General features: G+C 72.3%; 53 protein-coding genes and 3 pseudogenes (1 of these 56 only partly in view). 37 read left to right on the top strand and 19 right to left on the bottom strand.

Going from position 1 to position 55947, the window contains the following annotated elements; genetic code table 11:
• Window positions 1-7: the 3' portion of a sensor histidine kinase gene (locus BSB02_RS34130; RefSeq protein WP_084965124.1), read on the top strand. 1670 nt of this gene lie to the left of the window's left edge; 7 of the gene's 1677 nt are visible here — the last part of the coding sequence; its start codon lies beyond the left edge, outside the window; its stop codon occupies window positions 5-7.
• Between the two features lie 128 nt (window positions 8-135).
• Here the strand turns inward: BSB02_RS34130 and BSB02_RS34125 are convergent, their stop codons facing one another.
• A complete protein-coding gene (locus BSB02_RS34125) occupies window positions 136-783 on the bottom strand; it encodes a response regulator (protein ID WP_084965123.1) in 648 nt (215 codons plus the stop codon).
• Between the two features lie 412 nt (window positions 784-1195).
• On the opposite strand from BSB02_RS34125, the gene BSB02_RS34120 reads away from it, so the two are divergent.
• On the top strand, window positions 1196-1534 hold the full coding sequence (locus tag BSB02_RS34120; RefSeq protein ID WP_143591529.1) for a hypothetical protein: 339 nt from the start codon (window positions 1196-1198) through the stop codon (window positions 1532-1534).
• A gap of 376 nt (window positions 1535-1910) precedes the next feature.
• The gene (locus BSB02_RS34115; RefSeq protein WP_084965121.1) at window positions 1911-3278 is read left to right on the top strand and encodes a pyridoxal phosphate-dependent decarboxylase family protein; all 1368 of its coding nucleotides are present in this window, start codon (window positions 1911-1913) and stop codon (window positions 3276-3278) included.
• 49 nt (window positions 3279-3327) lie between these two features.
• On the opposite strand, the gene BSB02_RS34110 is transcribed toward BSB02_RS34115, so the two are convergent.
• A complete protein-coding gene (locus BSB02_RS34110; protein ID WP_084965120.1) occupies window positions 3328-4185 on the bottom strand; it encodes a LysR family transcriptional regulator in 858 nt (285 codons plus the stop codon).
• On the opposite strand from BSB02_RS34110, the gene BSB02_RS34105 reads away from it, so the two are divergent.
• Complete coding sequence (locus BSB02_RS34105; protein WP_240506911.1) at window positions 4139-5539, top strand: MFS transporter; 1401 nt, start codon at window positions 4139-4141, stop codon at window positions 5537-5539. The genes BSB02_RS34110 and BSB02_RS34105 overlap by 47 nt on opposite strands.
• Here the strand turns inward: BSB02_RS34105 and BSB02_RS34100 are convergent.
• A complete protein-coding gene (locus tag BSB02_RS34100; protein ID WP_084965118.1) occupies window positions 5475-6011 on the bottom strand; it encodes a GNAT family N-acetyltransferase in 537 nt (178 codons plus the stop codon). The genes BSB02_RS34105 and BSB02_RS34100 overlap by 65 nt on opposite strands.
• Before the next feature lie 126 nt (window positions 6012-6137).
• On the opposite strand from BSB02_RS34100, the gene BSB02_RS34095 reads away from it, so the two are divergent.
• Window positions 6138-6605: an SRPBCC family protein gene (locus BSB02_RS34095; RefSeq protein ID WP_084965117.1), complete on the top strand. Its 468-nt coding sequence runs from the start codon at window positions 6138-6140 to the stop codon at window positions 6603-6605.
• Window positions 6606-6642: 37 nt separating this feature from the next.
• Here the strand turns inward: BSB02_RS34095 and BSB02_RS34090 are convergent, their stop codons facing one another.
• The 4 genes from BSB02_RS34090 to BSB02_RS34075 are packed head-to-tail and all read right to left on the bottom strand — an operon-like array spanning window position 6643 to window position 8313.
• The gene (locus BSB02_RS34090) at window positions 6643-7116 is read right to left on the bottom strand and encodes a MerR family transcriptional regulator (protein WP_143591527.1); all 474 of its coding nucleotides are present in this window, start codon (window positions 7114-7116) and stop codon (window positions 6643-6645) included.
• Window positions 7106-7459 carry a rhodanese-like domain-containing protein gene (locus BSB02_RS34085; protein ID WP_084965116.1) on the bottom strand — a complete coding sequence of 118 codons (354 nt, stop codon included), beginning with the start codon at window positions 7457-7459 and terminating at the stop codon, window positions 7106-7108. Before BSB02_RS34085 ends, BSB02_RS34090 begins: the two co-directional genes overlap by 11 nt.
• A 39-nt stretch (window positions 7460-7498) precedes the next feature.
• Window positions 7499-7852, bottom strand: a complete 354-nt coding sequence (locus BSB02_RS34080; RefSeq protein WP_084965115.1) for a hypothetical protein — start codon at window positions 7850-7852, stop codon at window positions 7499-7501.
• 56 nt (window positions 7853-7908) lie between these two features.
• The gene (locus tag BSB02_RS34075) at window positions 7909-8313 is read right to left on the bottom strand and encodes a hypothetical protein (RefSeq protein ID WP_084965114.1); all 405 of its coding nucleotides are present in this window, start codon (window positions 8311-8313) and stop codon (window positions 7909-7911) included.
• A 103-nt stretch (window positions 8314-8416) separates the two neighbouring features.
• Between BSB02_RS34075 and BSB02_RS34070 the strand changes: the two genes are divergently transcribed.
• The 3 genes from BSB02_RS34070 to BSB02_RS34060 all read left to right on the top strand — a co-directional run bounded on the left by BSB02_RS34070 (window position 8417) and on the right by BSB02_RS34060 (window position 12809).
• Window positions 8417-8785 (top strand): MerR family transcriptional regulator, encoded by a 369-nt coding sequence (locus BSB02_RS34070; protein ID WP_084965113.1) that lies wholly within the window; start codon window positions 8417-8419, stop codon window positions 8783-8785.
• Window positions 8786-8936: 151 nt separating this feature from the next.
• Entirely contained in the window at window positions 8937-9308 is a 372-nt protein-coding gene (locus tag BSB02_RS34065; protein ID WP_084965112.1) for a VOC family protein, read from the top strand.
• A gap of 549 nt (window positions 9309-9857) precedes the next feature.
• Entirely contained in the window at window positions 9858-12809 is a 2952-nt protein-coding gene (locus BSB02_RS34060) for an ATP-binding protein (RefSeq protein ID WP_158088809.1), read from the top strand.
• Window positions 12810-13014: 205 nt separating this feature from the next.
• On the opposite strand, the gene BSB02_RS34055 is transcribed toward BSB02_RS34060, so the two are convergent.
• Complete coding sequence (locus BSB02_RS34055; RefSeq protein ID WP_084965110.1) at window positions 13015-14055, bottom strand: class I SAM-dependent methyltransferase; 1041 nt, start codon at window positions 14053-14055, stop codon at window positions 13015-13017.
• Between the two features lie 239 nt (window positions 14056-14294).
• Here BSB02_RS34055 and BSB02_RS34050 point away from each other — a divergent pair, with 239 nt between their 5' ends.
• The 3 genes from BSB02_RS34050 (at window position 14295) to BSB02_RS34040 (ending at window position 16439) form a co-directional block, all read left to right on the top strand.
• A complete protein-coding gene (locus BSB02_RS34050) occupies window positions 14295-14837 on the top strand; it encodes a hypothetical protein (protein ID WP_084965109.1) in 543 nt (180 codons plus the stop codon).
• A 114-nt stretch (window positions 14838-14951) separates the two neighbouring features.
• Window positions 14952-15527: an RNA polymerase sigma factor gene (locus BSB02_RS34045; RefSeq protein WP_084965108.1), complete on the top strand. Its 576-nt coding sequence runs from the start codon at window positions 14952-14954 to the stop codon at window positions 15525-15527.
• Between the two features lie 126 nt (window positions 15528-15653).
• Entirely contained in the window at window positions 15654-16439 is a 786-nt protein-coding gene (locus BSB02_RS34040; protein WP_084965107.1) for a hypothetical protein, read from the top strand.
• Between the two features lie 140 nt (window positions 16440-16579).
• On the opposite strand, the gene BSB02_RS43905 is transcribed toward BSB02_RS34040, so the two are convergent.
• The 4 genes from BSB02_RS43905 to BSB02_RS34020 form a co-directional block, all read right to left on the bottom strand.
• A complete protein-coding gene (locus BSB02_RS43905) occupies window positions 16580-18259 on the bottom strand; it encodes an MFS transporter (protein ID WP_084965106.1) in 1680 nt (559 codons plus the stop codon).
• Window positions 18256-18975 carry a plastocyanin/azurin family copper-binding protein gene (locus BSB02_RS34030; protein WP_084965105.1) on the bottom strand — a complete coding sequence of 240 codons (720 nt, stop codon included), beginning with the start codon at window positions 18973-18975 and terminating at the stop codon, window positions 18256-18258. The genes BSB02_RS43905 and BSB02_RS34030 overlap by 4 nt, the downstream gene beginning before the upstream one ends.
• Window positions 18976-19349: 374 nt before the next feature.
• Entirely contained in the window at window positions 19350-20216 is an 867-nt protein-coding gene (locus BSB02_RS34025) for a PaaX family transcriptional regulator (protein ID WP_158088808.1), read from the bottom strand.
• Window positions 20217-20336: 120 nt separating this feature from the next.
• Entirely contained in the window at window positions 20337-20759 is a 423-nt protein-coding gene (locus BSB02_RS34020; protein ID WP_084965103.1) for an FAD-binding protein, read from the bottom strand.
• 211 nt (window positions 20760-20970) lie between these two features.
• Here BSB02_RS34020 and BSB02_RS42685 point away from each other — a divergent pair, with 211 nt between their 5' ends.
• The 6 genes and pseudogenes from BSB02_RS42685 to BSB02_RS33995 all read left to right on the top strand — a co-directional run bounded on the left by BSB02_RS42685 (window position 20971) and on the right by BSB02_RS33995 (window position 25398).
• Window positions 20971-21417: a hypothetical protein gene (locus BSB02_RS42685; RefSeq protein WP_240506910.1), complete on the top strand. Its 447-nt coding sequence runs from the start codon at window positions 20971-20973 to the stop codon at window positions 21415-21417.
• A gap of 57 nt (window positions 21418-21474) precedes the next feature.
• A pseudogene (locus BSB02_RS42680) lies at window positions 21475-21579 on the top strand (4-hydroxy-2-oxovalerate aldolase); the annotation flags it as partial.
• A complete protein-coding gene (locus BSB02_RS34010; RefSeq protein ID WP_240506908.1) occupies window positions 21557-22027 on the top strand; it encodes a hypothetical protein in 471 nt (156 codons plus the stop codon). The pseudogene BSB02_RS42680 and the gene BSB02_RS34010, both read left to right, overlap by 23 nt.
• Entirely contained in the window at window positions 22017-22979 is a 963-nt protein-coding gene (locus BSB02_RS34005; RefSeq protein ID WP_084965102.1) for an MBL fold metallo-hydrolase, read from the top strand. The genes BSB02_RS34010 and BSB02_RS34005 overlap by 11 nt, the downstream gene beginning before the upstream one ends.
• On the top strand, window positions 22958-24532 hold the full coding sequence (locus BSB02_RS34000) for an FAD-dependent monooxygenase (RefSeq protein WP_084965101.1): 1575 nt from the start codon (window positions 22958-22960) through the stop codon (window positions 24530-24532). Before BSB02_RS34005 ends, BSB02_RS34000 begins: the two co-directional genes overlap by 22 nt.
• 44 nt (window positions 24533-24576) lie before the next feature.
• The gene (locus BSB02_RS33995) at window positions 24577-25398 is read left to right on the top strand and encodes an SAM-dependent methyltransferase (RefSeq protein WP_084965100.1); all 822 of its coding nucleotides are present in this window, start codon (window positions 24577-24579) and stop codon (window positions 25396-25398) included.
• A gap of 3 nt (window positions 25399-25401) precedes the next feature.
• Here BSB02_RS33995 and BSB02_RS33990 read toward each other — a convergent pair whose 3' ends face one another.
• Together BSB02_RS33990 and BSB02_RS33985 are read right to left on the bottom strand one after the other, a co-directional pair.
• Complete coding sequence (locus BSB02_RS33990; RefSeq protein ID WP_084965099.1) at window positions 25402-26931, bottom strand: sugar ABC transporter ATP-binding protein; 1530 nt, start codon at window positions 26929-26931, stop codon at window positions 25402-25404.
• Between the two features lie 81 nt (window positions 26932-27012).
• The gene (locus BSB02_RS33985; RefSeq protein ID WP_206185034.1) at window positions 27013-27801 is read right to left on the bottom strand and encodes a DeoR/GlpR family DNA-binding transcription regulator; all 789 of its coding nucleotides are present in this window, start codon (window positions 27799-27801) and stop codon (window positions 27013-27015) included.
• A gap of 192 nt (window positions 27802-27993) precedes the next feature.
• Here BSB02_RS33985 and BSB02_RS33980 point away from each other — a divergent pair, with 192 nt between their 5' ends.
• The 14 genes and pseudogenes from BSB02_RS33980 to BSB02_RS33915 all read left to right on the top strand — a co-directional run bounded on the left by BSB02_RS33980 (window position 27994) and on the right by BSB02_RS33915 (window position 46479).
• Complete coding sequence (locus tag BSB02_RS33980) at window positions 27994-29052, top strand: ABC transporter substrate-binding protein (RefSeq protein WP_084965098.1); 1059 nt, start codon at window positions 27994-27996, stop codon at window positions 29050-29052.
• Window positions 29036-30616: a sugar ABC transporter ATP-binding protein gene (locus BSB02_RS33975; protein ID WP_084965097.1), complete on the top strand. Its 1581-nt coding sequence runs from the start codon at window positions 29036-29038 to the stop codon at window positions 30614-30616. Before BSB02_RS33980 ends, BSB02_RS33975 begins: the two co-directional genes overlap by 17 nt.
• Window positions 30609-31541, top strand: a complete 933-nt coding sequence (locus tag BSB02_RS33970) for an ABC transporter permease (RefSeq protein WP_084965096.1) — start codon at window positions 30609-30611, stop codon at window positions 31539-31541. Before BSB02_RS33975 ends, BSB02_RS33970 begins: the two co-directional genes overlap by 8 nt.
• Window positions 31538-32503 carry an ABC transporter permease gene (locus BSB02_RS33965; protein ID WP_240506906.1) on the top strand — a complete coding sequence of 322 codons (966 nt, stop codon included), beginning with the start codon at window positions 31538-31540 and terminating at the stop codon, window positions 32501-32503. Before BSB02_RS33970 ends, BSB02_RS33965 begins: the two co-directional genes overlap by 4 nt.
• Complete coding sequence (locus tag BSB02_RS33960) at window positions 32500-35205, top strand: AbfB domain-containing protein (protein ID WP_084965094.1); 2706 nt, start codon at window positions 32500-32502, stop codon at window positions 35203-35205. Before BSB02_RS33965 ends, BSB02_RS33960 begins: the two co-directional genes overlap by 4 nt.
• Window positions 35206-35274: 69 nt before the next feature.
• A complete protein-coding gene (locus BSB02_RS33955) occupies window positions 35275-35754 on the top strand; it encodes a nitroreductase family deazaflavin-dependent oxidoreductase (protein WP_143591525.1) in 480 nt (159 codons plus the stop codon).
• 63 nt (window positions 35755-35817) lie between these two features.
• Window positions 35818-36392, top strand: a pseudogene (locus BSB02_RS33950) (chitinase).
• Window positions 36393-36506: 114 nt separating this feature from the next.
• A complete protein-coding gene (locus BSB02_RS33945) occupies window positions 36507-38315 on the top strand; it encodes a glycoside hydrolase family 15 protein (RefSeq protein WP_084965092.1) in 1809 nt (602 codons plus the stop codon).
• A gap of 242 nt (window positions 38316-38557) precedes the next feature.
• Window positions 38558-38647 (top strand): potassium-transporting ATPase subunit F, encoded by a 90-nt coding sequence (locus tag BSB02_RS33940; RefSeq protein WP_084965091.1) that lies wholly within the window; start codon window positions 38558-38560, stop codon window positions 38645-38647.
• Entirely contained in the window at window positions 38647-40308 is a 1662-nt protein-coding gene (gene kdpA / locus BSB02_RS33935; protein ID WP_084965090.1) for a potassium-transporting ATPase subunit KdpA, read from the top strand. Before BSB02_RS33940 ends, kdpA begins: the two co-directional genes overlap by 1 nt.
• Window positions 40308-42446 carry a potassium-transporting ATPase subunit KdpB gene (gene kdpB / locus BSB02_RS33930; RefSeq protein WP_084965089.1) on the top strand — a complete coding sequence of 713 codons (2139 nt, stop codon included), beginning with the start codon at window positions 40308-40310 and terminating at the stop codon, window positions 42444-42446. The genes kdpA and kdpB overlap by 1 nt, the downstream gene beginning before the upstream one ends.
• Window positions 42443-43267 (top strand): potassium-transporting ATPase subunit C, encoded by an 825-nt coding sequence (locus tag BSB02_RS33925; RefSeq protein ID WP_084965088.1) that lies wholly within the window; start codon window positions 42443-42445, stop codon window positions 43265-43267. Before kdpB ends, BSB02_RS33925 begins: the two co-directional genes overlap by 4 nt.
• Before the next feature lie 9 nt (window positions 43268-43276).
• Window positions 43277-45814, top strand: coding sequence for a sensor histidine kinase (locus BSB02_RS33920; protein WP_084965087.1), 2538 nt, complete (start codon window positions 43277-43279; stop codon window positions 45812-45814).
• Entirely contained in the window at window positions 45811-46479 is a 669-nt protein-coding gene (locus BSB02_RS33915) for a response regulator (RefSeq protein WP_084965086.1), read from the top strand. The genes BSB02_RS33920 and BSB02_RS33915 overlap by 4 nt, the downstream gene beginning before the upstream one ends.
• Here the strand turns inward: BSB02_RS33915 and BSB02_RS33910 are convergent.
• Both BSB02_RS33910 and BSB02_RS33905 read right to left on the bottom strand, forming a co-directional pair.
• Window positions 46469-47581, bottom strand: a complete 1113-nt coding sequence (locus BSB02_RS33910; protein ID WP_084965085.1) for a tetratricopeptide repeat protein — start codon at window positions 47579-47581, stop codon at window positions 46469-46471. The two genes, BSB02_RS33915 and BSB02_RS33910, sit on opposite strands and share 11 nt — an antisense overlap.
• A 13-nt stretch (window positions 47582-47594) precedes the next feature.
• Complete coding sequence (locus BSB02_RS33905) at window positions 47595-47789, bottom strand: hypothetical protein (protein WP_084965084.1); 195 nt, start codon at window positions 47787-47789, stop codon at window positions 47595-47597.
• Window positions 47790-47899: 110 nt separating this feature from the next.
• On the opposite strand from BSB02_RS33905, the gene BSB02_RS33900 reads away from it, so the two are divergent.
• On the top strand, window positions 47900-49099 hold the full coding sequence (locus BSB02_RS33900) for a cytochrome P450 (RefSeq protein WP_084965083.1): 1200 nt from the start codon (window positions 47900-47902) through the stop codon (window positions 49097-49099).
• A gap of 64 nt (window positions 49100-49163) precedes the next feature.
• On the opposite strand, the gene secD is transcribed toward BSB02_RS33900, so the two are convergent.
• Complete coding sequence (gene secD, locus BSB02_RS33895) at window positions 49164-51425, bottom strand: protein translocase subunit SecD (protein ID WP_084965082.1); 2262 nt, start codon at window positions 51423-51425, stop codon at window positions 49164-49166.
• Window positions 51426-51459: 34 nt separating this feature from the next.
• A complete protein-coding gene (locus tag BSB02_RS33890) occupies window positions 51460-51810 on the bottom strand; it encodes a hypothetical protein (RefSeq protein WP_084965081.1) in 351 nt (116 codons plus the stop codon).
• Window positions 51811-51937: 127 nt separating this feature from the next.
• Between BSB02_RS33890 and BSB02_RS33885 the strand changes: the two genes are divergently transcribed.
• From BSB02_RS33885 to BSB02_RS33865, 5 genes are all read left to right on the top strand, one after another.
• Entirely contained in the window at window positions 51938-52309 is a 372-nt protein-coding gene (locus BSB02_RS33885; RefSeq protein ID WP_143591523.1) for a hypothetical protein, read from the top strand.
• Between the two features lie 115 nt (window positions 52310-52424).
• Window positions 52425-52805 (top strand): hypothetical protein, encoded by a 381-nt coding sequence (locus BSB02_RS33880; RefSeq protein ID WP_084965079.1) that lies wholly within the window; start codon window positions 52425-52427, stop codon window positions 52803-52805.
• The gene (locus BSB02_RS33875; RefSeq protein ID WP_084965078.1) at window positions 52802-53692 is read left to right on the top strand and encodes a rod shape-determining protein; all 891 of its coding nucleotides are present in this window, start codon (window positions 52802-52804) and stop codon (window positions 53690-53692) included. Before BSB02_RS33880 ends, BSB02_RS33875 begins: the two co-directional genes overlap by 4 nt.
• A 44-nt stretch (window positions 53693-53736) precedes the next feature.
• Window positions 53737-54078: a TraR/DksA family transcriptional regulator gene (locus tag BSB02_RS33870; protein WP_084965077.1), complete on the top strand. Its 342-nt coding sequence runs from the start codon at window positions 53737-53739 to the stop codon at window positions 54076-54078.
• A gap of 127 nt (window positions 54079-54205) precedes the next feature.
• Entirely contained in the window at window positions 54206-55375 is a 1170-nt protein-coding gene (locus BSB02_RS33865; protein ID WP_084965125.1) for an ATP-binding cassette domain-containing protein, read from the top strand.
• A 17-nt stretch (window positions 55376-55392) separates the two neighbouring features.
• On the opposite strand, the pseudogene BSB02_RS33860 reads toward BSB02_RS33865, so the two are convergent.
• Window positions 55393-55947: pseudogene (locus BSB02_RS33860) on the bottom strand (hypothetical protein); the annotation flags it as partial.

The following is a 55947-nucleotide window of genomic DNA, read 5'->3' as shown; positions in this document are numbered from 1 at the left end:
GCTGTAAGTCACGCGACGACGTGTTCCTGCCGGCGGGTGACTCGGCGTTCGCCTGGCCTTTGCCGGATCCGGCACTCCTGAAGGTGGTCTCGCGGGCGAACACCCTCAGCAGGTCGTCCCAGGCGAGGGCTGGGGTCAGGCGTGGTCGCGGCGGTCGGCCTTCAGGCGGGCGGCCAGGGCGGCGGCCTGGGTACGGCGTTGCATGTCCAGCTTGCCCAGCAGGTTGGAGACGTAGTTCTTGACCGTCTTCTCGGCCAGGAACAGCCGCTCGCCGATCTGGCGATTGGTCAGCCCCTCGCCGATCAGCTCCAGGATCTGGCGTTCCTGGTCGGTCAGTGCGGCCAGCGGGTCGCGGCGGGTGCTCTGGTCGCGCAGCCGGGCCAGCATGGCGGCGGTGGTCTGGGGGTCCAGCAGGGACTGGCCGGAGGCGACGGTGCGCACCGCCCCGACCAGGTCGCTGCCGTGGATCTGCTTGAGCACATAGCCGGACGCCCCGGCCATGACGGCGTCGAACAGCGCGTCGTCGTCGGCGTAGGAGGAGAGCATCAGGCAGCGCAGCTCGGGCAGGCGGGAGCGGACCTCGCGGCAGACGTCCACGCCGGTGCCGTCGGGCAGGCGCACGTCCAGCACGGCCACGTCCGGCCGCAGCGCCGGGATGCGGGCGAGGGCCGACGCCGCGGTTCCGGCCTCGCCGACCACCTCGATGTCGTCCTCGGCCTCCAGCAGGGCGGCCACGCCCCGCCGTACCACCTCATGGTCGTCGACCAGGAACACGCGGATCACGCCTTCCACGCTAGCCGCGTTCCGGCCGGTGACACGAGGGACCACCGGACCACGGACCGTGGGACCTTCGTCCCTGACGGCGGCCCGCCGCGAGTGCTGCCCTGGAGTGGGCCACCGACGACGCCGTCCGTATGCACGAGCCGCTGCGCGTCGTCCGCGTGCGGGAACGCCTGCCGTACCAGATCAGCATGTACCCGATCGCCGATGCCGAGAAGATCCTTCAGGAGGCTGTGGCGTGTCCGCGACCGGCAGCCGACGCTGGAGGCGAAGGCCGAGGTCGGCGTAGATGCGCGAGACCTCGCTCGTGACATCCAGCGCTTCTCGGAGCCTGCTGACAGTCGGTCACGATGCTTCGCAGACGAACCGTTGATCGACTTCTCACGTCTGAAGACACATGAAGATCTCAACGCTCATGATCGCCGCACTGACGCTGCCGGCGCTTCCCGTGATACCCGCTCAGGCCGCCGTCGCCGCCACGGGCTGCCCCCGGCCCGCGACCGCCGACCTGGACAGCGGATGGGGCATCATGCGGGGCGCCTACAACCTCAAGAAGGGCCCCTATGCCGCCCCCGTCTGCGGGACGGTCACCAAGGTGTCCCAGGGCAAGAAGCTCTACTTCCAGTGCTGGACGACCAACAGCCACGGCCACCGGTGGGTCTACGCCCGGGTGAAGGGCACCAAGACGTATGGGTGGATGTCGGTGGACAACCTCAAGGTCATCAGCACCGACCGCTATCCGCTCTGCCCCTGACGCCTGCTGACCGTGATGTACGGCTCGAGCCGTTCGGCAGGAGGTCCTATGAGGCGGTTGCCGGACGCGCCACAAGGCCCTGGAACTATCGACCATGGAGAAGCTGGTACGGGATCGGATCCCCGAGATCATCCGAGCGGGGGGCGCGCCCGGCGGTCCGGATCGCGGCTGGGGAGGAGATGGAGGCCCTGGCTCTTGCCGGCGGACGAGGCATGAGCACGGAGGAGCTTGAACGCCTGCGAGCCGGCAAGGCGGCGGATCGGGGCGCCTTCCGCCGGCATCACCCACCCAGAAGGTGGTTTGCACGAGTGAAAGCTCCTGGAGGAGGCGAACACCGGCGACAGACGGGGAGATGCCCGGGAGATAAGGTGACTCAGTGGAGGAACTGAGTGGCCTGTTCCACATGGCCGCCGACCACGCGGCCGACTACCGGCGGTCGTTGCCGGACCGGCCGGTCGCGGCGCCGGTTGACCAGGCGAGGCTGGCCGACGCCTTCTCCGGCCCGTTGCCCTCCGCCCCCTCCCCGCCGGAGCGGGTGCTGGCCGACCTGGTCGCCGCGGCCGGGCCAGGCCTGGTCGCGAGCGCCGGTCCGCGGTACTTCGGGTTCGTCGTCGGCGGCGCGTTGCCGGCGGCGACCGCGGCCGACATCCTCGCCGCCGGTTGGGACCAGTTCGCGACCAACGCCATCACCTCGCCGGCCGCCATCGCGGCCGAGACCGCCGCCGGCGCCTGGCTGAAGGAACTGCTGGGCATCCCGGCGTCGGCATCGGTCGGGTTCGTCACCGGCTGCCAGGCGGCCAACACCGTCGGGCTCGCCGCCGCCCGGCATCAGGTGCTGGCGGAGGCAGGCTGGGACGTGGAACGGCGGGGGCTGCTCGGGGCGCCGCCGATCCGGGTGATCGCCGGGGAGGAACGGCACGCGACCATCGACCGGTCGCTGCGCCTGCTCGGCTTCGGAACGGACGTGGTGGAGCCGGTGCCCGCCGACCCGAACGGCGCCACCGACCTCGGGTCGCTGCGTGCGGTACTGCAGGCAGGCTCCCCGGGCCCCACGATCGTGTGCCTGCAGTCCGGCAACGTGAACACCGGCGCCTGCGACCGGCTTCGGGAGGCGTGCGAGCTGGTCCACCGGCACGGCGGGTGGGCGCATGTGGACGGGGCGTTCGGGCTGTGGGCCGCGGCGAGCCCCGAGACCCGGCATCTGGTCGACGGGCTGGAGACGGCGGACTCGTGGGCCTGCGACGGGCACAAATGGCTGAACCTTCCCTACGACTCGGGCTTCGCGTTCTGTGCCCGTCCCGGCGCGCACGCGGCGGCGATGTCCTACGCCGCCGAGTACCTGGTCGGTTCCGGCGGCACGCCGGCGGGAGCGGACCTCACCCCCGAGTCCTCCCGCCGGGCCCGCGGGTTCGCCGTGTGGGCCGGGCTGCGGGAACTGGGCCGCGACGGGGTCGCGGCGCTGGTCGGCCGCTGCTGCGCGCTGGCCCGCCGGTTCGCCGGGGGCCTGACCTCGGCCGGGTTCGAGGTGGCGAACGAGGTCGTCCTCAACCAGGTGCTGGTCGGCTTCGGCGACGACGCGCGCACCGACCGGGTGGTGGCGGCGGTGCAGGCGGACGGCACCTGCTGGGCGGGCGGTACGACGTGGCGGGGACGGCGGCTGATGCGGATCTCGGTGTCGAACGCCACCACGACCGAAGCGGACGTGGACCGGTCGGTCGCCGCGATCACCCGCCTCGCCGCCTGACGCCGATCACGAGCCCGGAGAGAAGGTCTCCCGCCCGGCGCGGATCAGCTCAAGGGATCAGCTCAAGAAAGGCCGTGGCCGCGGGGGAGGGCCGGTTGTCCCAGATCAGATATTCCACCCGCGTGGGAGCGTCGCGGAGGCGGATGACGCGCAGGTCGGGGAAGCGCGGCGCGTACGCGGCCGGCAGCATGCCCACGCCGAGGCCCTGCCGTACCAGATCGACCATGAGGTCGGCGGAGGACACCTCGAAGGGCACCTCACGGCGTACCCCGGCGGCCGCGAAGGCCTCGTCCGACTGGGCTCGCCCGGCCGCTCCGGCGCGGAAGTCGATGAACGGTTCGTCGGCCAGGCTCCGCAGGTCCGTCTCGTCGTCCGTCAGGTGGTAGTCCGGGGCGACCACGGCGACCAGGTCCCCTCCGGCGAGCCGGCGGCTCTGGACGCCCTTGGGTTCGGCGCGGGGCGGCAGGCCGAGGAAAGCGACGTCGACGCTGCCCCGCCGGACCCGCTCGATCAGGTCTTCGCTGCCCGCCGAGGTGAGCGTGATGTGCACCCGTGGATGGCGCAGGCGGTAGTCCCTCAGCGCGACCGGCAGGTTGACGGCCGCCACCGTGGGGATGGCGCCGACGGCGAGCCGCCCGCGGATCTCCCCGCTGGCGGCCGCGACCTCGGCCCGTGCGCGGTCCGCGGCCTCCAGGCACTCCCTGGCCGACGGCAGGAAGGCCTCTCCGGCCGGCGTCAGCCGTACCCGCCGGCTGGTCCGCTCGAACAGCCGGGCGCCCAGCTCCCGCTCCAGGGCGGCGATCTGGTGGCTGAGCGCCGACTGCACCACCCGGCAGCGCTCGGCCGCCCGGGTGAAGTTGTTGGTCTCCGCGACCGCGACGACGTACCTCAGCTGCTGCAGTTCCATCCAACCATCGTGCATCGCGATTGATCACGATGAAAAGTATGTGTTGGACTCATTGATTGATGGTCGCGCACCCTTGAACCAGCCGGAGACTCCGCGCTCACGGCCGCGTCGAGTCCCCAACCTGAACCAGCAGAAAGCAGAAATGGTCACATACGACAAGCGCCCTCGCGCCGCCTTGCGGCCATGGCTGGGCGTCTCCGCGATCACCGCCAGCCTGTTCGTCTTCCTCACCACCGAGCTGATGCCCGTCGGCCTGCTCACCCCGATGAGCGCGAGCCTGGGCATATCCGTGGGCGCCGCCGGGCTGATGGTCACCTTGTACGGCGTGTCGGCCGGACTGGGCGTGCCGTTCATCGTGGCCTGGACCAGGCGCGTCAACCGGCGCGTCCTGCTGTCCGCGCTCCTGGCAACGTTGACCGTGGGAAACCTCGTCACCGCCGTCGCGCCGAGCTATCCGCTGGTGCTGACGACACGGCTCATCATGGGATTCGCCAGCGGCGTGTTCTGGGCCATAGGCGTGAGCATGGCGATGCGCCTGGTCCCGGAACGCCACGCGAGCAGGGCGGCCGCGGTCGTGATGTCCGGCATCTCGATCGCCGCGGTCGTGGGCATACCGCTGGGAACCGCCCTGGAAAGCCTCACCGACTGGCGAACCACGTTCCTCATCTGGGCCGGCCTCGCCGCCCTGGTGTTCCTCGCGGCCGTCGCCGTCATCCCGTCACTGCCGTCGGCGAACGCGGTCTCCGTCCGGGAGGTCTTCGCGCTCCCGCTCACGAACGTGCCGCTCCGCCTGGTGCTGTTCACCGTCGTGCTGTTCGTGCTCGGTCATTTCGGGGCGTACACCTTCGTGCGCCCCTTCTTGGAGGAGACTTCCTCCGCCACGCCGCTCTTCATCACCGCGGTGCTGATGGTCTACGGCGTCGGGTGCGCGGCCGGGAACCTCGTCGCCGGACACACGGTCGGCAGAAGTGCGAGCGGCAGCTTCATCGCCAGCTGCGCGGGACTCGTGGTGTCCTTGCTGGCGCTGCTCGCCATCGGCCATGGGCCGGCCGGTTCGGTGATCTCGCTGATCCTCTGGGGAGTCTCCTTCGGCGTCGTGCAGCTGTCCCAGGTCAACATGACCCAGGCCGCCGCGCCCGGCACCTTCGAAGCCGCGATGTCGCTCAACACCATGGCGTACAACACCTCCATCGCGCTCGGGGCGCTTTTCGGCGGGCAGTTCGCCGATCATCTGGGTGTCACGAGCGTCGTGTGGTTCGGTGTGGCGTTGACGGCGGCCGCGCTGCTCCTCACCCTCGGCGCCCGTCGGAAGACCCCACGCCCGGTCCACGGCGGCGCGTCAGCACGCGGGTGATGCCGCCGTCGTCCTCGGCGATGTCCCGGACGTGCTCGAAGCCGATCCTGTCCAGTACGGCCAGCGAGGCGCCGTTCGCCGCCGCCACGGTGGCGTAGACCTCCGTGAGCCCCAGGGTGTCGAAGCCGTAGGCGACGATCGCCTCGGCCAGCTCTCTGCCCAGGCCCGACCCCCACACATCAGGGGCCAGCGCGTAGATGATCTCGTGGCCCTGGACCACGTCGGTCGGCTTGATCTCGGCGTGCCCGATCAGGACACCGTCGCGGCGAACGGCCCAGACGTCGAACAGATCCCCGGCGTAGACCTTCGTGAAGATCCGCCCGAACAGGGCGCGATCCTCCGCCTCGGTGGCAGGGCCGTCGCCCATCCACCGCGAAACCCTCCGGTCCTGGAACAGGGCGACGAAGGCTTCCTCGTCTTCGGGGACGTACGGCTCCAGCAGCAGGCGCTCGGTGCGCAGGGTCGGGGTCACAGACGGCCAAGCTAGCCGGGTGCCGCCCTTCCGGCGAATCATTTTCGCCGGAGCCGCGGCTGCTCGATGACCCGCCGACGGCCGCCGATGAGACCGGTGCGGAACACGCTCCGTAGGATCTGGCCCATGCCGCGTTTCGAGGTCGTCACGTTCGTCCGCGCGCCGCTGGAACTCGTCTTCGACACCTCTCTGTCGGTCGAGGCCCACACCGCCTCGATGCGCGCCTCCCGGGAGCGCGCCGTCGCCGGGGTGACCTCCGGGCAGCTCGCCCTCGGCGACCGGGTGACATGGCAGGCGCGGCACTTCGGCGTCACCTGGCGGATGACCTCGACCGTCAGCGCCTGCGACAGGCCGTTCCACTTCGTGGACGAGCAGGTGGCCGGGCCGTTCCGGCGCTGGCATCACGCGCACCGCTTCGAGGCGGCGGACGAGGGCACCGTCATGCGGGACGTCGTCGACTTCGCCGCGCCCTACGGCCCGCTGGGCGGGCTCGCGGAGCTCCTGCTCCTGCGCCGCTACATGACCAAGCTCATCCTGCTGCGCAACCAGCACATCAAGCAGCTCACCGAAGCGCGGGCCCGGGACGCCGGCTGAACCCCAAGCGCGGTTCGGAAAAGACCGCCGTTGAGCGTCATCTCCGCCGCGCGGAGCGTACATGATCATCAGGACGCGGATCAGGCACACCGGCGAGCCGGGCGTACGGCAGCGGGCAGTCCGGGCAGGTGCAGCGGGTCAGGCTGTCGCAGCGGGCGGCGATCACCTGGCTGAGGGCGTCGCGGATGGCGTGCAGGCCGGCGATCTTGGCTTCGATCTCGGCCAGCTTGAGCTTGGCCCGCTCCTGTAGGTCCGGGCTGGGGTGGCGACGCCGTCCGGTCTCCAGCAGCTCGGCCACCTCCTCCAGGGTGAAGCCGAGCCGCTGCGCCGCCTTGATCACCCCCAGCAGGGTCACCGTCTCGGGCGGGTAGGCGCGGTGCCCGCCGGGGCTGCGCCGCGGTTCGGCGATCAGGCCCCGCCGCTCGTAGTAGCGCAGGGTCTGGATGTTGACTCCGGCACGCTCGGCGACCTGCCCGGTGCGCAGATACGGCTCCCGGATGTCAGGCGGCATGCGTGCCCCCCTCACCCGCCCGGCTACCTTCGAAGGCGAGCCCGGCCTCGGCCCAGTCCTGCTTGCCGCCGGTGTAGACGCGCACGTCGCGGTAGCCGAGCCGGGCGAACGCCGCGGCGGCGATCTTCGAGCGGTTGCAGTACGGGCCCGAGCAGTACACCACCACGGTGGCGTCCCGGTCGGGCGCCACTTGCGCGGCCAGCTCAGCGGTCAGCGGGCCGGGCACGTTGCGCGCCCCGGGGATGTGCTCGGCGGCGTAGGCGTCGACCGGCAATGCCTCGACCAGCTGAACGCTCCCGGTCTCCAGCAAGGCGAGCAGATCCTCGCGCGTGATGCCCTCCATCAGCGGTCCTCCCTTCGGTGATCCGGCGCGGCCGGGAGGTCACGCCGGCCCGGCCGCCGCGCGGGCCCGCGCCTGCAACGCATCCAGCACGTCGACCTGCTGCTCGGGTACCTGCGCCTCCAGCGCCATGACGCCGTCGGCGACGGTGAGGGTGAAGGTGAAGAACGAGCAGCAGCTGTTCTCCCGGGCCGCCAGCTCCGCGGCCCGCGCGGCGTTCGCCGGAGTGAAGATCAGCTCCAGCCGCAGCCGGGTGCGGTCCGGCCTCTGGATCGCCTGTACGGCTGCCGCGAACAAGGCGTCGAACTCGGCCTCGCGCAGCGGCTGCTCAGCCGTGGGCAGTGTGCACTCCGCCGAGGCCCACCGCAGGTCAAGGGCTATGTCCTTTGCCGTCATACCTCGACGGTAAGGCTGTACCCAGGTACCGGATGCAAGCTCCTGCGAGCAGGATCTCAGCCGGGGTCGCCGGCGAAGGCCAGGCCCTTGCCCTCCAGGCGGTCGCGCACCTCGGCCGGGCTGTGGGCGGCGCGGTCGGGCAGGTGGTAGAACTCGTCCAGGACGGCGCGGGCGGCGTCGTCGTCGCTGACCGCCCAGTCCCAGACGATCTCCCCTCCGTCGAGGGTGACCTCGAAGGCGAAGAAGGCGCAGCAGGCCTTCTCCCGCGCGGCCAGGTCCTCGATGTGGGCCCGCAGGCCCGGCTCGGCGCGGAAGCGGAAGCGGACTCCCCGGCCGGTCTTCTCGCGGCCGACGAGGGCGCGGGCGAACAGCTGCCGGTATTCCTCCAGGCGCTGCGGGACGGTGTCGGGGGCGGTGCTCATGTCGCACACGACGGGTGTGGAAGCGGGCGGGATGTCCACGGCCGCGCTCCTTTCCGAAGGTCGGGAACGCCGGCGGTCTTGTGACCGGGCACCCGCGAGCCTAGAGTCTGGACCATACTCCAGAGTCAAGAGGTGATGCCGCGTGAAGATCGGCGAGGTCGCCCGGGAAGCCGGCGTCAGCGTGGACACGGTCCGGTTCTACGAACGGCGCGGCGTCCTCCCCCCGGCCGAGCGCCGGCCCTCTGGCTATCGCGTCTTCACCCCCGCGGCGGTCGAACGCATCCGGCAGGCCAAGGTGCTGCAGGAGCTGGGCTTCACGCTGGATGAGGTCGTCGACGCGCTGGCCGCCCACGACGCCGGCGGCGCCACCTGCGACAGCGAGCGGTGGCGGCTGGAGGCCGTGGCCGACCGGATCGACGCCAGGATCGCCGACCTGGTCCGGGCCCGCCACGCCGTACTGCGGACGCTCGAAGACTGCCGAGCCGGTCGCTGCCCGCTCGTGCCGAGCTGAGGTGACGGCAGGCAGCCGTCGTCCCTTGGCTGGAACCGACTGTCCTGGAGGGACCGTATACGTCAGTGGCCCAGCACGGTGCGCGGATGAGTGTCGTTGCGCTGGCCCTGCCGACTTCAAGCCGCGATGATCTTAAGGTGGAGGTCCGTCCATGATGCACCTGCTCCATCTCGCGCTCCCGGTGCGCGACGCCGATCGCAGCCTCGCCTTCTACGAGAAGTACTTCGGTTTCGACCCCGCCCGCGCGCGGCGGTACGACGACGGCACGGTCATCGTCAGGAATGACGGCGGCTTCGATTTGGCCCTGCACGGCGGGCAGCAAGTGCCGTCCCTTCCGGAGTTCCTTCACTTCGGTTTCCGGCTGGACGATCCCGATGAAGTCCGGTCGGCGCTGGCGCGCCTGGAGGCCGACGGCGTCGGAGTGGTCGAGCACTATGACCTCCCTGAGTACGTGGCGTTCAAATGCCTCGACCCGGACGGGTACCGGATCGAGGTCTATTGGGAGCCGGTTGAAAGCGATTGAGCGGTGGTCCGGCCAGGTCCTCGAGATATCCGTTCACGTTGGACATGGGTTCGTGGTTCTCCCCTCCTCAAGCGGTACGGCACACGGGCGCGTGGAGGTTTCTCACGCGGCCGATTCGGCGACCTTGCCCCTGAATCCTGGAACCGAGCGCGCACCTCGTCGTACTCCATGAATGGACGCGCACATGATGGGACGGCTGCGCGGCCTGCGTGGCGAGCGAGGCCGCAGCCACCCGAGCGGCGATGGGAGTGTGCATTAATACCACTTGCGGAACCTCTGGTCGCGAACACCCGTAGTGGCAGGTGAGTGCCGCGGGGGCATCCCGTGTTCGCTGTCACATCCAGGCTGCTGAAGACCTGTTCGTGAGCAACGTACGGCTACCGCCTCCGGCATGGAAGGACGAGGGCCGTGGACGGCGCCCTCCCTGTTGCGCCGCGCGCCCGCCCCGGGCCACCGTTGGACACAGGAGAGCGTCATAGGTGGCTCTCGCGGCTATGACGTGCGGATCTGCGCACGACAGCACAGATGTGACCAGCGGAGGTGAAAGCTGTGGTGTTCTTCGGGGTTCTCGGTCCCGTCATCGCCGTCGACGCGGACGGGCGACCCGTACAGCTGCACTCCGCGAAACAGAGGCGCCTGCTGGCGGTCCTGCTGGCGCACCACGGGGAAGTCGTCTCGTCGCAGCGGCTGATGGAGGCGATGTGGCCGGACGCCATGCCCGCCAAGCCGGTCGGCGCCCTGCACAACGCCGTCTGCCGGTTGAGGAAGTGTCTTGGGCTGGACGGGCAGGACATGCTGCGCACGGAATCGTCGGGATATCGCCTCCACATCCGGCCGGACGCGCTGGACGCGCTCGTCTTCGAAGACCTGCTCACCCAGGCACGTGCCGACAAACAGGCCGGCCCGGAACGCGCGCTGCAGCGGTTGGAGCGCGCGGAGGCGCTGTGGCGGGGGAGCGCCTTTCAGGACGTCGCGGACGTGCTGCACCTCCAGGCCGAGGCGGCACGACTGGATCAGCTGCGTCACGTGGCCATGGAAGAACGCGCCGAGGTGCTGGTCGCGCTCGGGCGGACCGCGGAGGCGCTGGCGCTCCTGGAGGCATGCGTCGCGGCCCAGCCCCTGCAGGAGCGCCCCCTGGGCATGCTCATGCGCCTGCTGTATGAGTCCGGACGGCACGTGGACGCGTTGCACCTGTACGAGAACTACAAGCACCGGCTGGCCGAAGAGCTCGGGCTCGACCCGTCTCCCTATCTCCAGAAAATCGAGCTGGAGATCCTGCGGCACGAGATGCCGTCCCTCACGGGCTCCGGCGGCACGGCGCCGGCGCGGATCGTCGACCGCGACATTGTGCTGCCGCCCGACACCTTCGTGGGGCGGGAGAACGACATCAAGAAGATCGCGGACTGCCTGGCCGGCCGGAGCGTGACGACGCTGGTCGGCCCAGGTGGCGTGGGGAAGACACGCCTGGCCCTGCATGTGGCCGACAAGGTGAGCCACAAGTACCCCGACGGCGTACTGCTGTGCGGTCTCGGCGAGGTCAGCGAGCCCGGCGCGGTCCCTCACGCCCTGGCGGCCGCGGCCCGGCTGCTCCCCGAGGCGATGGAGGAGTCGAGCCTCCTCCAGGCGCTCGCGGGCAGGCGCTCCCTGCTTGTCCTGGACAACTGCGAGCACCTCCTCCAGACCGTCTCGGCACTGGTCGGCCGCCTGCTGTCGGTTCCCGGCAGGATCGCCGTCCTGGCGACCAGCAGAGAGCCGCTGGCCGTACAGGGTGAGCGTGTCTACCACGTCGAGCCGCTGCGCGTGGAACCGGGAGACGGGCTCGCCGGCGAGGCCGTCAAGCTGTTCATCGACAGGGCGCAGGCGGCCAATTCACGGTTCGAATCCGACGGCTATGACCTGCGGTCTGTGGAGGAGCTGTGCCTCCGCCTCGACGGGCTGCCGCTCGCGATCGAGCTGGCCGCCGCCCGGACCCGCACGCTGCCCGTCGCGGAGATGGTGCGCAGGCTGGACGACAGGCTGACCTTGCTCAGCGAGCCGAGGAGCGCGACCCCGCGCCACCGCTCGCTGTGGGACGTGGTGGACTGGTCGTTCGAGCGCCTGGACGCCGAGCAGCGGAAGGTGTACCCGCAGCTCGCGATCTTCCCCGGCGACTTCACCCTGGACGCGGCGGCGGGAGTCGTGACCTCCGGCCTGTCGCCGGCGCGACTGACGACCCGCGTTCTCGACCTGGCCGACCGATCGCTGCTCGACCGGGCCGCCTTCGCCGGGACGGACGAGCCCCCTCGCTACCGGCTGCTGGAAACCCTGCGGCGATACGGCCTCGAGCGGCTGCACGAGGCGGGAACCGCCGACCTCGTCGCGTCTCGCCACGCGCACTGGTTCACCGCGCACGCCGAACGGGTGATGCGGGACCGGTCGGAACCCGGCCGCGACTGGATCGCGGAACTCGAGAGCGACATCCACAACTTCAGGGCGGCGCATCGCCGGCTCGCCGACTCTCGCGACATCGACGGCCTGCTGAGGCTCACCGCTTCGCTGTGCCAGCTGGGAGTGGCCACCATGCGCGCCGAGCTGTTCGAGTGGGCGCAGGAGGCCGTCCGTCTGGCAACGGGCAGCGGTCATCCGCTCCTCGGCGCCGCGTTCGTGTCCGCCGGACGTGGGGCGTGGTATCACGGCGACCTGGCCACGGCGGAGGAATACGCCCGCAAGGCGATGGAAGGCTCCGACGACCCGCGAGTCTTGTGTCACGGCCACGACCTTCACGGCGACGTCGCCCTCCACCGGCAGCGGCTGGAGGACGCCGCGGCCCACTACCGGGAATCGGTGCGGTTGTCCGGGCTGATGGGCGACAGGTGGCAGGCCGCCTTCTCCAGCGGCTGCCTCGCCCTCACCCTCACCCGGCTCGGCAGGCTGGAGGAGGCGCGGGCGGCGCTGGAAGGCGTCCGGGCGGAGGCCCGCAGGCAGGAGTCGCTGGATCTACGGATCGCGGTGGCCATCCTGGAGGGGGAGCTGTCCCTGGCACTGCGGCCCCGCGAGGTTCCCGAAGCCTTCTGGCGCGCGGCGAGGCTGTCGAGGGAGAGCCGGAACAACTACCTCGTCTGCACGTCCTGGATCGCGGCGGCGTCGGCGGAGGCGGAGTACGGTGACCCGCAGCGGTCCGCCGCCACCTATCGCGACCTGCTGCGCGAATGGTCACGCCCCAGGCTGGGCATCCCGCTGGCCGTGGCCATGCGCGGGGTCGTACGGCTCCTCGCCAAGGCCGGCCGTCACGAGGACGCCGCGATCCTCTTCGGCGCCCTGCCGCCCGCCCCGGTGGCCTCGCTGTTCACCGGGGTCAACACCGAGTTCTCCCACGTGGTCGAGCGGCTGCGGGCGGGCATGCGGCCGGAGGCGTTCGACGTGTCGGTCGCGAGGGGCCGCGAGCTGACCCTGCGGGAGACGATCGACTTCGCGGTCGCCCTGCTGGACCGGATGACGAGATCCCGGAGCGTCTGTCCATGAATGAGATACTTTGCCCCGGTTGTGGGGCGAGGGTCGCCGCCCTTCTCCGCCAGCAGCGCGGGGAGGGCCGAGGCGTCGTAGACGACGCCGTGGCCGGCGACCGTCACGCCGCCCCACGATGCGACGAGGGCGCCGGCCACGGCATCGTGGTCCTGCGGAGTGGCGGCACGCACCGATATCCCGATCACCCCGGCATCCTCCCCGGCTACCCCACCAGCCGGTAGAAGCGCCAGAAGCCGAAGTCGTCGATCGGCAGCACCTCGATGTCGCGGAAGCCCGCCTCGACGGCGTAGCGGCGCAGGGTGTCGGGTCGCATGACCGTCCCCGTGGCGGCCGACGGCTGGTGGGACCTGCCGTCGGGCAGGCAGATGAGCAGGCTGAAGCCGTACATCAGCCGCTCCACGTCGCCGCCGTCGGGATGGAAGGCGTCGGCCACCGCCTCGTCCATGATGACGACCGGCCCACCTGGCACGACGGCGCGGCGCATGGCGGCGAGCGTGTCGACCGGACGCGGCATGTCGTGGATGCACTCGAAGGCGAACGCCGCGTCGTAGCCGCCCTCGCCCAGGTCCGCGGCGTCGGCCGCGCGGAAGGCGACGTCCATGCCCTCGGCGTTGCGCTCGGCCATGGCGATCGAGGGCGGGTCGATGTCGACTCCCTCCACCTTCGCCTCCGGGTAGGCCCTGGCCAGGGCGATGGTGGACCACCCGGCGCCGCAGCCGACGTCGACGATCCGGGCCCCCGGACGGCGCAGCACCGCGTCGATGTCGGGCAGCCCGGCCAGCGCCTTGGGCAGGGCGTGTTCGAACCAGGGCCGGTTCATGTCGGCCTGCGACTCGCGCACGTCCTCGCCGAAGGCGTCCCAGCCGACCCCGCCGCCGTTGCGGTACGCCTCGACGAGGGCGGGCATCTGTACGGCGGCGCCCGCCAGCATCCGGGCCAGCGGCGCCAGGAAGTTCAGGCTTGAGCGGTCGGTGAGCACCTCGGCCGCGCCGTCCGGGAGGGCGAAGCGGCCGTCGTCGCCCACCTCCAGGATTCCGGCGCAGGCCTGCTGCTCCAGCCATTCCCGGGCGTACCGCTCGTCCCCGCCCGCGCGTCCGGCCAGCTCGGCCGGGGTGGCGGGGCCGTGGTCGGCGAGCGCCCGGTACCAGCCCAGACGGTCACCGAGATGAACGGCGAGCACGTCGATCGTGCCCAGCGCGGCGCCCAGCAGGCGCTCGACGAATTGTTCCGCGGTCGAAGCCATGGCGAAGCTTCCCCCTTGCGTGGTTGTGTGCTCCAACGCCGACATGTACGAAGCGATCTGGGCGATCGGTTCTGACAGCGGGCGGCCTGCTCGTCATTGAATGCGGGCCGGAGCAGGCGCCCGTGATGCGGCTGCGCAACCGCCGACCTCCGGGTGCGCCGGAACCGGCCTTCGCGGCCAGGCCGTACTGCGTAGCGACCACCACGCGGACCGGCGAGAGCCGGCAAGAAGGAGCAAGCATGAGCAGCTACCAGATTCCCTCTTCGGACGTGCGCGGACTGTCCCCGGCGGATGCCGGCGGCGCCCAGCCGCCCGGGCGGCCGAAGACTCTGACGGCCGTCATCGTGGCCGCCACGGCGGTCGTCGTGAGCGCGCTCGCCTCCGCCCTCGTCTATCTGGTCTCCGGCAGGGACCTGCTGCGCTCGTACATCGAGGAGTCGTTCGACATCGAGGCGGGCACGAAGACCGGGAGCTTCGTCCTCGAAGCGGCCACCGAGGAGGCCTACGGCGCGCTTCAGGCACGCGCGTATTTGTGGATCTTCCTCGCGGCGATGATCGGGCTGCTGCTGCTCGCAGTCCGGTCGGCCAGGACATGGGCGCGCGTGACGCTGACCGTCTTCAGCGTGATCGCCCTCTTCCTCGGGCTCCGCGAGCTCGCGGACCTGGTGGCGACCCACATCGGCGTCCTGGCGCTGGTGACGGTCCTGGCCGCGGCGACGGTCGTGGTGGCGTGCTGGCTGCCGCCGACCAACCGGTTCGCGAAGGCGCGCAAGCGGCGCTGACGGCTTCTCCGGGCTCCGGCTGACAGCTGCTTGGGAGCGCGCGGAGAGGCCGATGACAGAGCCGGGTCGCAGGCTCGCCTCGGCAATGCTTCCAAGACGCAACCGAGGTGCCCGTTGACCAGGCCAGACATTGTCGAACCCCTCAAGGACCGCTTCCAGCGCGGGGACCGGGCGGCGTTCGAAGAGCTCTTCGACCGCTACTCCCGGCCCATGTTCGCGACCGCGCTGAGCATGCTCGGCAACCGGGATCTGGCGGCCGAGACCGTGCAGGAGGCGTTCATCAAGATCTGGCAGGCCGCGGGGAGCTACGACACCGCGCGTGACATAGAGCCATGGCTGTTCACCATCACCAGGCGCACGGCGATGGACCTGTACCGCAAGCACCGCCGCGGCAGCGAGACGGTGGCCATCGACTTCGTGGCCGACTCGCGGCTGGCCGTCGGGCCGCCTTCCATGGAAAAGCCGTGGCTCACCTGGCAGGTCACGCGCGCCATGGCCCGGCTGAGCTCCCAGGAGCGGGAGGTCCTGTACCTCGCCTACTTCCACGAGATGACCCAGTCCGAGATCAGCCAGGCGCTCGGCATCCCGATGGGGACGGTCAAGAGCCGGACCTTCCGCGCCCAGCGGCGCCTGGCCGAGCTGCTGGAGCACGTGGTCGACCCACCGGTGGAGGCCGCAGCCACCGCGTGACGAGGCAAGCCTTGTGTGCATTTTGACCGGTTGCGGAACTGCTTGGCGCCTGGGCCTCGTACCGCTATCCGAACGCACCGCGGTTCCCATCCGCGGGATGAAGCCCCATACGACAAGGACACAATCATGCGTCTCAGCAAGCACCTGGCCCGGTTGTCATGCCTGGCCGTCGCGTCCACCGCCCTGGCCGGCGCCCTCGCCGGCCCCGGCAACGCCGCCTCGCCGGGAACCGTCGAGGTGTCGAACGGGAAGATCGTCTACACGGCGGGCAAGGGCGGGCGGAACAGCGCCTCCATCACCGTCTTCAACGGCAAGATCGCGGTGTTCGACACCGAGCCGCTCACCCCGAAGGCCGGTTGCGTCAAGCTCACGCCCCGCGCCGTGACCTGTGGGACCAGCGCCCTGAAGTTCGTCGCCGACCTCGGTGACGGCAACGACTCCTTCAGCGTGGGCGTCGACTTCAAGGGGATCGTCAAGGGCGGCCCCGGCGACGACACCTTCATCGCGAGCACGAAGCAGAACACGCCGCGGCGGCTGACGTTCTCCGGCGGCGAGGGCACCGACACCGTCTCCTACAAGAGCAGCAACCGGCCGGTGCGGGTCAGCCTCGACAACCAGCCGAACGACGGCCGCGCCATCGACTCCGACAACATCCGCGACGACGTCGAGAACATCGTGGGCTCCACGTTCGGGGGCGACACCCTCACCGGCAGCGCCGCCGCCAACCGGCTGGACGACGGCGGCGGTTCCGGCGAGAGGCTGAACGGCCTGGGCGGCGACGATCTGCTCCTGGCCAAGGACCTGGCCAAGGACTCCTTCCTGGCCTGCGGCGAGGGCGACGCGGATGTGATCGTCCTCGACAAGGGGATCGACCCCGAGCCGCTCGGCTGCGAAGAGGTGCGGGAGTTCTGACCGGCGAACCCGGCCTGACCGGTCCCGGCACCCCAGCCCCGGCGCCCCGGCCCACCCTGCCGGGGCGCCGTGCGTTCCGCCGCCACGGCTTCATGCCGCTCGGTGAGTACGGCAACGCGCCACGCCGCTTTCGCCCCGGGCTACCACGTGTCCATGCACGGCCGCCGCTTGGTCCCCGCCGAGGCCCGCCCGCGCGGACGGCGGTCTCTCCCCGGTTGGCGACGGGAAGGGTCCTCAGGCCGTCGTCCGCCGGATCGTGACCGCGGGGAACGCCTCCCAGCTGTCCGACGGCGCCGCCGCCCTGTTCGAGATCTACTGAGTAGATCTACTAAGTACGGCGTGCGGCGAGCGCCGCGAACCAGCGCACCGCCTCCGGGTCGTCGACCGCGTCGAGCTTGCAGGCCTGCTCGACCGGCACGCCCTGGAGGATGCGCTTGACCGGGACCTCCAGCTTCTTGCCGGTGGCGGTGTGCGGGATCGCGGGCGCCTCCAGCACCTCGTCCGGCACGTGCCGCGGCGAGGCCTTGGTCCGCACGGCCTCGCGGATCCGGCCGGTCAGCGCGGCGTCCAGGGCGGCTCCGCCGGCCAGCCGTACGAACAGCGGCATCCAGTAGCCGCCGTCGGGTTCCTCGACGCCGACCACGAGCGCCTCGGCCACCTCGGGCAGCGCCTCGACGGCCTGGTAGATCCGAGCTGCCCATGCGGACGCCGCGGCGGTTCAGCGTCGAGTCCGAGCGCCCGTGGATGATCGCGGTGCCCCGGCTGGTGATCGTCAGCCAGTCGCCGTGCCGCCACACGCCCGGATAGACCGAGAAGTACGCCTCGCGGTAGCGGCCGGTGGCGGCCACGACGTGGCCCGAGACCACCGAGGTGACGACCACGCCCGCCTGGAGCGGGAAGAGCAGCAGGCCGGAGCTCGTGGCGCTCATCCCGATCACGATCTGGAGCAGGGCGGGCATGTAGAAGGTCATGGTGAGCAGCCCGGCCCCGGCGAAGAACACCAGCACCAGGGCGGTGGCGGCGACCGGGTTGGCGAACAGCCGCAACGGCATGATCGGCTCGGCCGCCCTCCGCTCCACCAGGACGAACGCCGCCAGCGCCACCAGGGTCGCCGCGACCAGCGCCACGATCGGGCCGGAGGTCCACGGGTGGAGCCGCCCGCCCCAGGAGAACACCAGCATCAGGCAGGACAGGGCCACGACGAGCAGGGCGGCGCCCGCCCAGTCCACGGCGGCGCGCTCGCGCGGCGAGGGCACCTTCAGGGTCGTGGCCGTCACGACCAGGGCCGTGATGCCGATGGGCAGGTTGACGAGGAACACCCAGCGCCAGGAGAAGGCGTCGGTGAGGTAGCCGCCCAGCCACGGCCCGATCACCTGGGCGACGGCCAGCTCGGCGCCGATGTAGCCCTGGTAGGCGGCGCGGGCCCGGGGCGAGACGATGTCGCCCACGATCACGATGGCCATCGCGGTCAGGCCGCCGGCGCCGAGCCCCTGGACGGCCCGGCACACGCCGAGCTGGGGCACGTTCTGCGCGAGCGCGCACGCCGCCGAGCCGGCCAGGAACAGCACGAGGGCGACGTTGAACAGCATCCGCCTGCCGTACAGGTCGCTGAGCCTGCCGAACAGCGGCGCGCCCACCGCGGCGGCGATCAGGTTGGCGGTGAACACCCACGGCAGATCGGATAACCCGCCCAGATCCTGCACGATCGTGGGCGCGGCCACCGCGACGGTGGTCTGGCCCAGGCCCGCGATCAGCAGGCCGAGCAGCAGCCCGGTGAAGACGACCAGGGTCTTCCTGGAGCCCAGGAGCGTGCCGGTCATGGCTCGACCACCAGCCTTCCCGTCATGCCCGCCGCGCGGTGCGCCATGAGCGAGCAGTGGAACTCGTAGACCCCCGGACGGCCGGCGCGGAACCCGCCGACCGCGCTTCGCCCCGCGTCCGCTTGGACGTAGGCGCCGAACTCCTCCAGCACGAAGTTGTGCATGACGTCGGCGGCCACCAGCTCGATCGCGACGTCCTCCCCGGCCTTGACGCGGATCTCGGCGGGGGAGAAGGCCAGGCGCTCGCAGCTGACCCGGATCCGCCGGGCTCCCGGCGCGACGGGGCTGTTGGACCGCTCGCCGACCAGCTTCATGTCGGCGTGCCTGATGCTGAGCGTCCCCACGGTGGTCCGCGCCATCGCGCCGACGTCCACCACCCCGGTGGGCTCGCAGGCGACCGCCAGCTGGGTGGGGTCGGGGAAGCTCGTGGTGAGCTGCCCGCCGTACTCCAGCGGGACCAGCGCCAGCAGCCCGGCCGCCAGGCCGTACTCGATGGCCACATGGTGGTCCAGCGGGACCCGCACCCGGCCCATCGGGATCGACGAGGCGGGCTCGCCCGCGGCCGTGAGCACGCGCAGGCGGCGCACGCGGAGGTCGCCGAGCGCGTCCAGCACGGTGTGCTCGGCGGTCAGGAACCGCCGGGCCGCGCGGGTGGCCGAGGCGGCGCTCACGTCGGCGCTCGAGACGGTGACCGGAAGGCCCAGGTAGCTGTTCACGCGGTCATTGTCCGGACGATCGCCTGGAGCGCTCAGCGCGTCGTTCCGGTGAGCGGAGCGCGCGTTGTGCGGCGCGACGCCTGGTTCGCCGGGCACGTGGTCGACCAGTACGGCCGGCTCCCGCCGCCCTTCGGCAGCGGGCCGACCGAGCCGGGGCGCAGCGCCCCCGCGCCGGCGCCGCCACGGTCCGAACCCGGCCGATGCCCGAGGGCGGCATCGCGGGCGCGCCGCTGGCGTACGCGATCAACCTGGGCGGGACCGGTACCCGCTGACGAACTCCTCGATCATCGACAACGGCGTGTCACGCGGGCTGCTGCGCACGGTCGACATCGGCTTCGGCGGCGCGGGATGGATCGAGTACCGGCACCAGCCGGTCAGAAGGCCCTGACGTAGTCGATGGCCGGGCCCTCCAGCCGCATGCGCAGCTCGGCGAACAGCTCGGCGGCCGCCCGGCCGGGCCAGTCGGCGGGCAGCAGCTCCTCGGGCAGGCCGGGGTCCAGGTAGGGGAACTTTCGCCAGTGGTAGAGGCTGAGCGTGTAGTCGGCGAACGCCTGCCGGCCTTCGGGGAAGCGGCCCTCCCAGCGGTCGAGCACGGGCCGCGCCCAGGCCAGGAAGTCGGTGTAGAGCCCGGCCAGCTCCTCCAGGTTCCAGGCCCGCCGTACCACCGCGGACAGCTCCTCGAAGCCGGTGTAGGCGGCCTCGAAGGTCATGACGTAGTGCTGGAAGCCCAGCTCCTCCACGGCCTTCTCCAGGTCGCGCGCCATGCGGCGCGGCGCCATCCACAGCCCGTTGCTCAGGTTGCCGAACCCCAGCCAGGACAGCCGCGAGCGCAGCCGGTGGCGCTTGGCCCGCTCCTCCTCGGGGATGGAGAACGACACCAGGACCCAGCCGTCGGCCAGCCGCGCGGGGAGGTGGGGGCCGAAGATCCGCTGGTCGCTCTCGGCGAGCAGGGGCAGCGCCCTGGCGCTCAGCCGCAGGCCGCGCACGCCCTGGCGGACCTCCGGCTCCAGCAGGTCCTTGTCCCGCATGCGGGCCAGCGCCGAGCGGGTGGCCGTCTCGTCCACGCCCAGCTCGCTCATCAACTGCACGATCTTGGCGATGGGGCACCAGCCGCCCAGCGGCCGCAGGTAGGCGCCGCAGAAGTCCATGATCAGCATCTTCGGCTGGCCGCCGCTGGCGCTGCGGGGCGAGGCCGCCATGGAGGGCGTGGCGCCCGCCCAGGCGTCCCGCTTGGTGCTCAACGAGGCTCTCCTCCGAGAGGTCCGGTTCTTCGGCAAGCATACGACGATCGTCACCGGAGGCGGCATGAGACGAGGGCCGCCTCACGTGGCGGCCCTCAAGCGGCCCTCAGAAGGTACGGCTCAGCCGAAGCGCAGGGTGAGCTTGAACTCGTTGGGGTAGACGATCTGCTGCACGGTCAGGGTGCCCCGCCTGCCGGTCAGGGTGAGGGTCTGGGGCTCGTAGCGCTCCAGGGCGGTCTCGTTGATCTCGCCGACCGCCGTGAACCGGCCCTCGGGCACGCGCAGCGTGTCGGTGCAGTGGCCGACGACCAGCCCGTCATCCACCAGGGCGTGCCCGGCGAAGTTGTGCCCGCCCGCGCGCACGGCCAGCGGCAGCCCGGTCGCGCGGGCGTGCCGTACGGCTGCCGCCACGTCGGCGGTCGTCCGGCACCGCGCCACCGCCCGCGGCGACCGGGTGACGGCGCGGTTCCAGATGCCGCACGCCTCGGCGAAGCCCTGGTCGCCCGCCGTGAGGATCCGGCCGGAGAATCCCTCGATGTCCATGGCATGGAGAGGCTAGGAACGCCGCCCGCGCCCGGTCGCGCCCGCCGGTCCGGCAGGCGGAACGGGAGCCTGCGCCGGGCCGTTCCGGTCATCGGAACGCCACCGTCGCGGCCCGGCCCCGCCGAGGAGCACGTTACGACGACAGCCGCCCTCGCGGCCGACTCGTTGACCAGATGACGATCGTCAAGCAAGCACCTGATCGAGGTGGCGTATGAAACGTCTCGCGCTCGCGGGCCTGTCCGTGGTCATGATGGCGGTGACGGCGTGCGGCGGCAACGCCGCCGCACCGTCCGAGGCGAGGGCGACCGGCGGCGGGAGTCCCGGCTGCGCGGACGCCGAAGGCAAGACGGTCGGCTTCAGCCAGCCGCTCGCCGACCCGAACTTCCACGTCCTGGAGCAGATCGTCACCAAGGTCCGGTTCGTCCACAACGACCGGCTCGTCGACGCCCTCCACCTCCAAGCGTCCTGCGCCATCCTCCACGTCCCCGCCGTCCGCGCCTACTACGACCAGCTCAAAGCCCGTGATGTCAGCCACAACGCCGCCCTCCGCCAAGTCGGCAACCGCCTGGTCGGCATCCTCCACGGCTGCCTCAAAACCCACACCCGCTACGACCAAGCAATCGCCTGGTCACACCGCAATCACGACCTCACCGCTTGACATCCAACGTCCAGGGATGTCTGACCCCCCGAGGAGCTGGCCAAGCAGGCACGGATCATGGTGGACGCCGGATGCCAGTGCGTCTACGTCACCGACTCGGCGGGCGCGATGATCCTGGAGGACGTCACCGACCGGGTGAGTGCGCTGCTTGCCGAGGTGGGCGGCCAGGCGCAGGTCGGCTTCCACGGCCACCAGAACCTCTCGCTGGCCGTGGCCCAACACCGTCTTCGCCTTCCGCGCGGGAGCCGTCCAGGTCGACGGCTGCACCCGCGGCCTCGGGGCCGGGGCGGGCAACACGCCCACCGAGGCGCTGGTCGCCGTCTGCGACAAGCTCGGCATCGAGACGGGAGTCGACGCCTTCGCCATGATGCGAGTGGCGGAGAATGTGGTACGTCCCCTTATGGACGGCGAATGCGTCGTGGACCGGCTGTCCCTGGCCATGGGCTATGGCGGGGTGTACAGCTCGTTCATGAGGCACGCCGCCCGCGCCGCCGGTCGCTACGGCGTCGACCCCGCCGAGATCCTGCTCGAGTGCGGCCGACGCCGGCTCGTCGGCGGCCAGGAGGACCAGATCACGCAGATAGCCCTGGAGCTCGCCGATGACCGCTAAGCCGTTCGCCTCCTCCGCCGATCTGGAGGACAAGCAGCAGACGCTGGAGGTGATCGCCGACGGCGTCTACGCGCTGACCGCCGAGGGCGACCCCAACGTCGGCGCGATCGAGGGGGAGGACTTCCTGGTCTGCTTCGAGGCCATGGCCACCCCCGTCGCCGCCCGCGCCTGGCTGGAGCGCCTGCGCGAGCACACCGGCAAGCCGGTGCGCTACCTCGTGCTGTCGCACTACCACGCGGTGCGCACGCTGGGCGCGTCCGCCTTCGGCGCCGAGGTGATCGTGGCGCACGAGAACACCCGGGCGCTGATCGCCGAGCGCGGCAAGCAGGACTGGGCCTCCGAGCTGGGCCGGATGCCGCGCCTGTTCAAGGACCCCGATTCCATCCCGGGCCTGACCTGGCCGACGCTCACCTTCTCCGACCGGGTCACCATCGACCTGGGCGGCGAGCGGGGCGAGCTGGTCCTGCGGTACTGCGGGCGCGGCCACACCGAGGGCGACATCGTCGCCTGGCTGCCCCGGCAGCGGGTGCTGTTCGCCGGGGACCTGGTGGAGGCGCAGGCGGCGCTGTACACCGGCGACGCCTACCACCGCGAGTGGGCCACGACCACGCTGGACCGGGTCGCCGCGCTGGAGGCCGAGGCGCTGGTCGGCGGGCGCGGGGCGGTGGCGCGGGGCCGCTCCGCCGTGGCGGCGGCCGTCGAGCAGACCCGCGACTTCCTGCGCACCATGCTCACCGAGGCCGGCCGCGTGCATGCGGCCGGGGGCACGCTCAAGGAGGCGTTCGAGGCCGCCCACGCCGCCCTGGAGCCCCGCTACGGCCGCTGGCCGATCTTCGAGCACTGCATGCCGTTCAACGTCTCCCGCCTGTGGGACGAGCTGTCCGGGATCGAGCGCCCGGTGATCTGGACCGCCGAGAGGGACCGCGAGGTATGGAACGCACTCCAGTCGTGATCGTCGGCGCCGGGCCGGTCGGGGTGGCGCTGGCGTTGCTGCTGGCCCGTCACCGGGTGCCGAGCGTGGTGCTGGAGGCCCGGCCGCGGCGCGACCCGGCCGGGTCCAAGGCGATCTGCTTCCAGCGGGACGTGCTCGACGTGCTGGACCGGGTGGGCGTGGCCGAGCAGATGGTCGCCGAGGGCGTCACCTGGACCACCGGCCGCACCTACTACCGCGAGCACGAGCTGTACAGCGTGACCTTCCCCGATCCGGGCAAGAGCGTCTTCCCGCCGTGGATCAACATCTCCCAGGCGCGCGTGGAGGAGCTGCTGCTGGCCAAGGCCGCCGCCGAGCCGCTGGTCGAGGTGCGTTTCGGCGATCCGGTGACCGGCTATGAGGAGGACGCCGAGGGCGTGGCGGTCCGGACCGGGAGCGGCGCGGTCGTCCGCGGCGGCCACCTGGTCGGGGCGGACGGCTCGCGCAGCGCGGTCCGGCGGCTGGCCGGGATCGACTTCCCCGGCCGGTCCTTCGACGACCGCTTCCTCATCTGCGACGTCAAGGCCGACCTGCCCTTCCCCAGCGAGCGCCGCTTCTACTTCGACCCGCCGTGGAACCCCGGCCGCCAGGTGCTGGTCCACCAGTGCCCGGACTCGGTGTGGCGCATCGACTGGCAGGTGCCGTCGGACTTCGACGTGGCGACGGCCGACGTCGACGGCATGGTGCGCAAGATCGTGGGCGACCGGCCGTACGAGATCGTCTGGCTCACGCTCTACCGTTTCCACGAGCGGGTGGCCGCGGCGTTCCGGCGGGGGCGGGTGTTCCTGGCCGGGGACGCCGCGCACCTGTACGCGCCCTTCGGCGCCCGCGGCCTGAACTCCGGGCTGCAGGACGCCGAGAACCTGGCCTGGAAGCTGGCCCTCGGCGGCGAGCGGCTGCTGGACAGCTACGAGAACGAACGGCGGGCCGCCGCGCTGGAGAACCTGAAGGTCACCGGGGACACGATGGAGTTCCTGGTGCCGCAGACCGCCGAACGCTGGGAGTGGCGCCGCAAGGTGCTGGCCGCCGCCGTGACCGACCCCGGGGCGCGCAAGCACATCGACTCCGGCAAGCTCGCCGAGCCGTACTGGTATGTGGACTCGCCGCTGACCACCGGCGGCGAGCCGGTGCCGGCCGAGCCGGGAGCCGTGCGCCCGCCGGTCCCCGGCGTGCTCTGCCCGGATGCGCCCGTGGCGGCGGCGGGGGGCCGGACGCGGTTGCGGCGGCTGTTCGGCGGCGGCTTCGTGGTGCTCACCGCCCGCGCCGACCGGGTCGAGCCGGCCCGTACGGCCTGCGCGGGCGTGCTGCCGGCCGAGGTGCCGGTCGAGGTGTACGGCCTGCCCGGCATCGACGTGGAGGGCGTGGCGCTCCGGGCCCTGCGGGCGGGAGAGGACAGCGTGCACCTGGTGCGGCCGGACGGCCACCTGGCCGCGGTGCTGCCGGACTTCTCGGCCGGGGCGTTGCGTGAGGCGCTCGCCAAGGCCGCGGGCCGGAGCCCCGAATCGGCCGGCACGCCGGGCCGCGCCGCGTCATAGGATCCGATCATCACAGATGTGCCGGGATGGCCGGAAGGGATCGCATGGACGCCGAAGCCGCACCCCCGGGCGTGGACCCGTCGGTCCCGAACGCCGCGCGCATGTACGACTACTTCCTCGGCGGCAAGAACAACTTCCGCGCCGATCGCGAGCTGGCCGAGCTGGTGCTCAGCGTCCTGCCCGAGACCCGGGAGGGCACCCGCGAGAACCGCAGGCTGATCGGCCGCGTGGTGGAGTACCTCGTCGGGCAGGGCGTCCGGCAGTTCCTCGACCTGGGCTCCGGCCTGCCGGCCCAGCAGAACGTGCACGAGGTGGCGCTGCGCCTGGCCCCCGACGCCCGGATCGTGTACGTGGACAACGACCCGGTGGTCTGCGCGCACGGCCGGGCGCTGCTGGCCGAGCCGGACCGGGTGGCCATGGTGGAGGGCGACGCGACCAGGCCCGCGGAGATCCTGGGCCACCCGGAGGTGGCCAAGCTGCTGGACTTCGACCGGCCGGTGGCGGTGCTGATGATGTTCTTCCTGCACCTGGTGCCCGACTCGGCCGACCCGCAGGGCTTCGTGGCCGCCTACCGCGACGCTCTCGCGCCGGGCAGCTACCTGGCGCTGTCCCACGTCGGCAGCGACGCGGCGCCCGAGCGGGTGGCCGCGGTGAGCCGCATCTACCAGCAGGCCAACGCGCCGTTCTGCCCGCGCGCCGGGGCGGAGATCAGGGCCTTCTTCGGCGACTTCGAGCTCGTCCCGCCCGGCCTGGTGACCGGGAACGGCCCGGAGGTGGGCTGGCCCTTCGCCGACGCCGACACGCGGGCCTTCGTGGACGAGGAGCTGGCCCGCATGGCGTACGTGGGCATCGCCCGCAAGCCCTGAGGCTCACGCGCCGCCCCCGGGCCCCTCCTTCGCCATCGTCGCGGTGATCACCTCGGCGGTGACGTCGGGCCCGTTCAGCTCGGCCAGCACGGCGCCGTCGCGCAGCACGACGATCCGGTCCGCGCCCTCGACGAGCTCCTCCAGGTCGGCGGAGATGAGGAGGATGGCCAGGCCGTTCACCGCCAGCTCGTCGATGAGCCCGTGCACCTCGGCCTTGGCGCTCACGTCGATGCCGCGGGTCGGCTCGTCCAGCAGCAGCACCTTGGGGTTCATCGCGAGCCGGCGGGCCAGCAGCACCTTCTGCTGGTTGCCGCCCGACAGCTCGGCGACCCGCTGGCCGGGGCCCGTGGCCTTGATGCCGAGCCGCTTGACCAGGGCGTCGACGACCTCGTCCACGCGGCGCTCGGAGATCAGGCCCGCCCGCGCCAGGCGGGGGAGCGCGGCCAGCGCGATGTTCTCGCGCACCGACAGGGACGGGATGAGCCCCTCGCTCCTGCGGTCCTCGGGCAGCAGGTGGACCCCGGCCCGGATGGCCGCGCGGATGGCGCCCGTCCGCAGCGGCCTGCCGCCGACCGTCACCTGTCCGGCGTCCAGGCTGAGGGCGCCGGCGATGGCCTTGGCGGTCTCGGTGCGGCCCGAGCCCACGAGCCCGGCCAGCCCGACCACCTCGCCGGGCCGGATGTGCAGGGAGACGCCACGCAGGACGGACTCCTTGACCATGCCGGTGGCGCGCAGGACCGGGGCGTCGGCGGGTTCGGGATGGGCGCCGTCGAAGCCGGTCAGGCCGCGCTCGGCGACCTCGGCCGGGTCGCGGCCCAGCATGAGCGCGACCAGCCGGAGCCGGTGCAGGCCCGCGACGGGCCCGGTGTGCGCGACCCTGCCGTCGCGCAGCACGGTGACCCGGTCGCACAGCCGGAAGACCTCCTCCAGGCGGTGGCTCACGTAGATCACGGACCTGCCCTGCTCGCGCAGCCGGGACACGGCGGCGAAGAGGGCGGCGGCCTCGGCGTCGCCGAGGGAGGCCGTCGGCTCGTCCATGACGACCACGCGGGCGTCGCTCTCGACGGCGCGGATCAGCGCCACCATCTGCTGGGCGCCCGTGGGCAGCGAGCCGAGCGGCTTGCGGACGTCGATCCGCATGCCGTACGCGCCGAAGATCTCCTCGCTGCGGCGGAGCAGCCGCCGGACGTCGATCAGCCGTAACCGGGTGCGCGGCTCCCTGCCCAGGAGCAGGTTGCGTGCCACGCTCATGCTGGCGATGAGGTTGCCCTCCTGGTAGAGGGCCGAGATGCCCGCGAGGCGGGCGTCCATGGGGGTGGCGAAGCGCACGTCGGCGCCGCCGACCCGCAGCCGCCCGGCGTCGGGCCGGTGGACGCCCGACAGGATCTTGACGAACGTCGACTTGCCCGCGCCGTTCTCGCCGACGAGCGCGTGGACCTCCCCGGGCGCGAGCGAGAAGGAGACCCGGTCGAGCGCGCGGACGCCGGAGAAGTCCTTGACGATCCCGGCCGCCTCGATGGCCATGCTTGCCATAAGCCACCCTCCTCCCGAGGATGGTGACCGAGCAAGGGAACGATTCCGTCAAGAATCGAACCGTGATTCGGTCACGGTCGGTCAGATTCGAGCGATGTGGAGGCGCACGCCCCTGGCGGCCAGCTCGTCCAGGACCGCGCGGTCGGCGCGATCGTCGGTGACCAGGTCGGTGATCTCCTCCGCGGGCACGGTCTGGACCATCGTGTCCACGCCGATCTTGGTGTGGTCGGCGAGCACGACGACCTCCTCGGCGGTCGCCGCGAGCGCCCGGTCGACGCCGGCGACCTGCATGTTGGGGGTGGACAGGCCGCGCTCGGCGCTGAGCCCGTTGCCCGAGATGAACGCCCGCCGTACCCGCAGGCCCGCCAGGGAGCGCTCGGCCGCGCTGCCGACCAGCGCCTGGATGGAGCCGCGCAGCGTGCCGCCGGTCACCACCACCTCGATGCGCGGGCAGTCGGCCAGGGCCTGGGCCACCAGCAGCGAGTTGGTCACCACGGCCAGCTCGGTGTGCCGGGCCAGCCTCCGGGCCAGGGCCTGGGTGGTCGTGCCCGCCCCGATCGCGACGGCGTCGCCGTCCTCCACCAGGGAGGCGGCCAGCTCGGCGATGGCCGCCTTCTCGGCCGCCGCGGTGGAGCTCTTCTGCGCGTAGCTGGGCTCGCGGGACAGCTCGCCGGGCAGGGTCGCGCCGCCGTGGTGGCGGTCGAGCAGCCCCTCGCTCTCCAGGTAGCGCACGTCGCGCCGGACGGTCACCTCCGAGGAGCCGACCGCCAGCGCGAGCTCGCGCAGCGAGACCGCGCCGTTGGCGCGCACCAGCTCCAGGATGCGCTGGCGGCGCTCGGCGGCGAACATCGGGCGGGCGGATTCGGTCATGCGGGGCTTCCTGCGGCGGTGGCGAACGCCTCGGATCTTAGTCCGCGCCGGTCACGACGAGGTGACCGTCCAAAGCGGATCGTTTTTGACCATATCAGATCGAATGTGACCGCACTGTGACGGCTCCTTTATCGGCTCGTTTCCGCCCTCCTTCACTGTGAAGCCCACGCACCGAACGCCCCAGGAGGAAAGATGCGCGCTGCCTTAGTGCTGGCCGCCGCCGCGGTCGTGCTGACCGGGTGCGCCAAGGCCGAAGCCCCTACCGCCACCGCCAATCCAGCCGACGCCCAGGCCCAGCAGCAGGTGGTCAAGAGCCCCTCCGCCCCGGCGGGCGGCGGCTGCACCATCGCGCAGCACGGCTCCCCGAAGTTCGACCTCAAGAGCGCCGTCGTCGGCTTCTCCCAGTCGGAGAAGGAGGCCAACCCCTTCCGCATCGCCGAGACCAAGTCGATCAAGGACGAGGCCGCCAAGCTGGGGATCGCCAACCTCAAGGTCACCAACGCGCAGTCGCAGTTCTCCAAGCAGATCAGCGACGTGCAGCAGCTCATCGCCCAGGGCGCCCAGCTGCTCGTCATCGCCCCGCTCAACTCCGACGGCTGGGAGCCCGTCCTCCAGCAGGCCGCGGCCAAGAAGGTGCCGATCATCACGATCGACCGGAAGATCAACGCCAGGCACTGCGCGGACTACGTCACCTTCATCGGATCGGACTTCACCGAGCAGGGCCGCCGCGCCGCCGACCAGATGATCGAGGCGCTCGGCGGCAAGGGCAAGGTCGCCATCCTGCTCGGCGCGCCGGGCAACAACGTCACCACCGAGCGCACCAACGGCTTCAAGGAGCAGATCGCCGCCAAGGCGCCGGACATCGAGATCACCTTCGAGCAGACCGGCGAGTTCACCCGCGAGAAGGGCCAGCAGGTCACCGAGCAGCTCATCCAGTCCAACCCGGACATCGACGGCATCTACGCCGAGAACGACGAGATGGCGCTGGGCGCCGTCACCGCGCTCAAGGGCGCGGGCAAGAAGCCGGGCGACGTCAAGATCGTGTCCATCGACGGCACCCGCGGCGCCGTCCAGGGCATCGTGGACGGCTGGATTTACGCGGTGATCGAGTCCAACCCGCGCTTCGGCCAGCTCGCCTTCGCCACCGCGCAGAAGTTCCTCGACGGCGAGCCCATCCCCGAGAAGGTCATCATCGAGGACCGTGAGTACGACAGCGCCAACGCCAAGGACTCCCTTGGCCAGGCCTACTGAGGTGCCGGGCCGCGACGCCCCGGGCTCCGGCGCGGGTACGGCCGGCCGCACCGCCGGGCCCGTGCTCGAAGCCCGGGACGCCGTCAAGGTCTTCCCCGGCGTGACGGCCCTGGACGGCGTGTCCTTCTCCCTGGACCAGGGCGAGGTCCACGCCCTGGTCGGGGAGAACGGCGCGGGCAAGTCCACCCTGATCAAGGTGCTGACCGGGGTGTACCGGCTCGACGGCGGCGAGGTCCGCTACCGGGGCGAGCGGGCGGAGTTCGGCAGCCCGCTGGAGGCCCAGCGGGCCGGCATCGCGACGATCTACCAGGAGGTCAACCTCGTCCCGCAGATGAGCGTGGCGCGCAACCTCCTGCTCGGCCGCGAGCCGCGGGGCCGCCTGGGCCTCATCGACTTCGCCGCCATGCGCGAGCGGGCCACGGCGGTCCTGCGCGAGTACGGCATCGACGTCGACGTGCGCCGCCCGCTCGGCTCGCTGGGGCTCGGCGTCCAGCAGATGGTGGCCCTGGCCAGGGCCATCCAGGCCGACGCCAGGGTCGTCATCATGGACGAGCCGACCTCCTCGCTGGAGCCCCGCGAGGTGGAGACGCTGTTCGCCGTCATCGCCGGGCTCAAGGCGCGCGGCACCGCGATCGTCTACGTCAGCCACCGGCTGGAGGAGCTGTACCGGATCTGCGACCGGGTCACCGTCCTGCGCGACGGCAGGGCCGTGCACACCGGCCCGCTGGCCGGACTGGACCGGCTGCGGCTGATCTCGCTCATGCTCGGCCGGGCGGTCTCCGAGGTGCGGGCCGAGGGCTTGACCAAGTTCGCCGGGCACCACGACAGCGCCGGGGAGCCGGTGCTGCGCGCCGAAGGCCTGGCCCGCCGCAACCTGCTGCGCGGGGTCTCGCTGGCCGTACGGCCCGGCGAGATCGTGGGGCTCGGCGGGCTGCTGGGCTCGGGCAGGAGCGAGACGGCCAAGGCCATCGCCGGGGCGCTCCCCCTCGACGAGGGCCGGGTCAGCGTGAACGGCCGCGCCGTGCCCGGCGGGTCGGTCCCGGCCGCGATCGAGGCGGGCGTCGTCCTGCTGCCCGAGGACAGGAAGGCCGAGGGCATCGTGCCCACCCTGTCGGTCCGCGACAACATCGCGCTCGCCGCGCTGCCCAGGCTCTCGCGGGCGGGCATCGTCTCCGAAGCCGAGGTCGACCGGGTGGTGGCGGCGTTCGTGGACCGGCTGCGCATCAAGGCGGCAGGGCCGCACCAGCCGGCGGGCGAGCTGTCCGGCGGCAACCAGCAGAAGGTACTGCTGGCCCGCTGGCTCGCGATGAACCCCAAGGTGCTGCTGCTCGACGAGCCCACCCGGGGCATCGACGTCGGCGCGAAGGCCGAGGTCCAGGCGCTGATCGACGAGCTGGCCGGCGACGGCCTGGCGGTCGTGCTCATCTCCTCCGACCTGGAGGAGCTGGTGGAGGGCTCCGACCGGGTCGTGGTGCTGCGCGAGGGCGCGGTCGCCGGCGAGCTCCACGACGACATCACCGAGGACGGGATCATGGCTGTGATCGCCGGAGGCGGCCATGGCTGAGCCGGCACGCGGCCGCATCGCCTGGTTCCAGGAGTACGGCGTCTACGCGGCGGTGGGCGTGCTGCTGCTGTTCAACGCCGCCTTCACCCCCCACTTCCTGGCCCTGGACAACTTCCGCACCCAGCTCGTGCAGGTCGCCCCCATCGTCATCGTGGCCCTCGGCATGGCCCTGGTGATCGGCACCGAGGGCATCGACCTGTCGGTGGGGTCGGTCATGGCGCTGTCCGCGTCGGTGATCGCCCTGTACCTCGGGTACGGCGCGGCGCCCGCGATCCTCATGGCGGTCCTCGCCGGAGCGCTGGTCGGCGCCGCCAACGGCGCCCTGGTGGCGTTCGTCGGCGTCCAGCCCATCGTGGCCACGCTCGCGCTGCTGGTCGGCGTGCGGGGGCTGGCCAACGTGCTGCTGCCGCAGCTGAAGGAGTTCGTCAACCCCACGCTGGTCGCCATCGGCAGCGACTCGGTCGCGGGGATTCCGATCGTCGTGCTGGCGGCGGTGGCGCTCACGGCGGCGGTGGCCTTCGTGGTGCGGCGCACCACGTTCGGCCGGCAGCTGGTGGCCGTGGGCGGCAACCGCGCCGCCAGCCGGCTGTCGGGGCTGCCGGTGCGCAGGATCCTGCTCACCGTCTACGTGATCTCCGGTGCGCTGGCGGCCGTCGCCGGCGTGCTGGCCACCTCGCGGCTGCAGGCCAGCGACCCCACGTCGCTGGGGCTGTTCATGGAGCTGTCGGCGATCACGGCGGTGGTGGTGGGCGGCACCCCGCTGAGCGGCGGGCGGGTGCGGGTGCTCGGCACGGTCATGGGCGCGGTGCTCATGCAGCTGCTCCAGGCCACGCTGATCAAGCACAACCTGCCCCAGTCATGGACCCAGATGGCCCAGGCCGTGATCATCCTCGCGGCCGTCTACGCGGCTCGGGAGCGACGGTGACCCTGACCGAGACCACCCGCGAACGCGCGGGCACGCTCTTCCGGCAGCACGGCGCGCTCGTCGTGCTGGGCGTCCTGGTGGTGGCCGGCACGCTGGCGTTCGACACCTTCCTCACGCCCGCCAACCTCACCAACATCGCCACCGCCTCCTCGTTCCTGGCGATCATCGCGATCGGGATGACCTTCGTGATCATCTCGGGCGGCATCGACCTGTCCGTCGGCTCGCTGTTCGTGCTGGGGGGCGTGCTGGCCGCCTACGGCTCGCAGTACGGGACGCTGGCCGCGCTGGCGCTGCCGCTGGCGGTGTGCGGGCTGTTCGGCCTGGTCCAGGGGGTGATCATCGCGCGGACCGGGATGGCGCCGTTCATCGTGACGCTCGCCGGGCTGCTGGCCGCCCGCGGGCTCATGCTGTCGCTGACCGGCGAGGGCGCCACCACCTACCTGGTCGAGGACGAGACGTTCGCCGCGATCGGGCAGGGGTCGCCGGCGGGGATCGGCTACCCCGTGTTCGTCACGGTGGCGGTCCTCGCCGTCGCGGCGGTGTTCCTCCAGCGCACCGGCTTCGGGCAGAACGTCTACGCCATCGGCGGCAACGAGGACGCCGCCGCCCTCATGGGCGTGCCCGTAAGCCGCACGAAGATCATCGTCTACCTGGTGTCCGGGCTGCTGGCCGGGCTGTCGGGCGCGCTCAACGCCGCCCGCCTGTCCTCCGGCGTCACGATCCTGGGCATCGGGCTCGAACTCGACGTGATCGCCGCCGTGGTCATCGGCGGCACCCTGCTCACCGGGGGAGCGGGCGGGCTGACCGGCACCATCGCCGGCGCCCTCCTGCTGGGCGTGATCCAGAACCTCATCAACCAGGCCGGCGGCCTGACGTCCGCGTTCCAGCAGGTCGTCAGCGGCGCCTTCCTGGCCGCCGTCGTGATCGTCCACCGTTTCCTCAGCCGGAGGGCCGCGCCATGATCCGATTACTCCTCCCCCTGCTCCTCCTCACCGCGCTCCTCGTCCCCACCGTGTCCACCGCCGCACCGGCCGCCGCCGCGGCGCCCCTGACCACCCCGTGGCCCGCCGACGGGCTGCCCGAGTACCCCCGGCCGCAGCTGGTGCGGCCCGACTGGCAGAACCTCAACGGCACCTGGCAGTTCACCGGCGCCGCCGGCATCGACAACCCGCCCGTCGGCCAGAACCTGCCGGAGACCGTCCGCGTGCCGTACCCGGTCGAGTCGGCCCTGTCGGGCGTTCAGCGGCACGAGACCTTCATGTACTACCGGCGGACCTTCACCGTCCCCGCCGCCTGGAGCGGCCGCCGGGTCAAGCTCAACTTCGGCGCCGTGAACTGGCGCGCCCGCGTCTGGGTGAACGGCACCCACGTCGGCCAGCACACCGGGGCCTACGACCCGTTCTCCTTCGACATCACCTCCGCGCTGCGCTCCGGCGCGAACGAGCTCGTCGTCGGGGTCCACTCGCCGGTCGACGCGGGCGGCCAGCCGGTCGGCAAGCAGCGGCTCAACCCGGGCGGGATCTTCTACACCGCGGCCTCGGGCATCTGGCAGACGGTCTGGCTGGAGCCCGTCAACGCCGCCCACATCACCCGGCTCGACACCACGCCCAACCTCCCCGCCGGGGCGCTCGACCTGGTGGTGAAGGGCACCGCCGGCGAGGCCGTGCGCGCCGTCGTGCTGTCCGGCGGGCAGCAGGTGGCCGCCGCCGACGGCACGGTCGGCCGGCGCATCCGCATCCCGATCCCCAACGCGCGGCTGTGGTCGCCTGAGGACCCGTTCCTGTACGACCTGCGGGTGAGCCTGGCCGGCGGTGACACCGTGACCGGATATTTCGGGATGCGCTCGGTCGGCAAGGCGTTCGTCGGCGGCGTGCTGCGACCCGTGCTCAACGGCCGCTTCGTGTTCAACATCGGCACGCTCGACCAGGGCTACTGGCCCGACGGCATCTACACCGCGCCCTCCGACGCCGCCCTGCGCTTCGACCTGGAGCAGCAGAAGGCGCTCGGCTTCAACACCGTGCGCAAGCACATCAAGGTCGAACCCGCCCGCTGGTTCTACTGGGCCGACCGGCTCGGGCTCATGGTCTGGCAGGACATGCCGTCCATGCGCACCGGCGTGAACCCCTCGGCGGCCGACCGGGCCACCTTCGAGGACGAGCTGTACCGCATGGTGGACAACCTGCGCGGCATCACCTCGATCGTGCAGTGGATCCCCTTCAACGAGGGCTGGGGTGAGTACGACCCGGCCCGCATCGCCGACCTCGTCAAGAGCTGGGACCCGACCCGGCTGGTCAACAACAACTCCGGCTCCAACTGCTGCGGCTGGGACGGCGGCAACGGCGACGTCGTCGACGACCACATCTACGTCGGCCCCGGCACGCCCAACCCCGCCACCGGCACCCGCGTCGCGGTCCTGGGCGAGTTCGGCGGGCTCGGCCTGCGCGTGCCCGGCCACGAGTGGTCGCCCGGCAACGGCTTCGCCTACGAGATGACGCCGGACTCCGCCACCCTCAACCGCCGGTACGAGGAGGTCACCAGGGCCGTCAAGCCGCTCGTCACCGGCCGGGGGCTGTCGGGCTCGATCTACACCCAGCCCACCGACGTGGAGAACGAGGTCAACGGCCTGTACACCTACGACAGGCGGGTGCTGAAGGCCGACGCCGACCGGCTGCGCGCCGTCCACCGCTCCGTGCTGGACGCGGCGGCCGCCGCCCGGGTGAACCGGCTGGTGTCGCTGCGGGTCACCACCCCGGGCCACACCGACCGCTACGTCCGCGACTCCGGCGGCCTGGGCGTCACGGAGGTGGTCGGCTCCGGCAGCGCCGACGCGCTGAAGAGGGACAGCTCCTTCTGGGTACGGCCCGGCCTGGCCGACCCCTCCTGCGTGTCGTTCGAGTCCCGCGTGCACCCCGGCCACTACCTGCGCCACCGCGACCACCGGGTGCGCCGGGAGGCGGGCGACGGCTCCGCGCTGTTCCGGCAGGACGCCACCTTCTGCGTGCGGCCGGGGCTGAGCGGCACCGGGCTGACCTACGAGTCGTACAACCTGCGCGGCCACTACCTGCGGCACATCGACAGCGAGGTCTACATCGCCAGGCCCGGCGGCCCCAACCCGTGGGACGCCGCCGCGAGCTTCGCGCAGGACGTCAGCTGGCAGGAGGCCCCCGCCTGGTGGCGCAGCGGCGCCGACCTGGCAGCCGGGCAGAACGTCTCGCTGAAGGTCGTCACGCCCTGCTGCACCGACCGCTACCTGCGGCACCAGGACGGCCTGGCCTTCACCGAGGTGGTCACCGCCGCCGGCCCGGCGCTGCTGAAGGCCGACGCCACCTTCACGGTACGGCGGGGCCTGGCCGACCCCTCGTGCGTGTCGCTGGAGTCGCGCAACTTCCCCGGCCACTACCTGCGGCACTCGCAGTACCGGATCAGGAAGGACGCCCGCGACGGCACGGCGCTGTTCGACGCCGACGCCACCTTCTGCGCCATGGGTCCGCTGTGGGGTGGCTCGGGGGTGTCGCTGGAGTCGCTGAACTACCCCGGCTACCACATCAGGCACTACTACTCGGCCGTCTACCTGGCGGGCAAGGACGGCGCCCAGGCGCATGACACGGCCTCCACCTACGCGGAGGACTCCACCTGGCAGGTCGCCGCGCCCTGGACGCCGTGAGGTGACCGGCCGGCGGCGGGCTCCGCCGCCGGCCGTTGTCACCGCCTTCTTCTCATTACACTGACGGTCGTGAAGAATTCCCCTAAGCCCGCGGTGACGCGGACGCACCCGCCCAAGCTCGCCATGGCTCTGGTCAACCCAATAATGAGAGCCTTGCTGCGGCGCGGCAAGGGCGGCCCGAGCGAGCACCTGATGATTCTGCACTTCGCCGGTCGTCAGTCGGGCAAACAATACGACGTGCCGGTGGCGCAGCAGCGGCTGGACGGGCGGCTGTGCGCCTTCACCAACAGCGGCTGGCGGGTCAACCTCCGCGGCGGCGCCGACGTCGAGGTCACCCTCCGGGGACGGCGCGTGCCCATGCGCGCCGAGCTGGAGGAGGACCCGCGCACGGTGGCGGCCGCCTACGACCGGATGATCCGGGCCGTCGGCGTCGAGAACGCCCGGCGGCTCGGGATCAGCGTCAACGTCGACCGCGCGCCGACCCTTGAGGAGCTGGCGGAGGCCGTGGAGCGGGAGGGGCTGTCCATCGTCCACCTCACGCCGCGGTAGCCCGGCCCTTCCCAGCCGCCCAACCCAGGAGGCTTCGTGGTCAGCCAGGCGCAGTTCGACCAGATGTTCCCGAACCGCAACCCCTTCTACACCTACAGCGGACCGACCGCCGCGCTGTCGGCCTGCCCGGCCTTCGCCGGCACCGGCAGCGACACCGTGCGCAAGCAGGAGGCCGCGGCCTTCCTCGCCAACGTCGCCCACGAGACCGGCGGCCTGGTCCACATCGCCGAGCAGAACACTACTGCGATGCCGGCCGGCCCTACGGCTGCCCGGCCGGCCAGGCCGCCTCCTACGGCCGCGGCCCCATCCAGCTGAGCTGGAACTTCACCTACAAGGCCGCCGGCGACGCGCTCGGCCTGCCCCTGCTGACCAACCCCTGGCTGGTGCAGCAGGACGCCTCGGTCGCCTGGAAGACCGCCCTGTGGTACTGGATGACCTAGAACGGCCCCGGCACGATGACGGCGCACAACGCCATGGTCAACGGCCACGGCCACGGCTTCGGCGAGACGATCCGCAGCATCAACGGCGCCCTGGAATGCGGCGGACGCAACCCCGCCCAGGTGCAGAGCCGTGTCGGCAACTACCGGCGCTTCACCGCCGTCCTCGGCGTCGCCCCCGGCGGCAACCTGACCTGCTGAGCCTCGTCCGGGGTACGGCGCGCGTGCCGTACCCCGGCCTGCCGCGGACTCCTATGGCCGCCGCGGGAGCGCCTAGGCTGGCAGCAGGAAAAGCGCGTGCGCGGGGAGAAGCGTATGTCCGAAAAATCCCGCTATCTGGCCATCTCCGAGCACGGGCTGATCGGCGACCTGCGCACCGTGGCCCTGGTCGGCACCGACGGCACCATCGACTGGTACTGCTGTCCGGCCTTCGACGCGCCGAGCGTCTTCGCCTCGATCCTCGACGCCGACCGGGGCGGCTCGTTCGAGCTGGCCGCCGCGGTCCCGGCGAAGACCAAGCAGTTCTACTTCCCCGACACCAACGTGCTGATCACCCGGTTCTTCACCGAGGACGGGGTGGGCGAGATCCAGGACTTCATGCCCGTGGAGGACGAGCTCCACCGCACCGACCGGCACCGGCTGATCCGGCGGGTGCTGTGCGTGCGCGGCTCGATCCCGTTCCGGGCGCGGGTGGCTCCGCGGTTCGACTACGGGCGGCAGCCGTACACCCTCCGGACGGCGGGGGACGCGGCGGTGTTCGAGTCCGGCTCGCTCTCCCTCGCGCTGACCGCCACGGTGCCGGTCGAGCGCGACGGCCAGGACGTGCGCGCGGACTTCAAGCTCCGCGAGGGGGAGTCGGCGGTGTTCGCGCTCGACCACGTCGGCAGCGGGGTGGAGCCGCAGGCGTGCCCTCACGCGGAGGCCGAGCAGCAGTTCGGCGCGACGGTGGCGTTCTGGCGGCGCTGGCTGTCCGCCTCCCGCTACCGGGGCCGGTGGCGGGAGATGGTGCACCGCTCCGCGCTGACGCTCAAGCTGCTCACCTACGTGCCGACCGGCGCGATCGTGGCCGCGCCGACGACCAGCCTGCCCGAGCGGATCGGCGGCGAGCGCAACTGGGACTACCGGTACGTCTGGGTCCGCGACGCCGCCTTCTGCGTCTACGCGCTGCTCAGGCTGGGCTTCACCGGCGAGGCCGAGGCGTTCATGACCTTCCTGACCGAGCGCGCCAACCTGTGCTGCTCCGGCTCCTCGGGGCCGCTGCAGGTGATGTACGGCATCGACGGGCGCACCGACCTGCCCGAGCACGAGCTGACCCACCTGGAGGGGTACGAGGGCTCCGCCCCCGTGCGGATCGGGAACGCCGCGGCCGACCAGCTCCAGCTCGACATCTACGGGGCGCTCATCGACTCGGTCTACCTGTACGACAAGTGGGGGCGGCCCATCTCCAGCGACCAGTGGGACCGCGTCTGCGAGCTGGTGGACTGGGTCTGCGACAACTGGGACCAGCCCGACGAGGGCGTGTGGGAGACACGCGGCGGACGCAAGAACTTCCTCTACTCGCGGCTGATGTGCTGGGTCGCGATCGAACGCGCCATCCGCATGGCCAACCGCCGCGGCCTGCCCGCCGAGCTGCCCCGCTGGCGGGAGGCGCGTGACACCGTCTACCGGCGGATCATGACCCGCTTCTGGTCTCCCACGCGGCACGCGTTCGTGCAGCACGAGGGCGAGGACGTCCTCGACGCCGCCGTGCTGATGATGCCGCTGGCCAAGTTCATCTCGCCCACCGACCCCAAGTGGCTGTCCACGCTGGACGCACTCGGCGCCGATCTGGTGTCGGACTCCCTGGTCTACCGCTACGACCCGCAGGCCAGCCCCGACGGCCTGCGCGGGGAGGAGGGCACGTTCTCGATGTGCTCGTTCTGGTACGTCGAGGCGCTGACCCGCGCGGGGCGGCTCGACGAGGCGCGGCTGGCCTTCGAGAAGATGCTCACCTACGCCAACCACCTGGGCCTGTACGCCGAGGAGATCAGCCGCACCGGCGAACAGCAGGGCAACTTCCCCCAGGCCTTCACCCACCTCGCGCTGATCAGCGCCGCGTTCAACCTCGACCGCGCGCTGGGCTGACGGGCGAGCTCCGGCGTCGCCGTAGCGGCCGCATCAATAATCACCCCACAGCCGTATGAAACCCATCAAGACGGGCCAAAACCCCCAAATTCCGCGATTTTCTGGCCTTGGGTCGCTCATCCGAGCCGCCCGTGGCACGCATCCGGAATCTGAGGAGTGGAGATGGCCGACGTCTTCTTCGTCGCCCTGACGATCGCGATCTTCGTGGTCTTCGGGCTCGTCGTGCGGGCGGTGGAGCGGCTGTGAGCGCCGTCAACGCCGCCGGCCTGGCCGGGGCCGTCGTGCTCGTGATCTTCATGATCGCGGCCCTGCTCTTCCCGGAGCGCTTCTGATGACCTCGACCACCGCCGGGATCGTCTTCGTCACGTCCCTCGCCGCCGCGCTGGCCCTGGCGCACAGGCCGCTCGGCGACCACATGTACCGGGTCTACACCGGCGTGCGGCACAACGCCGTCGAACGCGGCATCTACCGCCTGGTCGGCGTCCAGGCCGGCGCCGAGCAGCGCTGGAGCGCCTACGCCCGCGGCCTGCTGGCCTTCTCGGCGATCTCGATCCTGTTCGTGTACGGCATGCAGCGCCTGCAGGACAAGCTGGTCCTGTCGCTGGGCCTGCCCGCGGTCACCGACCACGTCGCGTGGAACACGGCGGTCAGCTTCGTCACCAACACCAACTGGCAGGCCTACTCCGGCGAGGCCACGATGGGCCACCTGGTCCAGATGGCCGCCCTCGCCGTGCAGAACTTCGTGTCCGCCGCCGTGGGCATGGCCGTGGCCGTCGCCCTGGTCCGCGGCTTCGCCCGCCGGGGCGCCGGCACCATCGGCAACTTCTGGGTCGACCTGGTCCGCGGAACCGTCCGCATCCTGCTGCCCCTGGCCTTCCTCGGAGCCGTCGTGCTGGTGGCCGGCGGCGTGGTGCAGAACTTCGCCGGACCGCACGACATCGCCACGCTCGCCGGAGGCACCCAGCACATGACCGGCGGCCCGGTGGCCGGTCAGGAGGCCATCAAGGAGCTGGGCACCAACGGCGGCGGCTTCTACAACGCCAACTCCGCCCACCCGCTGGAGAACCCGACGGCCTGGACGAACTGGCTGGAGATCTTCCTGCTGCTGCTGATCCCGTTCAGCCTGCCGCGCACCTTCGGCAAGATGGTGGGCCAGGTACGGCAGGGCTACGCGATCGCCGCCGTGATGGCCGTCATCGCGCTGGCCTCGGTCGCGCTGACCGTCACCTTCGAGCTGCAGGGCCACGCCACCGTCCCCCAGGCGGCCGGGGCCGCGCTGGAGGGCAAGGAGGCCCGCTTCGGCGTCGCCGGCTCGGCCACGTTCGCCGCGGCCACCACCCTCACCTCCACGGGCGCCGTGAACTCCTTCCACGACTCCTACACCCCGCTCGGCGGCATGATGACGCTGGTCAACATGATGCTGGGCGAGGTCGCGCCGGGCGGCGCGGGCGCCGGCCTGTACGGCATGCTGATCCTCGCGGTCATCACGGTCTTCGTGGCCGGCCTCATGGTGGGCCGGACGCCCGAGTACCTGGGCAAGAAGATCGGCTCGCGGGAGATCAAGCTGGCCTCGCTGTACTTCCTCGTCACGCCGATCCTCGTGCTGACCGGCACGGCCGTGGCGATGGCCAACGAGGCGGGGCGGGCGGGCATGCTGAACACCGGCCCGCACGGCTTGTCCGAGGTCCTCTACGCCTTCACCAGCGCCTCGAACAACAACGGCTCGGCGTTCGCCGGCCTGACCGTCAACACCCCCTGGTACGACGTGGCGCTGGGCCTGTGCATGGCGTTCGGCCGCTTCGTGCCGATCGTCTTCGTCCTGGCGCTGGCCGGATCGCTGGCCGGGCAGGTTCCCGTCCCGCAGTCGGCCGGCACGCTCCCGACCCACCGGCCGCAGTTCGTCGGCATGGTCGTCGGCGTGACCGTCATCGTCGTCGCCCTGACGTACCTGCCCGCTCTCGCGCTCGGCCCGCTCGCGGAAGGAATCCACTGATGCCGACCCCTGTCCTGGAAAAACCGGGCACGACGCCCAAGGCGCAGGCGCCCGCCCGGGTCGGCGGCGGCCTGCTCGACCCGAAGCAGATGCTCAGCTCCCTGCCCGACGCCCTGCGCAAGCTCAACCCGGCGACGCTGTGGCGCAACCCGGTCATGCTGATCGTGGAGGCCGGCGCGGCGGCCACGACCGTCCTCGCCGCCACGGCCGAGGCGTCGTTCTTCGCGTGGGCGATCGCCGCGTGGCTGTGGCTCACGGTGATCTTCGCCAACCTGGCCGAGTCGGTGGCCGAGGGCCGCGGCAAGGCCCAGGCCGCCACGCTGCGCGCCGCCAAGCGCGACACCACCGCCCGCCGGCTGAAGGGCCCCGAGTCCGAGGACTGGGACGTCGTGCCCGCGGCCGAGCTCAGGCAGGGCGACCTCGTCGTCGTCGAGGCCGGGGAGACCATCCCCGGCGACGGCGACGTCGTCGAGGGCATCGCCAGCGTGGACGAGTCGGCCATCACCGGCGAGTCCGCGCCGGTGATCCGCGAGTCCGGCGGCGACCGCAGCGCCGTGACGGGCGGCACCCAGGTGCTGTCCGACCGGATCGTCGTCAGGATCACCCAAAGGCCGGGGGAGAGCTTCGTCGACCGGATGATCGCCCTGGTGGAGGGCGCCAACCGGCAGAAGACCCCCAACGAGATCGCGCTGAACATCCTGCTGGCCGCGCTGACGATCATCTTCCTGATCGCCACGGTCACCATGCAGCCGATGGCCATCTACGCCAAGGCCCAGAACCCGGGCATCCCCGATTCGCTCGCCCTGACCGGCGACGGCGTCACCGGCGTCGTGCTGATCTCGCTGATCGTCTGCCTCATCCCGACGACCATCGGCGCGCTGCTGTCGGCGATCGGCATCGCGGGCATGGACCGGCTGGTGCAGCGCAACGTGCTGGCCATGTCCGGCCGCGCGGTCGAGGCCGCGGGCGACGTCTCCACGCTGCTGCTGGACAAGACCGGCACGATCACGCTGGGCAACCGGCAGGCGGCGGAGTTCGTGCCGGTGGCCGGGGTGGCGCCCATGGACCTGGCGCGCGCCGCGCAGCTGTCCTCGCTGGCCGACGAGACGCCGGAGGGCCGCTCGATCGTCGTCCACGCCAAGCGGGAGTACGGCCTGCGCGAGCGCGAGCCGGGCGAGCTGGCCCACGCCCAGTGGGTGCCCTTCACCGCGCAGACCCGCATGTCGGGCGTCGACGTGGACGGCCGCCAGGTGCGCAAGGGCGCGGCCACGGCGGTGATGAAGTGGGTGCGCGACCACGGCGGCCACCCCACCGACGAGGTCGGCCACCTGGTCGACGGCATCTCCGCCAGCGGCGGCACCCCGCTGGTCGTCGGCGAGCTCAGGGACGGCGCCGCGCACGTGCTGGGCGTGATCCACCTCAAGGACGTGGTCAAGCAGGGCATGCGCGAGCGGTTCGACCAGATGCGCCGCATGGGCATCCGCACCGTCATGATCACCGGCGACAACCCGCTCACCGCCAAGGCCATCGCCGAGGAGGCCGGGGTGGACGACTTCCTGGCCGAGGCCACGCCGGAGGACAAGCTCGCCCTGATCAGGTCCGAGCAGGAGGGCGGCCGGCTGGTCGCGATGACCGGGGACGGCACCAACGACGCCCCGGCCCTGGCGCAGGCCGACGTGGGCGTGGCCATGAACACCGGCACCAGCGCCGCCAAGGAGGCGGGCAACATGGTCGACCTGGACTCCAACCCCACCAAGCTGATCGAGATCGTGGAGATCGGCAAGCAGCTGCTCATCACCCGCGGCGCGCTGACCACCTTCTCCATCGCCAACGACGTCGCCAAATACTTCGCGATCATCCCGGCGATCTTCGCGGCCGTCTACCCGGGCCTGGACGCGCTGAACGTCATGCGGCTGGCCAGCCCCCAGTCGGCGATCCTGTCGGCGGTCGTCTTCAACGCGCTCGTCATCGTCGCGCTGATCCCGCTGGCCCTGCGCGGCGTGCGGTACCGGCCGAGCAGCGCCGCCAAGCTGCTGTCACGCAACCTCTGCCGGTACGGCCTGGGCGGCATCGTCGCGCCCTTCGCCGGCATCAAGCTCATCGACCTACTGATCCAGTTCCTTCCGGGGATGTCATGAGAAACGTCTGGATCCGCCAGCACGTGGCCGCGCTGCGCGCGCTGCTGGTCCTCACCGCGCTGACCGGCGTCCTGTATCCGCTCCTGGTCACCGGGGTGGCCCAGGCGCTGTTCCCCGGCCAGGCCAACGGCTCGCTCGTCGAGAAGGACGGCAAGGTCGTCGGCAGCTCGCTGATCGGCCAGCCCTTCACCGACGCCGGGGGCAACCCGATCAGGAAGTACTTCCAGCCCCGGCCCTCGAAGGCCGGGGACGGCTACGACCCGGCCTCCAGCGGCGCGAGCAACCTCGGCCCGGAGGACGTGGTGGACACCCCCGCCCGCAAGAGCCTGCTCACCCAGGTGTGCGAGCGGTCCAGGGCGGTCGGCGAGCTGGAGGGGGTCTCGGGGGCCAGGCCGTACTGCACGCCCGACGGGGTCGGCGCGGTGCTGAAGGTCTTCCCGGCCGTCGGCACGCCCGCCCGCGCGGTCAGCGTCAACCAGGTCTGCCCCGCCAGGCCGTTCGTCGCCGCCTACCAGGGCGTCGAGGTCGAGTGCGCCAGGCCGGGGGAGGACTACGCGGCCGGCCGTACCGTGCCCGTCCGGGGCGACGCGAAGGCGGTGGTGCCCCCGGACGCCGTCACCGCGAGCGGCTCGGGCCTGGACCCGCACATCTCGGTCGCCTACGCCGAGCTGCAGGCCCCGCGGGTCGCCCGCGAGCGCGGCCTGCCCCTCGCCGAGGTCCGGGCCCTGATCGACCGGCACACCACCGGTCGTAGCCTGGGATTCATGGGCGAGCCGGTGGTCAACGTGCTGGAGCTCAACCTGACGTTGGACAGGGGATAGGAGGCGTCGGTGCCACGCGGGCGGTTGCGGGTCTACCTGGGCGCGGCGCCGGGGGTCGGCAAGACCTACGCCATGCTCGGCGAGGGCCGGCGCGCGCTGGAGCGCGGCCGGGACGTGGTGGTGGGGTTCGTCGAGACCCACGGGCGGGCGCGCACCGCCGCCCTGCTGGAGGGCATGGAGGTCATCCCGCGCAAGACGCTGGTGCACCGGGGGACGGCCTTCACCGAGATGGACGTGGACGCGGTCCTCGCCCGCCGCCCGGCGATCGCGCTCATCGACGAGCTGGCGCACACCAACGTGCCCGGCTCCCGCAACGCCAAGCGCTGGCAGGACATCGAGGAGATCCTCGACGCCGGCATCAACGTCGTCTCCACGGTCAACATCCAGCACCTGGACTCGCTCACCGACGTCGTCCGGCAGATCACCGGCATCCCGCAGCGCGAGACCGTGCCCGACGAGGTCGTACGGCGCGCCGACCAGATCGAGCTGGTCGACATGTCGCCCGAGGCGCTGCGCAGGCGCATGGCGCACGGCAACGTCTACCCGCCCGAGAAGATCGACGCCGCCCTGTCGAACTACTTCCGCGTCGGCAACCTCACCGCGCTGCGCGAGCTGGCCCTGCTCTGGGTCGCCGACAAGGTCGACGAGCAGCTCGACCGCTACCGGGCCGACCACGGCATCACCGGCACCTGGGAGGCCCGCGAGCGCGTCGTCGTCGCCCTGACCGGAGGGCCGGAAGGCGACACGCTGATCCGGCGCGCGGCCCGCATCGCGGCCCGGACCAAGGGCGCCGACCTGCTGGCCGTCCACGTCACCACCGGCGACGGCCTGACCGGGGCGGACCCGGCGCACCTGGCCCGCCAGCGCGTCCTGGTGGAGTCGCTGGGCGGCAGCTACCACCAGGTGGTGGGCGGCGACATCCCGCGTGCGCTGCTCGACTTCGCCCGCGGGGTCAACGCCACCCAGCTGGTTCTGGGCGCCTCCCGGCGCGGCCGGCTGGCGCAGCTGCTGTCGCGGGGCGTCGGCATGGAGACCGCCGCCCTGTCCGGCCCCATCGACGTGCACCTGGTCACCCACGAGGAGGTCCACAAGGGACGCCGCCGCGCCGTCTCCCGGACCGCTCTGACCAGCAGGCGCCGGCTGGCCGGATGGGCCCTTGCCCTCCTCGGGCTCCCGGCCTTCACCGCCGGGCTGATCCCGCTGCGCGAGGAGCTGACGCTGCCGAGCCAGATCCTGCTGTTCCTGACCTGGGTGATCGGCGTGGCGCTGGTGGGCGGGCTGTGGCCGGCGCTGGCCGCGGCGGTCGGCGGCTTCCTGCTGCTCAACTGGTTCTTCACCCCGCCCATCCACACCTGGACGATCACCGACCCGGAGAACTTCTTCGCCTTGGTGGTATTCGTGCTGCTCGCCGTCGTGGTCAGCGCCATCGTGGACCTGGCGGCCCGCCGTACCAGAGAAGCGGCACGCGCCTCCGCCGACGCCGAGATCCTCTCCACGCTGGCCGGGCACGTGCTGCGCGGCGAGGCGGCGCTCCCGTCGCTGCTCGCACGGCTGCGGGAGACCTTCGGCCCGGACTCCGTCACGCTGCTGGAGCGCGTGAACGAGCCGACACCGGACGATCAGAGCGAGCCAGGCGCCTGGCGCATCGTGGCCACCGCCGGCGGCCCGCCCTGCACCTGCCCTGCCGCCGCCGACACAGACGTGGTGATCGACGAACGCCTGACGCTCGCGATGCGCGGCAGGCTGCTGGACGCGGCCGACCGGCAGGTGCTGGAGGCCTTCGCCGCAGAGGCGGCCGTCGCCCTGCGGCAGGAACGGCTGCGCGAGGAGGCGGCGCGGGCCAAGCCGCTGGCCGAGGCCGACAGGATGCGCACCGCCCTGCTGGCCGCCGTCAGCCACGACCTGCGCACCCCGCTGGCCTCCGCCAAGGCCGCGGTGGACAGCCTGCGCAGCACCGAGATCGCCTGGAGCGCCGAGGACCGCGAGGAACTCCTGGCCACCGCCGACGAGTCGCTGGACAGGCTCGCCCGCCTGGTGGACAACCTCCTCGACATGAGCCGCCTGCAGGCCGGCGTGCTCGGCGTGAACCTCCAGCCGGTCGCGCTGGAGGAGGTCGTGCCCCGCGCGATCGACGACCTCGGGCCGCCGCGCGACCGCATCGAGGGCGACATCGCCGCCGACCTGCCCGAGATCGTGGCCGATCCGGCCCTGCTGGAGCGCATCCTGGTCAACCTGATGTCCAACGCCGTCCGCTACAGCCCGCCCGACCGGAAGGTGCTCGTCGCCGCCAGCTCGTACGGTGATCACGTGGAGATCCGCGTCGTGGACCGCGGCCCCGGCATCCCGCCGGAGAGCTACGACCGCGTGTTCCTGCCCTTCCAGCGGCTCGGCGACCGCGACAACGCCTCCGGGGTCGGGCTGGGCCTGGCCCTGTCGCGCGGCCTGGCCGAGGCCATGGGCGGCACGCTGGCGCCGGAGGAGACGCCCGGGGGAGGACTCACCATGATCCTGACGATGCCCATCTCGTCGCGGGCGGCCGCCGCATGACCAAGGTCCTGGTCGTCGACGACGAGCCGCAGATCCTCCGCGCCCTGCGGATCAACCTGGTGGCCCGGCACTACGAGGTGGCGACGGCGCCCGACGGGGCCTCGGCGCTGCGCCTGGCCGCCGAGTTCCATCCCGACCTGGTGCTGCTCGACCTGGGGCTGCCCGACCTCGACGGGGTCGAGGTGATCCACGGCCTGCGCGGCTGGACCAGCGTGCCCATCGTGGTGCTGTCCGGCCGGGCGGGCAACCAGGACAAGATCGAGGCGTTGGACGCCGGGGCCGACGACTACGTCACCAAGCCGTTCGACATCGGGGAGCTCTTCGCCCGGATCCGTGCCGTCACCCGCAGGACCGGCGCCCATGAGCTGGAGCTCGCGCGGATCGCCGTCGGCGACCACACGGTGGACCTCACGAACAAGACGATCTCCGGCGGCGTGCGGCTGACCCCGACCGAATGGCACATCCTCGAGATCCTGCTGCGCAACCCGGGCAAGCTGATCAGCCAGCGGCAGCTGCTCACCGAGGTCTGGGGCGACAAGTACGTCACCGAGACGCACTACCTGCGCCAGTACATGGCCCAGCTGCGCAGGAAGCTGGAACGCGACCCCGCCCGCCCCGCCCACCTGATCACCGAGCCGGGCATGGGCTACCGCTTCACGCCGTGAGCGGCCCGGGCCGCCGCTCCCTCCCCCTACCGCGGAGTCTGTCCAGGAGCGCGGCGTGATTGGCCCGGCAGGTGGCGAGCACGGGATGGCCGGGTTCCACGACGCCGTCCAGGATCGTGATGGCGCGCCGGTAGAGCGAGGCCGCCTCCGCCGGGTCGCCCTGGTCCTCCCTGAGCAGGGCCAGGTTGTTCAGCGTCGGGGCGAGCTCGGGGTGGGCGCCGCCGAGGACCTGTTCCTTGACGGCCAGCGCGCGGCGATACAGCTGTTCGGCCCTGGCCCGATCGCCCCGCCGGTAGGCGATCGCGGCCAGGTTGTTACAGGTGACGGCGACGTCGAGGTGCGCCTCGCCGTACACCCGGGTGAACACCTCCAGCGCGTCCAGCAACAGCGCCTCGGCCTCCGCGTGGCGGCCCAGGCCGTCCAGGATCGCGGCCAGCGCGGCGCGGTCGGCGGCGGCCGCCGGGTGGGCGGCGCCCAGCGCCCGCTCGGTCAGGGCCAGGGACCGGCGCGCGTACGGCTCGGCGGCGGCGAAGTCGCCCCTGGCGTGGGCGAGCCCGCCGAGGTTGTGGTGGACGGCGGCGAGGTCGAGATCGTTGGCGTCCTCCGCCTGCTCCAGCAGGAGGAGGACTCGGTGGTAGAGGCGTTCGGCCTGGGCGAAGCGGCCGGTGTACTTGCAGGTGACGGCCAGCTCGTTGAGGAGGGTGGCCAGTTCCGGCGGGGGCGCCGGGAGCCGTTCTGCGCGGGCGATCGCCGTTTCCAGCAGTGACACGGCCTGCCCGTAGTCGCCGCCGGCGCGGTGCACGGCGGCGATCTCGGCCTGGACGGCCAGCGTCAGGCGGGCGTGCCCGCTTCCCTCGGCCAGGGCGAGCGCCGCGTCCAGCGCGGCGGCGGCCTGCGCCAGGTCACCGAGGTGCCGGCGCAGGCCGCCTTCCATGAGCAGGACTCCGGCCAGCGCCGCCTGCGTGTCGGCGTCCGCCGTACCGCTTGCGATCAGCAGCGCGCGTGTCATGACGGCGCACCTCAGCGCGGCGGAGTGGTTTCCCTCCGTCCTGTGCCGTACGGCTTCGGCCAGAAGGGGCAGGAGGTCCTGCTCCACTGCCATGGGTTCCTCCGTTTCAGCCGCGGGCCAGCACGGTCTCGTTGTGGTTGTAGCTGAGTGCTGGGCTGGGCGGACGCGGCTTGGTCACCGCCGCCTGGGCGACGGTGGCGGTCACGGCGGACGTGCCGCCTGCCAGGGCCAGCGCCAGCACGGCGGCGGCGACGATCCGGCGGGTGTGGTGGGCGTCGTGGTGATGGTCTGATGTGGACATATGGGCCTCCTCCGCTGTTGGAGTGGTTTGTGCCGTTTGTAGTTGACTGGAGTTATTAATCCCTTTCATCCGGCTTGCAAGGCGGGCGCGGAGGGACGACGGGAGAGGCGATGGCCGGCATCGACGAGCGCTACTCCATCCCCAGGCAGCACTTCTGGCTGCACGGGCCGCGATCGGGTCCACCGGTCGAGTACGACGCCGCGGCCGGGATGTGGAACGTCTACGGTTACCCGGAGGCGCACGAGATCCTCGGCGACCCCGCGACGTTCTCCTCCAACACCATGCGCCTCATGCCCAAGGGCCTGATGCCGGGCGGCGAGGACTTCTCCACGGCGGGCTTCATCACCCAGATCGACCCGCCGGAGCACGGCAAGCTGCGCAAGCTCGTCAGCAGCGCCTTCACCCGGAAGGTGGTCGCGGACCTCGAGCCGCGGATCGCCGCCCTCACCCACGACCTGCTCGACGCGGCGCGGGAGCGCGGCCGGTTCGAGCTGGTGGCCGATCTGGCCTATCCGCTCCCGGTCATCGTCATCGCCGAGCTGCTGGGGGTGCCCGGCAGCGACCGCGCCCTGTTCAAGCAGTGGGCCGACGCGCTCTTCCAGCGCGACAGCAAGATCTCACTCGCCCGGTCCGCGGAAGAGCAGGAGGCGGACATGCGGGCCACGCTGCGGCCGTGGAAGGAGATGTCGGCCTACCTCGCCGGCCACGCCGCCGAACGCAGGCGACGGCCGCGCGCCGACCTGCTCACCAGGCTCGTCCAGGCCGAGGTGGACGGCGAACGCCTTCCCGAGGATCAGGTGGTCAACTTCGCGATCGTCCTGCTGCTGGCGGGACACATCACCACGACGATGCTGCTCGGCAACACGGTGCTGTGCCTGGACGCCTTCCCCGAGCAGCAGGACAAGGCGCGGGCCGACCGAGCCTCGATCCCGGCCGTCATCGAGGAGTCCCTTCGCTGTCTCACTCCGTTCGCCGCCCTCGGCCGCTCCACGACCCGCGAGGCCGAGCTCGGCGGCGTGACGATCCCGGCCGACCAGATGCTCATGGTCTGGCTCGCGGCGGCCAACCGGGACCCTCGGCAGTTCCGCGACCCCGACGTCTTCGACCCCGGCCGCGACCCCAACCCGCACCTTGCCTTCGGCCGTGGCATCCACTTCTGCCTGGGCGCGCCCCTGGCCCGGCTGGAGGGACGGGTGGCCCTGAACATCCTGTTCGGCCGGTTCGACGTCCTGCGTACCGATCCGGAGGACCCGGTCGTCTTCATGCCCACGCCGACGATGACAGGGGTGCGCCGCCTGCCGCTGGTCTGACCCGCGAGGGTTCATCCGACGGGGCCGGCCCCCTGGCGGGAGGGGCCGGCCCCCGGACGTGGGCCTATACCACCGCTCCGGATCCTTCCCGCCTGCGCCGTACGCGGGGCTGGGACGGCTGCGGGGGCGGCTGGGTGCTGAGCCGTTCCAGCTCGACCGCCATCGGCCCGGCCACCAGCGCGGAGGAGACGGTGCCCGTCACGATGCCGAGGATGAGGGCGATGGCGAAGTCCCGCAGCGAGTCGCCGCCGAAGAAGGCCAGCGCCGCCAGGATGAACAGCGCGCCCAGCCCGGTGTTGACGGTGCGCGGCACGGTCTGCAGGATCGCGCCGTTCACGACCTTGGCGAACGGCGAGCCTCGCCGCGTGGCCCACACCTCCCTGACCCGGTCGAACACCACCACCTTGTCGTTGATCGAGTACCCGATGACGGTCAGCATGGCGGCCAGGAACACGCCGTCGACGGGCTTGCCCAGCCAGGCGAAGGCGCCCACCACGACGGCCGCGTCCACCGCCAGCGCCACCACGGCGGCGACGCCGAAGGTCCACCGGAAGCGGACGGCGAGGTACCCCAGCTGGGCGGCGAGCGCCACGGCCAGGGCGATGAGCGCGTTGCGGCTCAGCTCGGCGCCCAGGCTCGGGCCTATCAGCTCCTCCCGCTGCTTGGTCACCTCCCCGGCCCGGCTCTCCAGCGCCCGCTCGATGGCGACCACGTCGTCGGCGCTGAGCTGCCCGGCCCGCACCGAGATCGCCTCGCCGGAGGCCTGCACCACGGCGGTGGGATGCCCGGCCTGGGCCACCGCCTGGCGTGCGACGTCGGGATCGAGGGGCCTGGTGGTGGCGAACTCCACGAGGCGGCCGCCGGTGAACTCCAGCCCCAGGTTCAGCCCGTGCCAGGCCAGCCCGGCGATGGCGGCCGCCACCAGGACGGCGGCGGCGCCCAGCCACAACCGGCCGCGCCGCATGAGATCGGGGTCGCGCGCGGTCACCCACGTCCTGACCCGGCCGACGCCGCCCAGACCCGACAGGCGCGGGCTGACGCGGCCGATGACCAGGTGCGCCAGGACCCGGGTGATGAGCATGGCCGAGACCAGGGAGGCGAGCACGCCGATGGCGAGCGTGACGCCGAATCCGCGCACCGGTCCCGAGGCCAGCCAGAACAGCAGGCCGGCGGCCAGGATCGTGGTGAGATTGGAGTCGGCGATGGCGCTCCAGGCGCGGCCGAACCCGCGTTCCACGGCCGCTCGCAGGCCTCGCCGTGGGGCTGCGCCGTACTCCTCCCTGGCCCGTTCGAACACCAGCACGTTGGCGTCCACGGCCATGCCGATGGCCAGCACGAACCCGGCCAGCCCCGGCAGGGTGAGCGTCGCGCCCAGCGCGAGCAGCGCGGCATAGGAGATCAGCCCGTAGGCCGCCAGCGCGACGGCCGCCAGCAGGCCGACGATCCGGTAGACGGCGACGATGAACACCGCGGTGAGGATCACCCCGGCCACGCCGGCCTTGGCGCTGGCCTCGACGGCCTGGGCGCCCAGCGTGGGCCCGACGGTGCGCTGCTCGATCAGCGTGAGCGGGACGGGCAGCGCGCCGCCCTTGATGAGGACCGCCAGATTCTCGGCCTCCTGCGGGGTGAACGAGCCGGTGATCTGGGTGGCGCCGCCCGGGATCCCGGCCTGGCAGGGCACGGACGGGTCGACCTGCGGCGAGGAGATGATCTCGTTGTCCAGGACGATGGCGATCCGCCGCGCCGGATCGCCGGCGGGCGCGCAGGCGGCCCTGCCGGTCAGCCGCTGCCAGGCCTCGGCGTCGCGGAAGTCGACGGTGACGAACCAGCCGGGCCCCTGCTGCGGGTCGGTGCGGGCGGCGGCGTCGCTCACGCCGTCGCCGGTGAGGGCGGCCGGGCCCAGCCGCAGCCGCTGCCCCGACTCGTCGGCGAGGACCGGCCCGCTCCGGCCGTCGGCATTGTCGGCGGCGTCGGCCACGCCGAGGACGGGATGGACGGTGAGCTGCGCGGTCTTGCCGATGACCTGGGCGGCCTGGCGCGGGTCGAGCACGCCGGGCAACTCCACGATGATCCGCCGCTCGCCGGAGCGGACCAGGGTCGGGTCGACGACGCCGAGCGCGTCGGCGCGGCGCCGGAGCACGTCCAGCGCCCGGTCGGTGGCCTCGCCGTCGGCGGTGACGGTGGGCGAGTCGCGGGTCTCGAAGACCAGATGGGTGCCGCCGCGCAGGTCCAGACCCAGGCGCGGCGACTGTGTGAATGCGAGGATGAAGGCGGCGGCCAGCAGGGCGCACGCGACCGCCGCACGCCCCTTGGGCGCACGTGACATGGAAAGCCTCCACAGGCTGGAAGGAAACGAAACGTCAGCGTGTGGAGGGCGGTGGCGCCCGCACCGGCGCCGCCGTACGGCCCGCGGCCGACCACGGCGGCCCGCCCGCGGGCCGGTCGGCCACCCACCCATGCCGCGGCGCCGGGCGAGCGGCGTCGGGCAGGACGGCCAGGCCGCCGGACAGCGCGGAAGCGCCGGCCGGCACGTGCGGCCGGCCGGCGCGCTCGTCGGGGGCGTGTCCCGGGGCGCGGACGGCGTACGCCGCGAGCGTCGTGACGATGTGGGGCGCGTCGGCCGCCGCGTGGCCGTGCGGGAGGGAGTGACCGGCGGCCGGGACGAGCACGTGCAGCAGGAGGAGGAGCGCGGCGGCGAGCCTGGCGGGCATGCCTCCTCCTCTCCCGGCGCCTGCCGATGGGGGCGTCGAGGGCCACCGTACCCCGCCGGCGGTGTCCGCCGGTCACGCTGGAAAACGCTTTGTGCCTTTTCGCGTCGGGTGGGCTATGGTCGGCCCTATGAGAGGACCGTGGCGCACACCGCGTGGGTCCGTCGCGCTCGCCTGCGTGATGGGCCTGGTCCTCGTGTCGTTGGTGCTGGCCGGCACGCTTCCCGCCGCCGCCGGTCCCGACCCGGCGAGCCGTACGGCTGCCGCCTCCCAGTCGTGGACGGACGGGGCGGGAGACAGCCGGCTGTCCAGCACGCCCCCGCAGGCGACCGGCAGCGCCCGTGAGCACCACGTGCTGTGGCTGGCGCTGCGCGTCCCCCGCTCCGACCGGGCCGCGCACCTTCGGCTGCTGCCCGCGCCGGACCTGGATCCGGGCGCCATCCGCGATCCCCAGCAGCTCGCGCACCGCACCGCCGGATCGCGCAGCCCTCCGCTGATCTAGCTCCTCTTTCTCTTCCACACCTGTGGTCTCCGGCCGCGTGCCGCGGACCGGGCTCTCCTGCGCCCGGCGTTCCGATGCGCGCTCGGGCCGAGCCTTGCCTTCACCACCCACAGGGGTGACCGTTCACCTCAGCGAGGAGGGCCATCTCGCCATGGCCGACGACAGATCAGCCCACACGTCAGCTCACACGTCAGTCCACACGCATCTTCAGCGTTACGAGGCGCACCTGGACCAGCTGGAGGAGCTGCGCGCACTGCTGCAGGCCCAGCTCGGCGCGGCTCGCCGCAGGCTCGCCACGGTCTCCGGGCGGCACGCTCGCGGCGCGGCCCGCCGGCGGGCCGCCGAGATCGAAGCCGCGCTCGACCGGCTGCACCGCGGCCGGTACGGCATCTGCCAGCGCTGCGCCGCCTTCATCCCCTTGGACCAGCTTCGGCGCGCACCGCAGCGACGCACCTGCGACACCTGCGCCGCCTCCGTCCAGGGGGTGAGGGCATGACCCCGGCGCGGCCTCCGGCCGGCGCCACCCCCGCGCAGGCCGGTGAATCCATTCCCCGCTCGGTCGTCGGGCACGGGTATGCGGCGCTGGACCTGGGCACCGCGCGGACGCGGTCGTTCTGCTGGGGCGCTCCGGCGATCGCCGATCGGTCCTCGGCCGTGCCCGCCCGCACGCCCGCGACCTCGCCGACCTCGTCGGCCCCACCCCAGGCGGCCGCCCCGGGACCGGGGAGCGAGCCGCCCGGCGCCGACCTGATCTGGCCCATCCGGCACGGCATGGTCGCCGACCCGGCGGCCTGCCAGCGGCTCATCCGCGACGTGCTGGCCGACGCCAGCCTGGTCGGTTCCTGGCCGCTGCGCCGGATCCTGGTGGGCGTGCCCGTGGCCGCCACGCCCGGCGACCGCGGCGCGCTGCGCCTGGCGGTCTCCCGGGCGGCCGGATGCCAGGCGGTCCTCGTCGAGGAACCCTTAGCGGCTGCCCTGGGCGCCGGGCTGGACGTCACCGACCCCCGGCCGTGCCTGCTGGTGGACGTGGGGGCGGGCATCGTGGAAGCCGTCGCCATCCGCGACGGCGCCGTCGCCGACGCGGTGGCCCTGCAGCTGGTCACCAGCGGCGCCGGCCTGCCCTCCTACGCCATCGACAGCGTCGCCCACATGACCGCCGAACTGCTGCGCGGCCTGCCCGCCCGCCTGCGCTCCACGGCACGGGCCGCCGGGCTGACCGTCACCGGCGGCGGCGCCCAGCAGGCGGCCCTGCTGCGCCGCCTGCGCGACGCGCTTCCCATGCCGGTCACCGTGGCCGCCGCCCCCGCCCACGCCACCATCCGCGGGCTCACCCGCCTGTGCCTGCAGCCCGCCCTGGCGGCCCGGCTGGCCGCCGACCGCTGAACCGCAGCTTCCCGACGGTGCTCGTCGAGAAAGGACCTCCATCAATGAGCAGCACCCATCGGCAGACCCACCTGAGCCACGTCCAGATCGAAGCCCTGCGCCGGGAACTGGAGGAGCAACTGGCCTGGCGGCGAAGCCAGCTGCAGAGCCTGCACGCCAGCGCGGGCGACAGCAAGGGCGCCGACGGCACCTGGCAGGAGCTGACGGCGTCCATCGTCGCCGCCGACCGCGCCATCGCCGACATCACCCACGCCCTGGAGCGGCTCGACGCCGGCACCTACGGCCGTTGCGTGGAGTGCGAGACCGAGATCCCGTTCGAGCGGCTCAAGATCCGCCCGCTGGCCCGCTTCTGCATCCGGTGCCAGCGACGCCACGAGGCCGCCTGACCTGCGGCGGCGGGCCGGACCGCCCCCGGCCCGCCGCCGCCCGCGAGCAGGCCGCAGGGCCGCCGCGATTGCTCCATCCCGTGCTTTGTCCAGGCCGAACGATCTCGCCGGTAGCGTGTCGGGCACCATGCGCCTGTCGAATGTCTCCTTCCGCTACGGCCGACGCGCCCCCGCCGTCATCCGGCACGCGGACGCCTCTCTCGCCCCGGGCGACGTCGTCGAGCTGACCGGCGTCAACGGCGCGGGCAAGTCCACCCTGCTGCGGCTCCTCGCCGGGCTCGTCAGGCCGACCGCGGGTACGGTCACCGGCCGTCCGGCGGTGGTCGGGTTCGCGCCCGACCGTTTCCCAGTGGACCAGCCGTTCACCGTGGCCGGATATCTACGGCACATGGCGAGGATCCGCGGCGGCGCCCCATGGGAGCCGTGGCTCGACCGGCTGGCCGTGCGCCACCTGCTCGGCATGCGCCTGGGCGAACTGTCCAAGGGCAGCGCGCACAAGGTCGGCCTGGCCCAGGCGCTGATGGCCGACCCGGGCCTGCTGGTGCTGGACGAGCCGTTCGCCGGGCTGGACGAGGACACCGGGGCCGCGCTTCCCTCGATCGTCGCCGACCTGGCGGCGCGCGGCGCGATCGTGGTGGTCAGCGACCACCAGGGCGGCCTGCGCGGGCTCCCCGGGCTGCGCCACTGGTCGCTGGCCGGCGGCAGGCTCGGCGCGGTCGTCCTCGCGACCAGGGCGCCGCTGGGCCAGGAGGCCGCGTCGCTGCCCGACGGCGCCGTCCTGGTCGTCCCCGTCCTCGCCTGGGCCGCGCGCAGCCTGCTGGACACCGAGCCCGACCAGCAGCGGGCCATGTCGGCGGTCGCGGTGGGCGGGCGGCCGCGCGAGGTGGCGGCCGGCCTGCTGGCCGCGCTGGCGGCATGCGCGGCGTTCGCGGCGCTGGCGCTGGGCTGGGGCCTGCTGCTCGGCCTGAGCGCCGCCCCGCCGCCGGAAGTGCTGGCCGCCGCCACGATCCTGTACGGCCTGTCCGCCCTGTCGGGCACCGTGCTGGGAGCGCTCACCAGCCGGGCGATCCTGCCCTCGCCGGCCGTGTCGATCATGACGCTGGTGCTCGGCTACCTGGCGATGCTGCTGGTCAGCGCGTCGCCACTGTCCTGGCTCACCGTGCCGGTGGTGCCGTGGATGCGAGCCGCGAGCGACGGCGCCCTCGCCGCCCGGCTCCCCCTGCTCGCCGCCGTGTCGCTGGCGTGGTGCCTGATCGGCCTCACGGCGTACGGCTGGCTCCGCCGTACCAGACCATGAGCCGGGGTTCGTGGCGGTCATGCCAGCAGGTGCAGGAGCCGTGCCGCCTGGCGTAGCGAGGCGTCGGGCGCGTTGCGCTCGTGGGCCGGGCCCTGCGGGAGAAGCATGAGCAGCCAGAAGACCGCGTTCAGCCGGCGCAGCTCGCGCAGGCGTGTCCGCTCCGGCGGGGAGAGGTCGAACCTGGCCAGGAACTCCTCGGGTTCGAAGGCCCCGGCGATGCCGCCGGCCGAGATGTGCTCGCAGACGGTGGCCAGCTCGGTGGCCACGTCGCTGCGGCCGGAGTCCTCGAATCGGCCGAGGGTCGTCATCGCGTCCGCCATCGCGTCGAGGTGCCCGGGTGTCAGCGGAGCGCTCTGGAGCGGGCTTGCTTCCAGGCGCGACATCGTGATCGCCGGCGGTTCTCGCCGCGACTCCGCGCGTATCGGGAGCGGCGCGATTCCCGGCGCGTGCCGTCTGAGCAGGGCGAACGCGTTCCACTCGCGGGTGTGCTCACCCCGGCCCCAGGACCGGTACGTCTTGACCACATGCTCGCGTTCCGCAGCTAATCCGGGGTCTGGGGCATGATCGAGGGT

Origin of the sequence: Thermoactinospora rubra (assembly GCF_002093975.1) — a bacterium.
Lineage (GTDB): Bacteria > Actinomycetota > Actinomycetes > Streptosporangiales > Streptosporangiaceae > Nonomuraea > Nonomuraea rubra_A.
The sequence above is the reverse complement of the archived record's forward strand: the minus strand, read 5'-3'. Positions and strand labels throughout refer to the sequence as shown.

Bases quoted from the DNA above. Each gene is read 5' to 3' on its own strand.
- BSB02_RS33875 (WP_084965078.1), top strand. From the start codon at position 52,802: ATGACCCCGGCGCGGCCTCCGGCCGGCGCCACCCCCGCGCAGGCCGGT.
- BSB02_RS33885 (WP_143591523.1), top strand. From the start codon at position 51,938: ATGAGAGGACCGTGGCGCACACCGCGTGGGTCCGTCGCGCTCGCCTGC.
- BSB02_RS34120 (WP_143591529.1), top strand. From the start codon at position 1,196: ATGATCGCCGCACTGACGCTGCCGGCGCTTCCCGTGATACCCGCTCAG.
- BSB02_RS34005 (WP_084965102.1), top strand. From the start codon at position 22,017: ATGACCGCTAAGCCGTTCGCCTCCTCCGCCGATCTGGAGGACAAGCAG.
- kdpA (WP_084965090.1), top strand. From the start codon at position 38,647: ATGACCTCGACCACCGCCGGGATCGTCTTCGTCACGTCCCTCGCCGCC.
- BSB02_RS34110 (WP_084965120.1), bottom strand. From the start codon at position 4,185: ATGGAACTGCAGCAGCTGAGGTACGTCGTCGCGGTCGCGGAGACCAAC.
- BSB02_RS34085 (WP_084965116.1), bottom strand. From the start codon at position 7,459: ATGGAGGGCATCACGCGCGAGGATCTGCTCGCCTTGCTGGAGACCGGG.
- BSB02_RS33980 (WP_084965098.1), top strand. From the start codon at position 27,994: ATGCGCGCTGCCTTAGTGCTGGCCGCCGCCGCGGTCGTGCTGACCGGG.
- BSB02_RS34055 (WP_084965110.1), bottom strand. From the start codon at position 14,055: ATGGCTTCGACCGCGGAACAATTCGTCGAGCGCCTGCTGGGCGCCGCG.
- BSB02_RS33985 (WP_206185034.1), bottom strand. From the start codon at position 27,801: ATGACCGAATCCGCCCGCCCGATGTTCGCCGCCGAGCGCCGCCAGCGC.
- BSB02_RS43905 (WP_084965106.1), bottom strand. From the start codon at position 18,259: ATGACCGGCACGCTCCTGGGCTCCAGGAAGACCCTGGTCGTCTTCACC.
- BSB02_RS33915 (WP_084965086.1), top strand. From the start codon at position 45,811: ATGACCAAGGTCCTGGTCGTCGACGACGAGCCGCAGATCCTCCGCGCC.
- BSB02_RS33925 (WP_084965088.1), top strand. From the start codon at position 42,443: ATGAGAAACGTCTGGATCCGCCAGCACGTGGCCGCGCTGCGCGCGCTG.
- BSB02_RS34020 (WP_084965103.1), bottom strand. From the start codon at position 20,759: ATGGACATCGAGGGATTCTCCGGCCGGATCCTCACGGCGGGCGACCAG.
- BSB02_RS34065 (WP_084965112.1), top strand. From the start codon at position 8,937: ATGATGCACCTGCTCCATCTCGCGCTCCCGGTGCGCGACGCCGATCGC.
- BSB02_RS34050 (WP_084965109.1), top strand. From the start codon at position 14,295: ATGAGCAGCTACCAGATTCCCTCTTCGGACGTGCGCGGACTGTCCCCG.
- BSB02_RS33870 (WP_084965077.1), top strand. From the start codon at position 53,737: ATGAGCAGCACCCATCGGCAGACCCACCTGAGCCACGTCCAGATCGAA.
- BSB02_RS34095 (WP_084965117.1), top strand. From the start codon at position 6,138: ATGCCGCGTTTCGAGGTCGTCACGTTCGTCCGCGCGCCGCTGGAACTC.
- BSB02_RS33905 (WP_084965084.1), bottom strand. From the start codon at position 47,789: ATGTCCACATCAGACCATCACCACGACGCCCACCACACCCGCCGGATC.
- BSB02_RS33990 (WP_084965099.1), bottom strand. From the start codon at position 26,931: ATGGCAAGCATGGCCATCGAGGCGGCCGGGATCGTCAAGGACTTCTCC.
- BSB02_RS33960 (WP_084965094.1), top strand. From the start codon at position 32,500: ATGATCCGATTACTCCTCCCCCTGCTCCTCCTCACCGCGCTCCTCGTC.
- BSB02_RS33995 (WP_084965100.1), top strand. From the start codon at position 24,577: ATGGACGCCGAAGCCGCACCCCCGGGCGTGGACCCGTCGGTCCCGAAC.
- BSB02_RS34000 (WP_084965101.1), top strand. From the start codon at position 22,958: ATGGAACGCACTCCAGTCGTGATCGTCGGCGCCGGGCCGGTCGGGGTG.
- kdpB (WP_084965089.1), top strand. From the start codon at position 40,308: ATGCCGACCCCTGTCCTGGAAAAACCGGGCACGACGCCCAAGGCGCAG.
- secD (WP_084965082.1), bottom strand. From the start codon at position 51,425: ATGTCACGTGCGCCCAAGGGGCGTGCGGCGGTCGCGTGCGCCCTGCTG.
- BSB02_RS34080 (WP_084965115.1), bottom strand. From the start codon at position 7,852: ATGACGGCAAAGGACATAGCCCTTGACCTGCGGTGGGCCTCGGCGGAG.
- BSB02_RS33945 (WP_084965092.1), top strand. From the start codon at position 36,507: ATGTCCGAAAAATCCCGCTATCTGGCCATCTCCGAGCACGGGCTGATC.
- BSB02_RS33970 (WP_084965096.1), top strand. From the start codon at position 30,609: ATGGCTGAGCCGGCACGCGGCCGCATCGCCTGGTTCCAGGAGTACGGC.
- BSB02_RS34090 (WP_143591527.1), bottom strand. From the start codon at position 7,116: ATGCCGCCTGACATCCGGGAGCCGTATCTGCGCACCGGGCAGGTCGCC.
- BSB02_RS33890 (WP_084965081.1), bottom strand. From the start codon at position 51,810: ATGCCCGCCAGGCTCGCCGCCGCGCTCCTCCTCCTGCTGCACGTGCTC.
- BSB02_RS33900 (WP_084965083.1), top strand. From the start codon at position 47,900: ATGGCCGGCATCGACGAGCGCTACTCCATCCCCAGGCAGCACTTCTGG.
- BSB02_RS34040 (WP_084965107.1), top strand. From the start codon at position 15,654: ATGCGTCTCAGCAAGCACCTGGCCCGGTTGTCATGCCTGGCCGTCGCG.
- BSB02_RS33910 (WP_084965085.1), bottom strand. From the start codon at position 47,581: ATGGCAGTGGAGCAGGACCTCCTGCCCCTTCTGGCCGAAGCCGTACGG.
- BSB02_RS33865 (WP_084965125.1), top strand. From the start codon at position 54,206: ATGCGCCTGTCGAATGTCTCCTTCCGCTACGGCCGACGCGCCCCCGCC.
- BSB02_RS42685 (WP_240506910.1), top strand. From the start codon at position 20,971: ATGAAACGTCTCGCGCTCGCGGGCCTGTCCGTGGTCATGATGGCGGTG.